This window comes from Brevundimonas diminuta (assembly GCF_050310045.1).
Taxonomy (GTDB): Bacteria; Pseudomonadota; Alphaproteobacteria; order Caulobacterales; family Caulobacteraceae; genus Brevundimonas; species Brevundimonas diminuta_F.
The window spans coordinates 692,501-750,171 of sequence record NZ_CP190005.1 but is presented as its reverse complement, the minus strand read 5'-3'; the positions used below and the strand labels follow the sequence as shown (position 1 = coordinate 750,171).

Sequence of the window (57,671 nt, the reverse complement as noted above, 5' to 3'; positions counted from 1 at the left end):
AGCGTCAGGAAGGCGTCGTCCATATCCGCTTCACCATGGACCGCGCCGGGCGGGTGCTGTCGTCATCCATCACGCGCGGATCGGGCCGTCCTATGCTGGACCGCGAGGCGCTGGCCATGCTGCAACGCGCCCAGCCCCTGCCCCTGCCTCCCGCCGACGAACCCGGCGAGGTGATAGAGATCGCCACCCACGTCGACTTCTTCACGCGTCGCTAATGCAATGAAAGCGGTTCTGGACGGCCTTCATTCCGGCGCTTGGGACAGACGATCGGCCTTTTCAAGCGCGCGGAACGGACGCGCCAGCAGGATCAGGCACAGGCAGGACAGGCAGGCCACCGCCGCCATCAGGGCGAAATAGGCGCTGGGCGCCATGGCGCTCCAGGCCGTGCCGATGGCGCCCGCCGACAGATTCCCGGCGAAAGCCGCCAGATACCAGGCCGCGATCATGGTGGCCGCCATATGGGCCGGGGCCAGACGACCGAACAGACCCAGCCCGACCGGCAGGATAAACAGTTCGCCGCTGGTCATCACGAAGAAGAAGGCCGCCAGCCACAGCCAGTGCACCGGCCCCTGCCCGGCCAGCGCCGCGACGATGGCCAGACCCAGGAAGGAGCTGGCCACCATGGCCGCGCCGATGGCCATGCGGCCCACCGATGACGCGCCCTTGCCCTTGCGCGCAGCGCGATCCCATGCCGTCACCAGGATCGGCGTCAGCACGAAGACCAACAGCGGGTTGATCGACTGGAACCAGGTCATCGGGATGGTCCAGCCGCCGATGGCGCGATCCACGTCGCTGCCGATCCACAGGGCCAGGGTGTTGCCGACCTGCTCATAGGCGGTGCGGAAGACCACCACCGCAAGGATCACCCCGCCGAACAGCCACATCGACGACCGCGACAGACCCTCGGCCTTGACGGCCTTGGCTTCCTGACGCGCCGCGCGCGACGGATCCGGCGGCAGATAGCGGCCCCCGGCCAGATAGATGGCCAGCCCCGCCGCCATGCCGACGCCCGCCACGGCGAAGCCCCAGTGCCAGCCGTAGATCTCGCCGATGGCGCCGCAGGCGATCGGCGCCATGAAGGCCCCCAGGTTCACGCCCATATAATAGATGTTGTAGGCGCTGCCCCGGCGCGGATCGTCCGGCCTGTACAGCCCCGCCACCTGCCCCGGCAGATTGGGCAGGAACAGTCCGTTGCCGATCGCGATCACCGCCAGCGCCGGATAGAACAGGCTCTCGGACGCCATCATGAAATGGCCCAGGATCATAATCGCCGCGCCATAGGTGACCGAGCGCCTGCGCCCCAGCCAGCGATCCGCCAGCATCCCGCCGAAGATGGGCGTCAGATAGATGACGGCGGTATAGAGTCCATAGATGATCGAGGCCCGTCCCTGCTCGATCAGCAGAGTGGTGGTCATGTAATAAACCAGCAGGGCGCGCATCCCGTAGAAGGAGAATTTCTCCCACATCTCGGTCAGGAACAGGACAGCCAGCCCGCGCGGCTGGCCCAGGAAACTCTTCTCGCTGACGGCGATGCTCATGCTGTTCTGCTCTCCCCCGCGCAGACCGCGTTCCTGACGGCGTTACGGCCCCCGTTCCGCAAGGAACAGGGGCCGCAGACGATCCGGGTCAGATTCTGTCTCAGAAATAGGCCTGTATCGTGAAGCCGATGGTGCGCGGCTGGACCGTGATCCAGCTTTCCGGCGCCGACAGCCCTGCCGGGCTGGCCTGAACCAGACCATCGTCGTCGAACAGGTTGCGGACAAAGACCGACGCCTCGATCGGCCGTCCCGGCAGGCGAACGCCCGCCGCCAGATTGACCATGTGATAGTCGCCATACGACCGGTTCAGCGCGTGCCCCGTATCGAAGCGCGTGTTCATCTTGCCGGTGTAGCTGTAGTCGATGCGGGCATAGGCGTCCTGAGACTCGAACACGGTGAAGGCCTGACGCGCGCCGGCGCTGACCTGTTCGCGCGCCACGCCGGGCACATGGTCGCCATCCTTCCACGGCGAGAACATCACGTCTTCGGTCAGGGCCGAATCCGTCAGCCCCAGCGTGCCATAGACATCCAGCGTCTCGTTCAGGGCGAAGCGGGCCTCGATCTCCGTGCCGATGCTGCGCGCCTTGCCCGCATTGGTGCGGAACGAGAAGGAGCAGGACGGCAGGCTCATCGTCGTCTGGATGTCGCTCCAGTCGATGTAATAGACGCTGGCGTTCAGCGTCAGGCGCCGGTCCATGAAGCGGTTCTTCGAGCCGACCTCATAGTTCCACACCGAGTCCGAACCAAAGCTGCCCGGCGTCTCGGTCAGGCCCAGCGTGTCCAGATCGGCGCGGCACAGATCGGCCGGAACTGTGGTGTTCACCCCGCCCAGACGAAAGCCCTTGGACGCCTGGACATAGATCATGTTCTCCGGCGTGGCGTCGAACGACAGGTTGAACTTGGGCGTGAAACCATCCTCGGAGAAGTCGCCCTTATAGCGGTCCGACCCGCCGTTCAGCAGGCCCGCCGAGAAGGTTTCATACTTCTCGCTAAAGTCGAAATAGCGCAGGCCGGCCGTCGCCGTCAGACGCGGCGTGATCTTGTAGGACAGCTCGCCGAACAGGGCCTTCTGCTTCTGGCGGATATTCTGGAAGCCGTAGAAGACCTGATCGGGGACCAGCGCCCCATAGTCCGATGACGGCGCCCCGGTATAGGCGTCGACGCCGGGCGCGATGGCGTCCTGCGTATAGTCGCGCTTGCGGTCCTGATAGAAGACGCCCGCGATATAGTTCAGCCGCCCCTCGCCGCTGGAGGCGATGCGGATCTCCTGCGAAAAGTCCTTGATCTCGGTCGTATCGATCAGGGGCGACAGGGAATCCATTCCCACCGCCGCCTTGATCAGCAGTTCGAGGCTGCTGCGGTTCGTGTTCTTCTTGTCCAGATAGGAGGTCGATGAGCTGACCGAGGCCCAGCCCAGGTCATAGTCCAGCGTGGCGTTGTAAATGTTGATCCGGTCGTTCAGCCCGTCAAAGACACGGAAGCTGCGCTGATACGGCCCCGACTGGCTGGAGCGCGAGCCCGTCTCGAGGTCGTGATACATATAGGTCAGGTTGGCGCGCAGATCCGGCATCAGCTGGGCGCCCAGCTGCAGGCGCGCACCCGTCGTCGTGGCGTCGTTCTGGTTCTTCTCGCCGGTGGCGATGTTGTCGATATAGCCGCCCTGATAGGTGTGATAGGCGACCGCGCGCAGGGCCACGGCGTCCGTCACCAGCGGCAGATTGACCATGCCCTTGGCGCTGTAGTTCGCCTCGCCGTGGCGGGTGTGCGAGGCCGAGCCCTCGACCGAGGCGGAGAAGTCGCTCAGGTCCGGCTTGTTGGTGATGATGCGGATGGCGCCGCCCATGGCGCCCGAACCGTACAGCGTCCCCTGCGGCCCGCGCAGCACCTCGACCCGCGACAGGTCATAAAGGCCCAGATCAGGGTTGAAGCCGTTCACCGAGATCGGCGTCTCGTCGATGTAGACGCCGACCGTCTCCTTGTTCTGCGGCTCGTCGTTGCGCACGCCGCCGGTCGAGACGCCGCGCAGGGCGATGGTCGACAGACCCGGCCCTTGCGACACCATCGACAGGCTGGGCACGGACGCCACCATGTCCGCCAGACCGTTCTTGCCCGTCTCCATGATCTCGGCGCTGGACAGGGCGGCGATGGAGTTCGCCACGTCCTGAAGGTTCTGCGACCGCTTCTGCGCCGTCACCACGATGTCGCCGACGGACGTCGCCTGCTCCGTCTGTGCCAGCGACGGCGTCGCTCCCAGCGTCGCCCCAAGGGCCAGCGCCAGAGCCATCAAACTGGCGCCTGCATAAGTCGTCTTGCCGTTCATCCGGTTTATCCCTCCCTGGACGATCATCTTCAGCCCCACACCTCGCGGCCGAAGCCGATCAGGCGCCGCCCGTCGTGCCGCACGGCGGCGTCGGCGGGGTTCTTCAGCAACAGCATCACGTCCAGATCGACGACCTCGCACAGGGCGCCGATGACATAGGCGGGCGCCATGGCCAGACCCGACCCCATCATGCAGCCGACCATCAGCTTCATGCCGCGCGCCTGAGCGGCCTCGGCCAGCGCCAGCGCCTCGGTCAGGCCTCCGGTCTTGTCCAGCTTCATGTTGGCCCAGGCGTATCGGCCCTGAATCCGGTCCAGATCGGCCCGGTCCTGACAGGATTCATCGGCGCACAGCGGCACGGCGCCGACATAGCCGTCCAACTGCTCGTCCTGCCCCTGCGGCAGCGGCTGCTCGATCATGAAGACGCCCAGCGCGGCCAGCTCGGGCGCAAAGGCGTTCAACTGTTCCAGCGTCCAGCCGCCGTTGACGTCGACGAACAGGCGAGTGTCCGGCAGGACATCGCGCACCGCACGCACGCAGGCCATGTCGTCCGGCCCGCCCAGCTTCAGCTTGATCATGCCCGCATCGCGCAGCGTCCCGGCCAGACGCGCGGTTTCCTGCGGCGTTTCGATGCCGATGGTGATGTCGGACGCCAGCGTGGCGACAGCCGCCACCCCGGTCAGATCCCAGATCGAACGCCCGGTTCGCTTGGCCTCATGATCCCACAGGGCGCAGTCCAGCGCATTGCGTGCCGGTCCGGCCGGCAGACGCGTCTGCAGCCCTGCTCGGTCCAGCCGCCCGGCTTCGATATCAGGCGCGACCTCGGCGATCGTCTCCAGAACGGCCTCGGCGGTGTGGCCGAAGACGGGCATCGGACAGGCCTCGCCCCGGCCGGTGACGCCATCGCCCTGAACGGCGACCTCCACCACGTCCATGCCGGAAATTTCACCGAAAGACACACGAAACGGCGTCGTCAGTTCCAGACGACGCTTCAAGGCTGTGAGCTTCACGACCCCTCCCCGGATACGTTTGCACTCTCAGCAATATTCGTAAAATTTGGCGCAGAGCAAGAGCAAATATTGCAATATTTGCATTATCGAAAAGCGCGCACGCAAGACTCGACCTCAAGGCCGGAATCGCGCCTGCGCCCTCCTCCCGGTCAGTCGACGTCCGACGATGCCTGCTCTTCAGCGTTCAGGGCGCCCCAGGCCTCACGGTCGAAGCCGCCGCTCTCAAAGGCGTCCTGGCCCCGGCGCGCGCCGTGATAATAGGTCACAAAAGCTTCAGCCGGTCCGTTCACCGCCACCACGCTGTGCCAGACCGAGGCGTCCATGTGCATGACGTCGCCCTCTTCCAGCAGCAGCGGCTCGCGCCCCTGCACATAGGCCATGGCCGTACCGCGCACGATGTAGACGGTCTTCTCGCCCGGGTGGCGGATGAACTCGGAGTCCCAGACGCTGACCGGCTCGAACTGGACATAGGCGCAGTCCAGCGCCCGCGCCTCGTCGGCGCCGAACATGTAATGGACGCGGGCGTCCTTGAACCGTTGCGGCCGCCGGTCCAGCGCCCGGTCGATCCGCAGACCGCCCGGCGCCGCCCAGCTTTCCAGAGGCGAGCCGACGCCCCGACCGGGGGCGCCCTCCCCCGCCGCTGCGTCCGGCAGGGCCTCGCCCAGCAGGCGCTCGACCGGCACGTCCAGCGCCTTGGCCAGCAGGTGCATCTTGTCCAGCGTCAGGCGCAGCCGCGTGTTCTCGATACGCGACAGGGACGAAGCCGGAATGCCTGTCAGCTGCGCCAGCTGTTCCAGCGTCAGCTTGCGGCTCTTGCGGATGCGGCGCACGGCAGCGCCGCCCATGGCGGCTTCATCGTCTTGAACAGGCGGGACGTAGGGGCGCGTCATCCCCCGTCCCTTAAGGCTGCTCCTTCTGCCTGACCAGACGAAGGTCTCTGAAATTATACGAGGGGTCCGTGCGCGGCGACACCGGCGCCATCTCGATGCTGCTGACCTCGCCCACCGGATTCACCCGGAAGTTCACATAGGCGTCAGCGTTCAGCCCCCGATCGCGCCATGCGGCGATGAAGCGGTCGCCGTCGATATGGCGCAGCCGCCCGGTCATGGCGTCAGAGCCCAGATCCATGATCAGCCCCTGATCGTCCGCCCGCACCTCGACCGCGCCGAACCAGGCGTCGTCATAGCGGCCGACGTACTGCGCCAGCGGCAGGGCCGGGCGCGCCGCCTGATCCGTCGCCGGGCCGTTTCCGGCGCCGGCCACCTCGGCCTGTGCGGCGCGAACCGCCGCCATCTCGGCCCGGCCCTGATCGGCGATCGCGCGCACAGGGTTGGCGCTGAACTTCAGCGCCGCCAGTTGCTGGGCGATGGCGCGGGCGGCGCCGCTGGTCTTGTTGGTCATGACCATGACGCCGAAGCCGTCATCCGGATAAAGGCTCAGATAGCTGACCATCCCCGGCAGGCCGCCGCCGTGCTGGACCTCGCGATGGCCGAAGTTGTCCTGAACCGTCCAGCCCAGGGCATAGGCGCTGAACGTCGTTCCCGGCTGATAGGGCGAGGCCTGACGGTTCACCGGCATCAGGGTGACCGGGCTGTAAAGCTCGGCCCGGCGCACGGCGTCCAGTTCCGGTCCCTTCGACGGGTCCAGATTGAAGGCCATCCACTGCGCCATGCCGCGCGCATTGCAGAAGATGCCCCCTGCCGGGAGGGTGATGGCCGGCATGGGGAAGTCGACGATCTCCAGCTTGCCGTCCGAATAGTCGTGAGCAATGGCGCGGTTGGCGTCCGGGCCCAGCTGGCGCTCGTCCGGCACGCAGGTCTTCATGTCCAGACGGGTCAGGAAACGGGCCTGCACCTCGTCCTGCCACGACCGTCCGGTCACCCGTTTGATCAGGTCTCCGGCGACGATGTAGAGCAGGTTGTCATAGGCGTATTCCGTGCGGAAACTCGACTTCGGCTCCAGATTGGCCAGGGCGTGATAGATGGACGGCAGATTGGCCTTGCTGTCGTTCAGCATGACCAGATCCCCCGCATAGGGCGGCAGGCCCGCACGGTGGGTGACCATGTCCCGGATGGTGAACTCGCGCGTCACCCACGGATCCGACAGACGGAATTCCGGCAGGTGGTTGATCAGCGGATCGTCCCAGTCCAGCCGCCCCTCCTGCTCCAGCAGGGCGATCGTCGTGGTGGTGAAAGCCTTGGAAATCGAGCCGATGCCGAACAGTGTGTCGGCCGTCACCGGCGTCGGGCTGCGGTGATCGACGACGCCATAGCCCTTCAGATAGGTCGCCTGCCCCGGCTGGATCACGGCGATGGCGAGTCCCGGCACCTCGAACGACGCACGCGCCGCCTCGACCACCTCATCGATCTGCCGCTCGGTCAGCCGACGGCCGTTGTCCGCCGCCTGCGCCGTGGCGGCGACGCTGACCATACAGGCGGCGACCGCCAGAACAGCGCCGTGGTTCAGTATGCGTGACATCATGATCGCCTCTCCCTTGCCGCGACCCTGATCAGTTTTTGCATTTTCTGCAATATCAATCTTGAGGGTAGGTCAGACGAAGCGTCTGCCCCATCTTCCAGACAACCGACATGACGCCTTCATCTTCCCCGCAGGCGGCCCGATGATCGGTTGAGAGGCGACATAACGATCAGGGTCGACGCCGCACAAATGGAGACCGCCGCCAATTCCTCCCTGACTTGGCTCGAAGCCGACTGCCGAAAGGCCATGGGCCATCAGCCCTCTCTTCTGGCCGGCATTCTCCACACCTATCGTATTCACAGCGAGGAAGACGCATCAGGTGAGAGAATTAGGGGGGTTGCGAACGATCGCCCCCGTACAAGCCGAGGCCGTCCTCGATATCTATCGCTGCTATAGCGCCGGCGCTTCGCACCGAGCCGTCGCCACCCTGGAGGCCGCCGATGGAACGCGTCGACCATCAACGGAAATGCTGAACGCGGCACGGACGAACTGAAGACGATCAGCGCGCCGCTGAAGACCCTCCGCAGCGAGATCCAGGTCCGACTGGCGGCCGACGCCGCGCCATCGGTGATCCAGCTTCACCCCGGCGCCGCCGACGCCTATCGGACAGCTGGCGGAAAACCTGCACCAGGCCATCGAGGGCGACGCCGGCGAAGATCTGCGCGCGGAACTGTGCAAGCTGATCCAGCGCGTGGACTTCATTCCGCTGGAGGGTCTGGGCAAGTTCGACCTGCGGGTGCACGGCAGCCTCGCCGTCCTGCTCGGCTTGGGGGGCGCCCAGAAATCAAAAAACCCCACGGCTGAGAGCCATGGGGTTTCTGTAGATCAGAGCCTCACGTCCGGGTGTGAGGTAATGCTGGGTGCGGGAGCAGGATTTGGACGATACCTCACACCCCTGATCCATTTCATGGCTTAACTGAGCTAGGAGTGTTGCGTCGCGCTGACGGTTAGGGCCTGCCCCTTGATCCAGATGGCGAAGCGTGAGGCCGCCCGACGGGTCAGATCGAACGCCACAGGCCAGACATCGGCGCGGTTCGTATAGACGCCCCTACCCCTTGGCCCGAGCAGCATCATGGCCATGCGCTAAAGGCCGGCTTCAGCCTGGTCTCCAGTCATATCTGGACGATCTATCGGGCGCATTTGACATAGAAGCCTTACGCGGGCGCCCTGCACCTGTGGCGAGCTTCTGACCTTCAGATAGGACAGGATCACGCCGATCAGCGCGTCACGCCCCGGCGGCAGATGATCCAGACAAGCGAAGAACTCGCGATGAAACGCCTCGTCCTGCGCCAGCGCGACCTCGTTAACGGCATCGATCAATCCGACCTTCAAGCCGAACAGATTGGCGATGACGGTCGTGCTCTTGCCGATGACCTGCACCACCGCCGCCTCAACGTCCCTGCATGAAAAACTCGATCGGAACAGACAGGCTGATGGCGGCGCCGCCAACCTCGGCTGGCGGCGTGGGAAGAGGTTGGGCGCGGCGCAGCAGGGCCACCGCCTCGCGGTCCAATGCCGGGTAGCCGGAACTGCGTTCCAGTTCCGCTGACAGCACCCGCCCCTGCCGATCCATCGTGAAACGGACATAGGCCACGCCCTCAAGGCGGCGGGCGCGGGCTTCGGCCGGATAACGTTTGCGCTGCTCCAGATGGGCCAGAATTCGTCCCTCCCACGTCTGCGCCGTCGTCGCGGCCGACGATGCCGAGGGCGCCGCGCGGCTGGGGGGCGCCGTGGTTTCAGGCGCGGGAACCGCCTGGCTGGAGACCACAGACTGCGGCTCGGGCGGCGGCGCGGTCAGCGACTCCACATCGGCGACGGCGTTGATCTGAACGCGCGGCGTGATGCGCGGCCGGGGCGTCGACTGCTGCGATGCCGCCTGCTTCTGCACCGGACCGGGCGGCTTTTCGGAAGGCGGTCGGGGCGGCGCCTGCAGTCGGACAAGCTCCACCTCGAACACGGTTTCAGGCGGGATGGGCCGCGCCTGCCGCGAGGCGAGAAAGCCGCCCATCATCACCAGAGGGGCGGCGTGCATCAGCACTGACGCCGCCACGCCCATCCCCCATTTCGTCGGCCTGCGCGCTCGCTCTGCGCCGTCCGCAGACGCTAACGCAGAGACAGGCGCGGCCAGAGCCTTATCGCAGGGCGGCATTGGCCAGGGCCTGCACCCGAGCAAAGGCGGCGTCGGCGCCCTCGATGACCCGCACGTCTTCCTCGGGCGTCAGGGCGATGGCGTCCAGAGCGCCCGTGAAGGCCCTCCAGAACGCAGCGGGACCTTCCGGCGGCGGCGCCAGATGGCGCGCGCCGTGATCGTCCGACAACCCCAGACCGGTGGCCTCCTTGCGTAACAAAGCCCCGCCCATGCGCGAGCCTTCCGCTACATAGAGCCAGCCCAGAGCCGTGGCGACGTCCGCCGCCCGACCTTGCGGGAAGACAGGCGGCGTCTCGATCAAGGGCGTCGGCTGGCCCAGATCCGACAGATCCGCCTCGATCAGCGACAGGCGCCGCCGCCCGGACAGCCCCGGCAACAGGGCCTCCAGCGCGGCATCCCCGTAAAGCGCGTCGATATCGCGGTGAAACACTCGCTGCATGGCGACGAAACGCGCATAGCCCTGAAGGCTGTCGAAGGACGACGCCTCCATGATCGACCGGTCCAGTTGATCATGGACGCCATGCGTCATGGTTTTCAGCCGCCGGGAACGCGGCAGATCGGGAACGTGGTCCATTCCTGTTTCTCCTGTGTCGTCTGACGGTTCAGAAACGATAGCTGAGGCCGATGCGGACCATGTGCAGGTCGGCGTCCGAGCGGACCTTGCGGCCCTCGACGATGTTCACCGTGCCCGGCCCCGACGAGGTGACGCGCACCCGTTCGCCGGTGATCGGGTCGCGCACGAAGCCTGAGAAATTATAGGCCAGACCCACGCCGGCGCGTGCGTCTTCATGCTCGAACGTCTCATGGCCGAAGCGGGCGTAGTTGTATTCGGCGCGCAGCGACCAGCGCTCGTCGATGGCGCGCTCTACGCCCGCGCCCAGAACGGCGCCGGTGCGGATATGGCGGTCCTGCTCGGTGAAATAGGGTTCAAGCGGGATGCTGCCCGGCGCATAGGGGCTGATGCCGAAATCGGCCCGGCTTGACGGCGGGACAGAACGGTACTAGCTGCGAGACTGCGTTTCACGCATCCACCCGACGCCCGCCGTACCGTACACCAGCGTGCGTCCCAGCGCATAGCCCAGCTTACCCTGCAGGGTGACGAGACGGTCCCATTTATAGCGCGTGTCCGACTCCAGGATATTGGCCGCGCGCAGGGATTTTATGCTGTTGCTTTCGCCCGAGGTCGACGACACCAGCACGCCCGACCAGGCCGCCAGATCGCCGGTCGTGACATCGCTTCCGACGCCGATGACGACATTGTTGGCGAACTGATAATTATAGCCCGCGCGTACGCCGCCGACGAGGTTGTGCAGGTTCTCGTCGATGCGGCTGCCGTTTTCGATGTCCGCCGCCTTTCCGGCGCTGTCGGTCACATCGCCCTGCGTGTTGCCTGAGCCATAGCCGAAGTCCATGCTGACATAAGGGCCGGTCCAGTCGACGGAGCCCGCGTCGTGATCGCCGCTGAACCAGTCACCCAGCCACATACCGCCGCCCGAGCCGAGCGTCTGGCTCAGACCGATGCGGAAGGTGCGCCCCGGCGCCGGGACGAAGCCCAGGCTCATAGGCTCGGTGTAATAGCGGTCCGTCAGGTTATCGACGCTCCAGTTGAACGACAGCGTGTCGTTCACCTTCACGCTGCCCATCACATCCACCAGCGTATAGGGGCGCCAGTCGATGGCGCTGATCAGCGGCAGGAAGCCGGTCGAGGGCTTTTCGGCGTCGATGGCGCGCTCGCCCATATAGGTCACGCGGGCGCCCAGGGTGGCCCGATCGTTCAGGAACTTCTGGCTGATCGACAGATTGGCCGACCACGTCGGCGGAATATAGTTGGTGGCGTAATCCGACGCGAGCGAGCTGGCGATGCAGTTCTCACTGGAACGGCAGAAGCGGATGCTGTCGTAATAGGTCGCCCCGGCGTCCACGCTCAGCCCGCCGTTGCGATAGCTGATGTTGCCTTCCAGACCGCTGAACTGCGCCCGGTCGATGTTGTACATCTGCATGGCGGCTTCCTTCAGCAGGTAGCGGCGCGAGATGTAGCCGTCGATGTCGTTGTCGAACCAGACCAGTTTCAGGCCCAGTTCGTCCTCGTCCGCCAGCAGGCCGTAGCGGATGTAGTTGGCGCCGACCTCCCAGTTACTGGCGGTTTCCTTGTGCAGGCCGGGATTGGCCACCATGAAGAAGTTGGTGGTCGCCTCCAGCAGCGACGGCAGGCGCGACGCCTTCTTGTAGGTCGCGAACAGCTGCAACCCGTCCAGCGGCATGACCGTCGCGCCCAGCGACCAGTTGAACGCATCCTCGCTGCGCTCAAGCCGTTGTTGGGCGGTCTGGTTCAGGCGCGTCTGCCGGTCCGTCAGGCTATAGTTCTGATAGCGCCCGCCCGCGGTCAGGCGCAGCCAGCCGGTCGGCTCCAGCGCCGTATCGGCGAACAGGCTGTATTCGCTGCGCGATCCCTCACGCCCCGGCGGGTTCGAGACGACGTTCGACCAATCTCCGACCGGCCCGGCCTTTTCGTGCAGGAAGGAGGCGCCATAGTCGGCGGAAAACAGGCCTGCGCCCGTCGACAGCCTTGAGCCGTTGCTGGCGTCGGCGCCCCAACTGTCGACATAACGGCGCGACGGGTCGGAGTTGTAGAAGGACGGCGCGGCTTCTTCGAGCCTGGAAAGCCAGCCGTTGATCTTCAGATCAAGAAGGTCGTTCTCGGGGTTCCAGCGATAGCGGCCCGTGATGCGATCCACAGTGGTCTCTGAAAAGGCGTTGTTCTGGAAGACCGCGCCTGTCGGGCTGACCAGTGTGCCGGGATAGTTCTCGCCGAAGGTGCTCCAATAGCCGCCATAGGCCAGCTCCAGAAGATGGTCGTCGGCCGGACGGATCACTGCCTTCAGCAGGACCGATTCACTCTCGTTGGAGGTGTTGTAGACCTGTTCGCCCGCAACGAAGGGCGTGGGTCCATGCGCGCCATAGAAGGCGACGGCGCGGTCGCACAGCTGCTGCAACACCGCCTCGTTCGAGCCGGCGGCGCAGAACGGCGACGGCGTCCCCGTCGGCTTGGGCGCCTGCTTTCCGCCCGTTCCCGCGAAATAGTTGCCGGTGTTGCGGTAGGAATAGCCCGCCAGCAGATCGATCCGCTCGCCCCGGCGCGCGAACACCACGCTGGCCGAGCCGCCGCCCGGCGTGAAGACGCCGGGCCGGTCGCGCTGGCGCGTCGCCGCCAGCGGATCGCCGTAGAAGCTGAGCGGCTCCAGAATATTGCGGGTCATGTTCGACCCCGGCGTCGTATTGTTGCCGGTCAGCGACGCCATCACCCGAACGGCCATGACATCATCCGCAGGCACGATGTCATCGACGCCGAGCGTCTTCATCGTCACCGAGCCGCCGATCCCGCCTGCAATGGCGTTGCCCATCGACGGGCCCTTCTCGATGGCGACATGGCTGATGAAATCAGGGTCGATGAAGCTGCGGTTGCTGGCACCCTGATAGCCGCGATAGACGGTCGTGCCGTTGATCGCGCCGTCGACCGTGACCGGCACCCGACCCTGGCCCTGCATCCCCCGGATGTTGACGTCCAGGCCGCCGCTGCTGCGCGCCTCGCCCGAGATGATGCCCGTCGTTCCCCGCAGCATGTCGGCGGGCGCCTGCGCCGGATAGGCTTCCAGTTTATCGCGGGTGATCACGCTGACCGAACCCGGTGTCACATAGACCGAGCCGCCCGAGCCGTCCCAGCCCGCGGCGCGTCCGTTGCCCGCGACCACGCCGCCGTTTCCGCCGTCGCCCTCGACCCGCACGGCGCCCAGCTGGATCACGCCGTCCTGAGCCGTGCGCTGGGGCGCAGGCTCCAGCCGCACGGTCTGCGCCCCGGTGAAGCGATAGGTCAGGCCGCTGCCCGCCAGTATGCGCGACAGGCCCTCTGACGACGACATCCGCCCGACTGCGCCCGGCGAACGGACGCCCGGCATGGTCCCGCCATAGACCACGTTCACCCCGGTCGTCCGACTATAGGCCGCCAGCGCCGCGCCCAGCGGCTGGGCCTCGATGTCGAAGGCTGCTTCCTGCGCCTGCGCCCGCGCCGGATCGACGGACGCGAATACGCCGCCCAATGCTGTGGAGCCCATCAAGGCGGCCATCATCAGGGCCCGGCCGCCGCCCAATCTCGTCTTCATACGCCCCTCACATGGGATAAATCGGCAGGCTGTCGGCGCCTGCCCTCGATGAGAAAGACGACGGGGTCATCCCACCGTCAGGTAAGAATGAGATTTATTTTCAATTTGTCGTCAGAAGGGTGAAGAGATCTCCGCCGCGCCGGATGCGCATCGGCGTCGCCTGCGCCAGCCGCTCCAGCCCCTGAGCGGCCTCGGTCGTGCGGGTGATCAGGGTCACGCGCCGCGCCGCCAGCGCCTCATCCAGAATAACGGTGCGCCCGCCGGTCCAGCGGTCCAGCATGGCCGCAACGCGCCGCAGCGGCGTATCGATGAAGACCAGACGCCCGTCACGCCACGCCAGACTCTCGTGAGGCAGGGCGCGGACCTGCGACAGACCGGCCCCGCCATAGAACAGGCCCTGACCCGCCTGCAGTTGCGCCGTCGCCTGCCCCAGCGCGACGCGTACCGCGCCGGCCGTCGCGCCGACGCGGACGCCGCCCGGCTCGACCACCGCCGCGAACGCGCCCTCAACCGCACTGATCCGGCCGCGCGCCGCCTCCACGACAAAGGGACGATGATCCGCCCCCGACGGCTGGAACCACGCCTCTCCGCCCAGCAAACGCAGGCGCCGCCGTCGGGTGCTGAAGTCCACGTCCACAGCCGTTCGCGTCGACAGTTCGACCCGCGACCCATCCGCCAGGGTCACGCGCAAGGTCTCGCCCGGCCGTGTCGCATAGGTCGCGAAAGGACGAGGCCCCAGCGCCAGACGCCCGCCGATCAGACCGACAGCCGCCGTTCCACCCAGCCCGACCACCCCGCGTAAAAGGGTTCGCCGATCCGCAAGCGGCCCCAGCCCCGGCGTCGATCCCGACCCGGCCAGAGCGGGCAGATGCGCCGCGGCGCCCCACAGGCGCTGCAGCCGGTCATAGGCGCGGCCGTGGCTCGGATCCGCCCCGCGCCACGCCTCGAAATCCGCGCGAAGACTGGTGTCGGCCGGGTCGTCGTGCAGGCGCACGAACCATGTGATCGCCGCCTCCGTCGCCGGATCGGCCCTAGCCTGACTTCGCCTTGGGTTCACATCCGTCTCATGCGGTTCGCGCGCCGGTGCAGGCGCTCCCTTGAAAGGGGGACGAAAGACCGCGTCCTTTGTCAGGTCTCTGCGTCGAAATCCGCATCCGCCGCCATCTGCATGGCGAGCAGCGCCCGGCCCATATGCTCATGCACCGTCTGACGCGACAGCCCCATCCGACGCCCGATCTCGGCGAAGGACAGCCCTTCAATCCGCGACAGGCGGAAGACTTCACGCGGCCGCGCGGGCATGGCGGCGATGATGTGGTCCATCCGCGCCAGTTCGCTGCGGGTGATCAGGGCGCGCTCGGGATCGGGCCGGGGGTCGGCCGCCAACGACAGGGCGTCGTCGCCATCGACCGGCGGCCGCGTCGCCTCGCGGCGCCTGTGGTCGACGATCAGGTTGCGGGCGATGCGGAACAGATAGGCCGGTCCGTTAACGATCGGCGCTCCCTCGCCCCGCACCGAAGACGCCAGCCGCAGCCAGCTGTCCTGAGCGATATCCTCGGAATCCTCACGGTGGCCCACCCGGCGACGCACAAGACCCTTCAGCCGTCGGTCCGTCTCTCCGATCTCGTCTTCGGACAGCGGCAGGGGCGAAGGCATGGCGAAGGTCCGGAAACAGCGAGCGCGCACCTTCTAGTTTAGATGATAATGATTATCAATAGATGCACCGATCAGATAGCGGCCTTCTTCCCTTCCACCGCCTGAACATCGCGCGCAAATCGCCAGCAGATCAGCGCCAGAAGAGCGCAGGCCGCCATCATAATGGCCAGCGGACGGATGGTTTGGTCGTGAAGCAGGCCCATCAAAACACCCGCCAGGCCGCCGAACGCATACTGGATCACGCCGAACAGGGCGGAGGAGACGCCGCTCTCGCCCGGCACGGCCGACATGATCAGTGAGGTCACATTCCCCAGGATCAGGCTGAGAGTGGCGACCGACAACAGGATCAGCCCCGTCACCAGCCAGAATGACGTCAGCCCCAGCATCAAGACGATCAGCAGGCTCGCGGTCGCCGCCATGTGCAGACTTAGCCCCAGGCTGAGCAGACGGCTCTCGCTGACCCTGCCCAGCAGAAAGACGTTCAGTTGGCCGCAGATGATCATGCTCGCGGCGATAGCGGCGAATATGTAACTGAAGACGGCGGGGCTGAGTGCAAAATAGTCTGTAAAAACAAAGGCCGCTCCGCTGATATAGCTGAACAGACCGGCGATGACGAAGCTTCCCGACAGCGTCAGCGCCATGAAGCGCCGATGGCCGAACAACGCGACATAGGCGCCCAGAGAGGCCCCCATCCCCAGCTTCTGTCGCTGCGACGGCGGAAGGCTTTCAGGCACCATGCGGATCACCGCCAGGCCGGACAACAGGCCGACCCCCGCCAGCGTCCAGAAGATCGCCGTCCAGTGTCCGTAGCTGACGAAAAAGCCGCCCAGCAGAGGCGCGATGATCGGACCGACGGCCATGACCTGCATCAGCATGGAGAAGACCTTTGCGGCCTGCCGTTCCTCGAACAGGTCAGCCACGATGGCGCGCGGGATCACCAGACCCGCCGCTCCGCCCAGCCCCTGCACGAAGCGGCCGATCAGGAAGGTTTCCGTATCCGGCGCCGCTGCGATCAGGACGGACGCAATCGTAAATATCCCGATCCCGACCAGCAGGGGAACGCGCCGCCCGAAGCGGTCGATGACCGGCCCATAGACAGCCTGCCCGACCGCCAGACCGATCAGAAAGAGCGACAGGGAAAACTGCAACGCCGCAGCATCGGCGCCGAACCGCCCCTGAATGGCGGAGAAGGCCGGCAGATACATGTCGATGGACAAGGCATCGGTCGCCGTCAGAATTCCCAACAGCACAATCAGCGGCAAACTGGCGCCCAGCGCCTTTTGAGGGGTCATGAAAGGCTCGCTTCGTGAGAGGCAGGGGCGCCGACAGGCCTGACGGCCAGATCGAACAGCCGCCAGAACGCGTGCAGGCGGCGCTCGAACTTGGCCACGCCGCCATAGAGCAGCTCGACCTGAAGCCCGTCGACAAGGCCCAGAAAGGCGCTGGCCAGTGTTTCGGCATCAAGGGGGCCGTAGACCGGATGGCGGCTGAAGGCCTCGACCAGCATGGCCTCCATCTGCGCCATGAAGGCGTGGATCGGCTCCATCACCTTATCATAGAGGTGCTCGGGCGGCAGAAACGCCGCACGCAGCCAGAAGCGCATGTCGTCCGTCTGCTCAAACCGCAGGCGCAGGCCCGCCAGATAATCGCGCAGGTGGTCGCGCAGATCGCCCTCGGCGGTGAAGCTGCGGCGCGCCGTCTGCAATTCCCGCTCGATCGCGATCGGGACGATGCTGAGATAGAGCGCGTCCTTGCTCTCAAAATGCGCATAGAGCGAAGGCTTGCGCACCCCGACCTCGGCGGCGATGTCGGCCATCGACGCCCGCTCAAAGCCGTGAAGGGCGAAGTGGGCGCGGGCCACGTCCTGAATCGTGCCGACCGGGTCCGCCAGACGACGCGGGCGGCCCGGCCCGCGTCCGGACGGCTTGTGTTCTGAGGTCATGAATTATGCCGCTGAATAAATTACCGAACGGTAGGTAACTTATTCAGCGGTGATTTCAAGAGCCGTAGTCGAGCATGCGCCCTCAGCCCTGAGAACGTCGCGCGCTGGCCACCGCCCCCAAGGCGACGGCGCTCAGGATCAGGCCGCCGATGAAGGCCAGCGGATAGCCGCCCGCCGCCGCCACGCCCGTCATCGCCGAGGATGCGCCGATCTCGCCCAGATCGCGGGAGCTCTGAACAGCGGTCATGTCGGTGCCCGCCTGATCGTCCCGGGCCGCGAACTGCATGGCCAGCGTCATGGCCCCGACCGAGGCGGAGCCGCTGCCCGCCGCGCCGATCATCATGGCCGCCAGCACCACCGGATGCGCCGCTGCGATCACGCCGGACGCCACGCCCAGCCACAGGGCGAGGCCCGCGGCACACAGCAGCACCCCGCCGCTCAGCACGCGGAACAGGCCGATGCGGCCGATCAGCCATGCCGCTCCGCCGCAGCCGACGACGATGGTCGTGGCCCCGGCGATCATGCCGTAAAGCCCGATCTGCTCGATCGGCCACCCGGCGTCCACCAGCCACAGCTTGGCCAGACCGAAGCCGGACGCCGCCGTCAGCGCCGTGAACAGCGCCGTCGCCAGTATCGAGCCCGCCCCCGGACGACGCAGCAGCCGCAACAGACTGGCCCGCTGTCCGCGCGCCGGTGCGTCGTGCGGCGCCTCGCGCATCACAAGGGCCAGAACGAAGCCGACCGCCACGACCGCCGCCAGCGCGGCCAGCGCCGCCGGACGCCCGACCAGACCGCTCAGGATCAATGTGCCCGAGCCGCCGACGAAGAAACCGATCATCGTGCAGGCCACCTGCAGCGCATTGGCCCGGGCCAGCATGACGCCGCCGAAACGCTCGGCCGCCAGACCGTCGGTCGCCGTGTCCTGGGTGGCGCTGGCCAGCGAGGCCAGCACGCACAGGCCCACCACGACCGGCGCCATCGCTCCGCTCAAGCCCACCGCCGCCGCGCCAAGCAGGCACAGGATGACGATCGCCTGCATGGGCAGGATCCAGCTGCGCCGCCGCCCCAGACGCGGCGACCACAGATTGTCGACCCACGGCGCCCACAGCACCTTCAGCACCCACGGCAGCCCCACCAGCGGCAACCAGGCCAGGGCCGCCAGCGATGCGCCATCCTTGCGCAACAGGGTCGGCAGGGCCTCCATCGCCACGCCGAACGGAATGCCCTGCGCCAGATACAGCGCCGCCACCGTCAACAGCAGGCGGCCGGATTCAGGCGTCAGACGATCGTATTTTTCCATGGACGGTCTCGGGTTCATGCGGAAGGAATGCGGCGCGGCGAACGCTCCGCCTTATTGCGGACGGACGTGTTTCGTTCGGACCGGCGCACCGGCCTGCGACGGCGCAGCCACAGCCAGGGGCCGGTCACGATCAGGGCGATGGGCGTCAGGCTGAACAGCACATAGACGGCGTGCAGCCACGGTCGCTCCCACAGGCCGGTATGCAGGGCCTTGGCGGCGATCATCACCTTCATGAAGCCGGGCGGTTCGCGCGCGGGCATGGGCGCGCCCGCCGCATCGAAGGCCACCGTCGTCGACTTGCGCCACGGCGCGGCGTCGCGCTTCAAGACGATCACCATGGCGCCGCGCGGGCTACGGCTCAGGGCCTGAACCTCGCCGCCGGGATGAAGGGCCAGCGCCGTCTCGACCATCTGCGACAGGGGAACCCGAGGCGCTGTCGGCGGCGCGGCTTCCGGCGCCGGGCCGGGGCGGGGTTTCGCCGCGCGCGTCGCCGCAGGCGGGCGGCCGACGCCGAACTCAGGCAGGCTTTTATAGACCAGCAGCATGAAGCCGGTTGAGGCCCACATGACGATGAACAGGCCCCCGACCAGCCCGGTCCAGTGATGCAGCGACCGCGCGCGCAACGGCGGCGCCAGCGGCGAGGACGTCAGGATCTTCCACCGCCGCCGCATCATGGCGGCCCCGGTGATCGTCAGGCAGACGACCCCCAGCGCCATCGCCAGCACCACCAGCTTGCCCGTCACGCCCAGAAACAGGCTGTTGTGCAGTTTCAGCAGGCCGTCGCGCAGCGACGCCTCGGCGGTGTCCACGCGCATGATGCGACCGCTGCCGGGGTCGAACTCGGCGCTCAGGGCCGGGCCTTCGCCCGATGCGGGACGCAGGCCGACCTGCCAGCTTCGCTGCGGTGACGCGCCGGGCAACATCAGGCCGGTCTGGTGATGCGGATAATCCGCCGCCAGCTGCGCCAGCGCCGTCTCGATCCCGGCCAGGGAGGTCGCCGGATCACTCAGGCGCGCCGATCCCCTCAGATTGGTCTGCGGCTCGATCAACAGCGCCGTCCCCGTCAGGGCGACGACCAGAAACACCGCCGCACAGGCCAGTCCGACCCAGCGATGGATCCGCCAGAACAAGGGCCGCCAGTTCACGTTCCGGCGTCCACGGGCCGCATCCGGGTTCCCCCGGCCGGGGTGACGAACATCAGGGCGGACGGCCGCTTGAGCAGCAGCCGGTGCCAGACGCCGCGCGGCACCACCACCGCCCCGCCCTGCGTCAGGGTCAGGCGCGCGGCCTCGCCCGGCTGATCCAGCACCACGTCCAGCTCGCCCTCGATCAGGTGCAGGAATTCATCCCCGGCGGGGTGCATCTCCCATTTGTCGGGATGAAGATCCTCAGCCGTCTGCGGGCGGCTGAAACCGATGACGCGGCCGCCGGCGCTGCGGTTGACGCTTCGCCAGGCGTCGACCGAGCGCAGCAGGGGCGAGGCGCCGCCGTCGGCGTCGAGCAGCACCAGATGCTCCAGCGCGGCGAACGGTTCGATCGGGCCTGCCATCTCAATACGACGCCCTGAGGGTGATCAGGACATTGCGTGGCTCGCCATACCAGTTGTTCCAGCTGGTCCCGCCCAGGGTGGTGAAATAGGTCTTGTCGAACAGGTTGTTGACGTTCAGCGACAGTTCTGCGCGCGGATTGAGGCGGTAGGCGGCGCGCGCGTTGACGACGGCGTAGGCGCCCTGCTCCATCACCACCGCGCCGGCCACGGCCTGAGCCTTGCTCTGGGCGATGACCCCGCCGCCCAGCGACAGACGGCCGTCCATCAGGCCGGTATAGTGGGTCCACAGCTTGAACTGATGGCGCGGCGTGAAGCGCGAGAAGGGCTGGCCCTCATTGCCGCTGGGCGTTCCGCCGGCGGTGCGGTCGCGTTTGTATTCCGTCTCGACGTAGGTGTAGCCCGCCTGCACCGTCCAGTCAGGGCGGATGCGGCCCGTCAGTTCGGCATCCAGCCCCAGGCTTTCAACCTCGCCCTCGGCCACATAGGCGCACGTCATGCCCGGCGCGCACGGATGGTCCGGATCCAGCTGGGCGCGGTTTTCCTGCAGGATGCGGAAGGCCGCCAGCGAGCCGTTCAGCCGCCCGCCCAACCACTCGCCCTTGACCCCGGCCTCGACGTTGGCGCCCGTCATCGGGTCGATGACCTTGCCGTCCCAGGTCAGGCTGTTCTGCGGCGTGAAGATCGAGGTGTAGCTGGCGTAAAGGGAAATGGCGTCGTCCAGCGCCCAGACCAGCCCGGCGTAGGGCGTGAATTCACCATTGATCTTGTAACCGCCGGTCGGCGTCAGCGGTCCGCCGATGGTGGCGCGCCGGTCGGTCGTCGTCTCCCACCAGCTGAGCCGTCCGCCCAGCACAAGCGTCAGCGGATCGGTCAGATGCAGCCGCGCAACGCCATAACCGCCATACTGTTCAGTGGTGGTCGTCTGCTCGCCCGCATAGGTCTTGCCGGTCGGGCGCGGCGCAGCGGCCGGATCCCAGGTGAAGACATCCACCGGCCCCATCAACCCCGCCAGATTATAGGCCGTCTGATGGGTCTTGCCGTCCCAGTAGTTGGCGCCCAGCACGATCTCGTGCCGCCGCCCGAAGGCCCCGACCGTGCCCGACAGATAGGCGTCCAGATCGGTCTCTTCATTGGTGAAGTCATAGGCGCCGCCATACAGGATCGGCCCCTTGCCGGTCGCCCGGTTCACCGCGCCGAAGGCGCTGGCGTAGGTCAGGTCGCTGTCGCCGTCGATCCGGCTGATCGAGATCTTGCCTTCCCAGTCTCCGGCGAAGCTGTGGCGCAGTTCAAGGAAGGACTGGGTGTTGTTCCAGGTGCGCCGATCCCAACCGGCGCCCGGATAAAAGCGGCGCGGCAGGTCGATGACCCCGCCGTCGCTGTAAAGCGGCACGCCCATATAGGCGCCGTCGTCCTGAACGTCCTGCCATTTGACGGTCGCGGCCAGGACGGTGCGCGGGGTCACATTCCACTCGGCCGTCCCATAGATCAGCCCCTTCTGCCGATGGGCCGTGTCATAATAGAAATCGCGGTCCTCATAGACCGCCACCAGTCGCCCGCGAAGGTCGCCGTCCGCCGCCAGCGGGCCGCCGACGTCCCCTTCGACGCGCCAGTTGTTCCAGCGCCCGCCGCTGACGGCGCCCTGGGCGGCGAAGTCGCGGCCCGGCCGCTTGCGCACCAGGTTGATCGTGCCCGACGGATTGCCCGACCCCTGCAACAGCCCGCTGGCCCCGCGCAGCAGTTCGACCCGCTGATAGATGGCCATGTCTTCGGTGTTGACCGCCTCGTTCCAGCCCGAGGTCGGAATGCCGTCGAAGTTCAGGGTGTCGATGGAAAAGCCGCGCGCATAATAGGCGGTGCGCAGCCGCGTGCCGGGCTGGACCGTGACGCCGGGCGCATTGCTCATCACATCATCCAGCGAGACCAGCGCCTGCTGTTCGATCCGTTCGCGATCGATAATGCTGACGGTCTGTGGAATCTCGCTCAGCTTCAGCGGCATCTTCAGGGCCGCCCCCGCAGCGGGCGCCAGCGCCGCCGTAACCACGACGTCCGCCACCGCCGCCGGTTCTTCCCGATCCTGAACCGACTGGGCGAACGACGCCGTGGCCATGCCTGCGCCCACGCCGAGCGCGATCATCGAGGCGGCGGCGCGCAGCCCCTGACGAGAGGAGAAAGTCTGAATGGAAAGCGACATGGCGACAGCTCGATATGCGAGTGATTATCAGTTGTCGCCTAATAGGCGCCCGTCGCCCCGGTGTCTTTCAGATCGCCGGACTATGTTTTCAGATTGCGGAACGGTTTCGCACGGCGCTGGGCAAAACGCCGAAACGCCGCAGGAAGGCTGCTGAGAAATGCGGCAGGGCATAGCCCGCGTCTTCCGCCGCCCGCGTCACGTCACAGGCGCCGCTGGACAGGCTGCGCCAAGCCTCGACCATCCGTCGCTCCCTGAGGTATTCCGCGACGCTCATGCCATAAAGGGCGCGGAAGCCCGCCGTCAGCTTGCGCACGTTCAGCCCGGCGCCGCGCGCCAGTTCAGGCAGAGACGGCGCCTGCCCCGGCGCCGCGTCCAGCATCTCGCGCGCCTGAACCACACGGCGCAACTCAGCCGCGCCCAGAGCCGTTGACCCCGCCCTCGCCTGCCCCCGAACAAAATGATCCAGCGCCATGGCGGTCAGTTCCAGCCCCTTGCCGCCTAGATAGAGATCGCGCGCTGCGCCGCGCATCGGGCAACTCAGGATCTGCTCGCCGATCGCGGCGATGGACGGCGGCGGCGCGCTGATAAAGGCCGAGACAGGCCCGTCTCCGACTGTTCCCGCCAAACTCGGCCCCGGCGCCAGCGCCTCCTGCTCCAGCAGGTCCGCTCCCAGGTTCAGGGTGACATACCGCAGCGTCCGCCCCGCGGCGTATTGATGATCCAACCGCCACGGCTCGCGCCCGACAAACAGGCACAGCGAGGCCCCGTTAAGGCGCTCAGGCGCGCCGTCATGCGCCCGCACCATCAGATCGCCATCCAGCACCAGGGCCAGCTTCAGCCCGGCGCCCAGCGTCTCTGCGTCATGGGCGTCGCGCGCAAAGTCCGCCTCTCCCCCGTTGATGTCGAACGAACCCAGCGGCCGCGCAGACCACCGCGCCGCCTCTCCTGCCCCACGCTCGCCAATACCGTCCATAAGTCAAAGCTAGCACGGCAAGATGCAAATGACACGCAACTGCGGCTAAATAGACTCCAGCCGGTAGAATCGCCCGCCCGCCATGGTCGCCCACCGTAGCTCTGCTTGTCGCAGAACAATCCTTGCGTCGGCGCCTCAGACGGCAGCCCTGGTCGCTAAAGTGGGATTTGGCGAATTCAGCGACGTTCTGTCCGAACGCACGATCACCCCATGGCGAAGCCTGGCTACCAGAACCACAATAGCACAGGCGCAAATGGCTGCGGCTATCGCTGCGCCCGCTTCGCTCATGAAGAGTATCTTCTCGCCCTGGCTGATCCTGGCATCGCCAAGAGAGGCCCCATAGCTGAGACCGAGCATCAGGTTACCGGTCAGTGACCATTTAGTGCCGAGCTCGCTGGACACCAAAGCTTCAGAAAGCAAAAGCCCCCGGAGCGTTAGCTACGGGGGTGATTATATCTTGGGTGCGGGAGCAGGATTTGGACGATACCTCACACATCAAATCCGCTTCATGACGTAAAAATACCAACAATCTAGGAGAAACAGTCTAAAGCAAAGCAAAAATAGATTTTTTAATAATAAACTACAAATCAAAAAGATTTAAATACACAATTGAATAAAACCTTACTCTAACACCAAGGCAAAAAAGATTGATTACCCTTGAAATCGGACATCCATAGAAACTAATTCACTAGCTCCACGGCAACCTTTCACCCTGGGCGGTAACACGAAACCAGACGCCCTCCAGACGCAGCGCGCCTTCAAGGATCGGTTCCCCGGTGGTGTCGTCCTGATGAGGATAGACCTGCACGGCGATGACTTTGCCGCCATACAGCGCCGAAACGCGATCAACCGCCGTATGGCCGACCAGGATGCGCGAGACACCGAAACGTTCAAGAGACGCCATGACATCCGCCGTCGTCGCGACCGGCGCGCGGCCCCCCACCGGAAAGTAGCCGCGATACCATAGGGGGCCATTTTCACCGAGAACCAGCGCTTCAGGTGATCCGGCCGGCGGCCTCACCGCATAAGGAACATCCAGATACCGGCGGGCGATTGCGTTCACGGCGTCCAGGTCAAGGGCGGATTCGGTGAGAGGATGTGAAACGCCGCCGTGAACAATCAGTAGATCGCCCAGCTTCAACATGGCGGGGCGAGAGCGCAACCATGCGCCAAGGACGGTCCGCGGCCCCAGCAACTGCGCATACTCGGCCACGCCGAGACGGCTCGCGACTTCAAGGTAGCGCGGATTTAGGTAGCGCTGATCGCCACGCAATACGAGCGCTTCGTGATTGCCGATCACAACATGAAGGCCGCCGCCTGCTGCCCGCGCCTCGGCCTCCAGCTTGTACAGCAGCCACAGGATTTCAATCTGATGCGCGCCGCGATCCAGCATATCCCCCGTGACTGCAAGGTGGCCGGTTCCAAACGTCCAGCGAAGCTGCCCGTCAATGACGCCCTGCGCTTTCAGGAAGGCGATCAGGATGGCGTATTCGCCGTGGGTGTCGGCCACAACAAGCAGCGGCGCCTCGGCCGCCAGCGGTTCAATCAAGGGCGCGGCCTGCGGCGGCGGCCGCAAGGCGACTTCAAAAGAGGGGGCAGAACCTACGGCAGACACCGTGACCATGCCCTCCACGACGTCGATCCGGCTGACATGGCTATCTACACCGACCAAATCCGCCCGCCAGCCGTCGGCCGCGACCGCAACATAGGGACCGTCGCCCACAGCGGGATATACGTCCTGCGCCGCTGCTGCACCGGCGAGGCCCATCACCAGCCCGATCGCGAGCTGGAAAGCCGTCGAACAGGTCGCGAAGATCTTCATGACGCCTGGCGCAGCCTGATTTCGCCCTTCGGCGTCGTCTCCGCTGTCACCGGAAAGACATCCGTCACGGCACTCACGAACCCATCAATATCCGAGGTTCTGAAATAACCGCCGAGCTTCAGGGAGGCGGTCTCTGCATCCATCAAGATGATCTTCTGATCATTGTAGCGGTTGAACTCGGCGCAGGCCTCGGCGAGGGACTGGCCATCGAGCGCGATCGCCCCCTGCCGCCAGGCCAGGCGCCGGTCGACCTCGCCGGGATCCACAGTATGCACGTGCGCTTGTCCATCGTTCAGGAGCGCAGTCTGGGCACGGGTCAGGCTCGCCACCTCGCGGCCCGCCGGGTTCATTGCTGCGACCTTGCCCTGCCGGACGACGACCGACGCCTCGTCTGCGGATATGAGCCTCACGGCAAGTTCGGCGCCGCCTGCAGCGAGGCGGCCGTCAGGCGTCGCAATGATGAAGGGGCGGCGATCGGCGGCGACCTCGAACACCGCCTCGCCGCGAACCAGTTCAACTTCACGCTGCCCGCGACGATAACGCACGACCACTTTCGAGTTGGTATTGAGCTCCATGCGCGTGCGGTCCGGCAGGACGACCACGCGACGCTCGCCTACCGCCGTGGCGTAGGCAGGCGATATCAGCGTCGACACGGTCAGCGTCGTGACCAGGCCAAACATCAGGATGAATCCGGCTGCAACCGCCCACGGTCTGCGCCACGACGCCGTGCGCTGGGCTGGACGCGAGGTTGAGCGCCGGGGAGCCAGAAGATCCGGATCCGGAAAGCCGTTGCCGGGGCGCAACGCCCGAAGCCGGTCCAACCCGGTCCAGGCCGCAGCCTCGCGCTCATAGGCGGCTTCGTGCGCAGGATCAGCGTCTCGCCAGGCCTCAAAGGCCGCGTGATCGCAGGGCGCGACGTCGCCGGCCGAGAGCCTGATCACCCATTCGGCGGCCGCCTGTCTTATGTCTTGCCGTTGAGGTGACGACGCGCGCGCCATAATGTTTCCGTTTCAACCGTTTCTGTTCGCGGATGGCGTGCGAGCTCGTCTGAGCAGATCCGCAGGCTTTTCGCGAGGTGTTTCTCTACTGTACTGACGGACAACCCTAGGCGATCCGCTATCTGCCTGTGCGACAGCCCGTAGACTTTCCTCAGGGTGAAAACCTGTCGCGGGCGTTCAGGCAATCGCGCGACGATATCGGCCAGCAATCGCAGTTCGTCGCGCCACAGGATGTCCAGTTCCGGGCCGGGCAGATCTGCGCCGATCGAGAGCGTCTCGACATCGGCCACGCTCTCGATCGTGACAATCCCTTCGCGCCTGCGCTGATCGACCGCGATGTTCTTGAGCACGCGACTGGCGAAAGCGGGCGCATTGGTCAGGGTCGCCCAGTTCTCATATGAAATGAGGCGCGCGAAGGTCTCGTGGACAAGGTCTTCGACATCGACCGCGCCGCCGCGCGAGAAGCGGCGGGCGTAAGCCCGCAGGCCAGGCTCCAGCGGGAGAATCTCCCGGCGGAACCACGCCCTTCGCGCCTCGTCAGGATTGTTCATCGCGTTTCAACGATAGCCGCAAATACGACGACATGAAGCCAGCCTATCTCGTCGGAGGCGATTCCATAGGTTGCAGGCCGCCGCTGCTATCAAGGTCTTTCATCCACGGCCCCGACGTGGTCCGGCATGAGATAGCGGTCGATCCAGTGGATCGCAGCATAAAGCTGGTCCCTCTGGTCGGCTTCTCCGATGAGGACATGGTTGGGATCATCATAGATGCGATACTGGGCGTCGATCCCCTGCTCGCGCCAGGCAGCGTACATCCATCCGTAGAGATCGCCCGGAAGCGCGCCTCCACGATGACTGACGAACATGGTCGGCGTCGTCACGCCGCGGGTGAAATTGATCGGCGACATGCGGCGATAGACATCCGGGTTGTCGATCGGGCTGCCGTAGAGCGTCGTCGCGAGCTGGTTGGTGCGCCCGCCGGCCGCCCAGCCCGCCATGTGATCGGCAAAACCGCCTTCCTTAGAGATGGCCGCCTTGAAGCGATGGGTATGGGTGATGATCCAGTTAACCTCATAGGCGCCGTAGCTGTGGCCGATGACCGCCATCCGGTCGGGGTCGGCCACGCCGTCGCGGATCACGGCGTCGACGTTGCACATGATGTCGCTGAAGTCCTGGGCGTAGGATTCGCCCGTCCGCGACACCGCATCAAAACCATAGAGGCCGCTTGCGCGATAGTCGGCGACCAGGACGGCATAGCCCCGGGCCGCCCACATATCGTGTTCGAGGCTGCTGGAAGACAGGATGGTGCCGGGCGTATAGGCGCCGTGGCTTCCGCCATCCAGCCCGCCGCGCGGCCCCCCATGAAGGTCGACGATGAGCGGATACCGACGCTGCGGATCATGGTTCAGCGGCAGCACAAGGATCGCTTCAGGACGGACGCCATCGGTGCTTTCGCAACGGGCGAACCTGCGCTCAGCCCGCGCATAGGACGCCAGCGGCGGATCCGCCCTCCAGATTTGGCGCCGGGGCGACGCCTTCCAGCCCCCGTCGGCCTTGCGCAAATCGGCGACCGAAAGGCTCGCGCCGCCGTAGAGATCAATGTCGAGCCAGGCCAGCCGACGCCCGTCCGGCGACGGCATGGCGTTAGCCGCTATGCCGGAAAGCTCAACTTCGCGGCCATCGATGCCCACGGTGGCGAGCCGCCGTGTCAGCGGATGCGCGCCGGAGATATCCGCCAGCACCGTCTGCCCGTCCAGCCAGCGGGGACGTTCCCTGGGGTCTGTGGACACGACCTGGATCCGGCCGTCCGCGATCGAGACGATCGCAAACTGCTTGCGCAGTTGATAGCCGAGCCCCTCCTGGTCGTAGGTGAAGGCGACATAGGGGCCGACCGGGGCCGCCTGCAGGAACGCCGCGCCCTGACCGCCGATGTTGGTCGCCAGGACGCTGACCTGCGCCTCTGCCGGATCGAAAAGCTGCAGATCGCTACGGGGAAAGCCTTTCCCCTCCACCGGCGTCGCCGTGGCGGCGACGATCCTGCGGTCCTGATCTGCCCAGGTCATCCGTCCGATCCGCGTTTCCTGAAGATCGGCGACACGGCGCGCGTCCCCACAGCGTCCGTCGAAAACCCAGACGGCGACGTTGTGCCCCCAGACTTCAGGCGCGGCGGCCTCTAGGACTCTCACGGCCGCCCCCTGGACAGGCGCAGCCGCCGACGCGGCGAACCTTGGCGCGCCATAGCCGACCGCCACAGCGATATGGGCGCCATCCCCGGCAAGGGCGACCGCTTCGACCCCGGTCGTGTCCGGCATCAGTTCCGCAACGGAGATCTCGCAGGTCGCGGTCCCGCCTGATCGGGCGACGACAAGGCGGCCGCCGTCCGAACCTTCAGGATGATAGGCGATCACGTCCGCCCGCGCCGCGACGACGGGATCATAGCCCACGCCGATATCCGAGATTGCTCCGGTGCGGACGTCAACGGTGCGCTGCAGATAGCTGAGCGGAACATATTCAGCGAACTGGCCGCGCCCGGCGCCCGCCTGCGCCTGGGCCGTCACCGTGCTGATAAGAATGCGGCGGCCGTTGTCCAGCCACTGCATGCGGGGATGGACCGGCGTCTCTTCAGCGTGGCGCGTGATATGCGACAACAGCATATCCGGCGTGACCGGCACGCCCCGGTCAGCCGCCGTCGCCGGCGTGAATGACGTCAGCAACAGGGCGCACGTCACCGTGCGGACGATGGGCCTTACCATTGCTTCGTCACCGTCAATGAGATGAAACGGCCAAGAGGATTAGCGTTGGTCGGATCGAAACCGCTTCCTGACGGCGTAAGGACGAACGGCGGATCTTCGTTGAAGAGGTTCTGCACACCCAGCGCGATGGAGGCGCCGCGCAGATAGGATACGGCCCTCGACGGCGCCTCATACCGGATGTCCAGATCCATGGTCGTCCAGGCGTCGACGGAGGGATCTTCGATATTGCCCAGGTCGCGATATCCGCCGACATGGTTGAGGAAGGCGGCCGCCGACCAATCGCCGCGCGCCAGGGTCGCACCCGCACGGACCTTGAAGTCCACAGGCAGAAACGCCTGGTTGAGCGCATCGGCCTTTGGAGACGTCTCAATCACCTTGCGGGTGCCCGAAAGGATGTACTGACCGGCCGCGCTCAGGCCGATGCGGTTGGCGCCGACATCAAACCTGTAGCCGATACTGAAATCGACACCGTCCTGAAAGGTCGCCGCATTGTTGCGCAGACGGTTGTCGAGGATAACCTCGACATTCCGTTCATCCTGATCCGCCGGCACCGCGAAGGGGCCTGCGCGCGTCAGGGCATATTGGGCGCCGGCCAGACCCATGTCCCTGAAATGGGTGATCAGGTCCAGGCTAGGATTGTAGGTCAGGATCGGCGCATAGGGCGCAGTATCGCTCGCGAACAGGGTGGTGAAATTTCCGGGAAAGCCCCGGTCGATCCGGTCAGTATAGGAAACCCGATAATAGTTCAGGCCCAGGGACAGGCCTTCGACAGAGGCCGACTTAAACTCCACGCCCCCCGTCCAGGTCGTCGCCTTCTCCGCATCCAGATCAGCATTGCCGCCCTGCAACAGCATCAGATTCGTGCGGCCAGTCGGGGCCGTCGCATTCGGCAGGTTGACGACCACGACGACTGCATTCTGCGACTGAAGGTCCTCAAAGATCGGAGCCCTGAAGGACGTCCCGTAGGTTCCACGGAACAGAAGCCCCGGCACGGCTTCCCACAGCAGGCCGAGCTTTGGATTCAGCGTCGAACCGAAGTCGCTGTAATGGTCGTATCGAGCCGCAATCGTCGCTTCGAGCCGTTCAGCGCCGGCAAAACGATTGCCCGGTCCGACAAGGGGCACAATGGCCTCGCCGAACACCGAGGCCACATCACGGGCGCCGTTGACGGTCGGCTGCGGCCTCGTCCCTGCGGTGAAGCGGTTCCGATACTCTTCGCTTCGATAGGTTGCGCCCAGCGCCATCCGTATTTCGCCGCCCGGAAGGGCGTAGAGCGGGCCGTCAGCCGCCAGATCCACATACCGGGAATCCGAAGCAATATTGAAGCTGGAAGCCGGGCTGACGACCCCGGCCGGTGCCGTCGAAAAACCGGTGCGCACGACATCGCTGTGACCGACAGCGCCGCTCAGCCGCACCTGCCAAGCCTCGGGCAGATCATAGGTAAGGGCACCTGAAAAATCATACTGTTCTGTCGAAGGCGCCCCGATCTGATAGTCGCTGGCTGTCGCCCTCACGGATCTGACGTCGCGCTTGGCGTAAAGACCATTCAGTTCAAGCGAGAGGTTCGGCGTAATCGTCTGCGAGATCGCGCCATAGAGGCTGTGCCGCTCCGTCTGCGGATAGAGGTCATAGGGCTGGAATGGCGCATTGCGGGAGAAACGTCTCTGGGAGACGTCGAGATTGTCCTGCGACAGGAATTCATAGCTCAGCAAGGCATGGCCGCTCGACCAGTTCCAGCCGCCGGTCTGGACCGCCTGAAACTCTTCCAGACCGCCTGAAGTGGCGCCGCCATAGCGCAACCGCGTCTCATACCCCTCGAAGTCGTTACGCAGCACGATGTTCACGACGCCGCCGATCGCATCAGAGCCGTACAGGGCCGAAGCGCCATCGGTCAGCACCTCGATCCTCTCAACCGCCGAAACGGGGATCAGCGAAATGTCGACATACTGGAATTGGTTCGAGGCGGTGAGGCGCCGACCGTTGAGAAGGGTCAGGGTCGTGCCAGTGCCCAATCCGCGTAGATTCAGGCCAGACCCCGCACCCCAGTTCGACCCCACATCACGATCGACGCCCGAGTTGGCGTTATTACCGGCATTGGCGCCGCCGCCGAAATTCTGCGGCAGCTTGTCGAAGAACTGCTGAAGCGTCGCAGCGCCCGACCGGGCGATCATCTGATCATCAAACCGGATGACAGGAGACGCGCCCGCGCCGCCGCCACGTATGTGAGACCCGACAACAACGATTTCATCCAGACGGGTGACGCTCTCTGCGTAGGCGGCATCCGATCTGACGGCGCGCCCGGCCGTCGCCCGTCGCAACGTCACGGTCCGGGCATCGTTCGTGACCACTTCCAGACCTGCCGCCCTGGCAAGACGATCGAGGACATCGGCGTCATCAAACCGGCCAGTGATCGCGGGCGCGCGCTGCCCCTGGACGGCATCGAAAGGAAACAGCACCTGCTTTCCCGACTGCCGTGCAAACGCCTGCAGGCTCGCGACCGCGTCCCCCGCGGGTATGTTGTAAGCGCGCGTCTGCGCGGCTGCGGACGTTCCGGTCGCCAAGACGGCGACTGCGCCAAGCAGCAGATACCTGAAATCCATGCACGTTAGCTCCCCGGACCCGCGCGCCACCCGAACGGGCCTTAGCCTTACTGACGAGCGGGATGGGGATACCCGCCATGCATGACTTTAAAAATCCTCGCCGTGCTCTGGTCACCCTGAACGCACAGAAATGCCACAGAGCGTTTTGAGGATCGTATTGGCCTTTCCCGCTCCATTTCACAGGAACCCGCCCCGTGGCGTTTCTTGTCGCTGTCTTGGCCGCGCCCCGCCTGCTGCCCCCATCCCGGTCGGACGCAAACTGCACAACACCATTGAGATCATGTGTGCGCGACTGAAAGACTAGCGGCGCGTCGCCCCCGCTATGATCGCTGCCCCACCGGCCTCCTCTGCGCCATACATCTCGCCGCAATCATCCTCTTCCGGCCATGCATCCTGAGCCTAGGCTGATGCCCGCAAGGCTGCATCGAGCAATTTCCGCCCATCGCCAGCAAGCCAGGCCCTGAAGGTGAGTAGTTCGGGATTAATTTCGCGCATCGCTCTCAGGTCCACGCACTCAGCAAGAGGTCCACGCTCAAGGCTCTTCGCCATATGGGCGAGATCAGCGTTTGCGGCGAGAACGTCCTCGGGAAACCGTTCATAGGTTATCGGGCGGCCGGCTGCTTCGCTGATGGCGCTCTCAATTTCATGCCCGTTGAGGCGATCGCTCGCGATCTTAAGCGTTGCGCCGCCAAAGCGGGGCTTATTGGCAAATACCGCTGCAACAAACCTGCCGACGTCATCGACCGCTGTGAGCTGAATAGAATGGTCAGGCCTGATCAGGGAAGCCAACCGGCCTTCATCCAGACCGAAACCCGGTCGCACTAGCATTTCCATAAAAATCATCGGTCGGATGATGGTCATCGTCATCCCCAGCGCCCGAACATGGGCCTCAATGCGAGGCTTTGCATCAAAACGCGGAACGCCTGTCAGCGCACTCCCCACGCTGGCGCCCGACGAATAGACAAAATGCGTGATGCCGGTTTCCGCTGCGATATCCGCGACTGAAGCGCCATAATGGACTTCATCCTCGGCAGTCAGATTGGCGGGCAGCACACTAAAGACACCATGGGCGTCCTTCATCGCTGAGCGGATAACATTTGTCGTTTCAAATGCACCCTGCACAAGTTCGGCGCCTGCACTCTGCAATGCCATCGACGCCGCGTCTGCCGGATCCCGAACGAGTGCGCGAACCGCCCATCCAGCCTTCAACAAGGCTTTGGCGACAGATCCTCCCTGTCTTCCGGTCGCGCCGAAAACCAGAATTGGAGGCTTGCTATTGGTCATCGGGAACCCTCGCCTTGAACGAGGGCCATCCATATATACGAACGAGCTTCCCCCGGAAGACGGCACATTTTTCAGCGTCAGATACAAGGATGATACCCTTGGACGAGCAGATCAGCGCCGGCACGCTGCGCGAACCGGAGACCGACAGACACTTCCGGCCCATCCCGTCAAACGGGGTCTGCAGGCTGCTGAGTGACAAATGGACCGTGCCCGTTCTCTGGCGCCTTTCTCTCGCGGAGGATCATCGACTCCGCTTTTCGGCATTGAGAAAAGAAGTCGAAGAAATCACGCAGCGCATGCTGACGCTCACGCTGCGCAATCTCGAGCGCGACGGGTTTGTTATCCGTCACTACTTTCCTGAAGTGCCGCCCCGTGTGGAGTATGAGCTGACGGAGATCGGCCATGGAGCTTTGCGCGCCCTTGAGGGATTTAACTTCTGGGTCCACTACAATCTGAACGACATCAAAGCCCACCGACGCGCTTACGATCAGACGGAATCATAAATCCAGACATCCGAACCGAGCTGAGAAGCCGATACAGGTTGGAGGCGGGTTAGATCGCATCAACAAGCTCAACGTCCTGCAAACCCACATGGACCTGAAGTTCAGAACCGCAGGCGAACATTTCGTCAGGACGAAATGACCCGCCAGTCCTGAGAAAGCTCATCCTGGGCGCCGGGTATCGGCGTGCCGGTCGTCGGCACCATGAATGCTGGACGTCTGTATGCCGCAAATCGGTCTGCCTCCTCGGACGTCTTTTCATCCCGCCGGAAGGACCAGCGGATCGGAAGGAGCGCAGGATCATAGGTCTCCTTCAGTACTGACAGACGGCCATCACAAAACACGGCGCACAGCGACATCAGAACAAGCCGCTCTGCCGAATGAAGCGTGGCGACAATCAGCGCCGTCGAGGACGCGGTTGTTCTGGGCTTGCCGTGCACGGAGTACGGCGCAAGGGTCCACGCGGTGCTCCAGATGAGGAAAGACGCCTCCATCGAGGAACTGACGTCCTTCGTTCGCTCGCAACTGGCAGCCTAGAAATGCCCCGAGACCTGGGAAATCGTAGCCTCAGGCCTGCGCGATGAGGCGGGAAAGGTCCGTCGTGCTGCCCTTCGCGACCAACGCATCAACAAGATCCATCGCTGATGGCAGGCTGGGCTCATCTCGCGGCGGCAAGCGCAACCTAAGCTTGCGTTCCGCGGCGTAACGCCAACTGCCCACAACGGATCGCCATCCGTCGCGGGCAGTCTCACCTCAAATACAAGCCACAGGCCGTCACATCATCCGACCTCAAGGATCAAGGCCGGGAATTGAGACGCCATAGACGCTCAGCCGCCCTGATGCGAATACACCGGCGCCGCCCTGGCGAAAGCCGTGGTGCGGTAGATGGTTGAACCGCGTCCGCCATCAGCGTCATTGGTCAGGATGTAGAGTTCGTTGGTGCCGGGCTTGATGGCCATGCTGGTGGAACGAAGGTTGTGTCCCTCATCGCGGCCCGGCAGCAGTACCTGACCAATCGGAATGCCCATCGGGTTGAAAACCAGCACACGCCCCTGCCCGTATACAGCGACATAGACATTGCCGTCAGCGTCGACGCGCATGGAGTCAGGGGCCGGGCCGGTGAACTGGTAGACGATCTCTGTGCCGAAAGCGGCGACGGTCGTCGGGTTTTCCAGATTCACCCGATGCAGCAGACCGCGGCTGAATTCCGTCACCCACAGCACCTTGCCGTCAGGGCTCAGCGCCACGCCGTTCGCAACCGCCATATTAGGCAGGATCGCCGTCGTCTTGCCGTCGGGCGCCACGTAGTAAACGCCGCCTGTCGGTTCCGTCGACGTGCCGCGGAAGTCAGTGAAATAGTAGCCGCCGTTCCTGTCGAAGACGAGGTCGTCAACCAGATAGCCCGCGCTGCTGGGAACAACGGTCGTAGGCACGCCGCCGGCAGCCGGGATGGTGTAGATCGAGCCGGGCGTTCCCTTGAAATCGCCCAGACCTGCAACGAAAATCCGCCCGTCCTTGTGGATCGCCAGACCGGCCGAGCCTAGGGTGTTTTCCTCCAGCAGGGTGCGCAGACGCCCTTCGGCTGAAACGCTCATGACGCGCCCGCCGAACACTTCGACGAAAACCAGATCGCCTGCCCGGTTGAACACTGCGCCCTCAAGCTGCAGCCCCTTGTCGGACACCTTGAACCATTCTTCGGCGGTGGCGGTCTGGAGCCCCTGCTCTGAAACCGGAACGGGGACCGGGCTTTGAACACCCGCTGTCGGGTAGCGCAGCCCGCTTTGGGCGTGACCGGGCGAGGCGCCGAGCAGGGCCGCGGCGCAGGCGACGAAGGCGAAGGTTTTGACTGACATGGGTTTCCTCATTTTTTTATTGAATCGGGAGGGCGTCAGGCCGCCAAGGCCACAAGCGCGGGCACGCTGAGCACCGCGACGTAGTAGCCCATGAACTGGACGCCGGAGTTGAAGCCGAAGATGCGATTGAGCAGTCCGCCGACCAGTCCCATGGTCAGGATAACCAGCAGTCCCAGCAGGCCCCCTTCCCAGAGGCCGATCACCAGAACCAGGCCCACGAACGTGGCGATGATCGCCTCATGGCTGATGCGGCGCGACACGAACACGGCCGCCGCCCGCGCAAAATTCATCGCCAGCGGATAGGCGATCAATCCAGCCAGGGCGACCGCCAGCATGCCGTAACCCAGAAACTGAAGCGGACTCATCAGGGTATGCAGGTTGACGATTTCACCCCCTACGCCATCGACAAAAAAACGTGGCGGCGCATTGAACAGAGGCGCAGCAGGTCCGGCCGCCACAGGGCTGAGCGGCAGGCCGAAAGCGATCAGGGGTATGATGGCCTCCGCGATATAGGTGGATTCCGACACCCCGTTGCGGACGCTGAGAACCGTCGTCAGACGCTGATAGGGATGTCGTATGCGCGTGGCGACCGCCTCGCCCAGCATGACCGACATGGCGACCGGGCTGAAAACGAACGTCGCACTGGAAATGGCGCTCATCATCGCGACCCAGCGAACTTGAAGCGGTTCAAGCACCTTGAACGGGTTCGGGAAACGACCTGACCATTCCTTGAGATCCGCGGCGATGGACAGGTGACGCGGACCGTCACGACGCATCAGATCACGCTGTTTGGGCGCCATGACGGAAAACAGATCGGCGATCAGGGGGCCGATGGCGATCCCCAGAAAGAATGTGACGCTGAGATGCAGGCCGGCGTCGTTCGTCAGGGCCCTCAGTGCGACAACCAGCATTACAAAAGGCGCCAGCAACAATACCGACGCGAACCGGCCAGCTGAAAAATAGGAAATCAGCACGGCGGCCGCCAGGAACAGCCAGGGCGCAGCCTGCTCCACGCTCTGTCCTATCGGCGCCAGCAACAGGGCGAATCCGACAGACAGCGGCACAGCGATCGCCGCCGAAACAAGGCCCGCCGCCACCATCTTGCGCAAGGCGATATGTGGCGCTCCCAACCGACGCAACGTGGTCGCCTGATCCATCATCGGCACCGCCATGGTGTCGCCCGGTATTCCCAACAGCGCGGTCGGTATGGCGTGGGTCATGTGTTTGGCCACCGCCGACGCCAGCCAGAAGGTGAAAACCCCCACCGGCGGCACGCCCAACAGAACCACCAGCAGGGTTATGGGCGCGATGGTCGTCGTCTCGTCCGTGCCGGAAATCAGGCCGATGGCGGAGAACAACACGGCACCGATCAGACCCATGCCGGCAGCGACCAGAATGTCGTGAAGCAGGGGCGTCACTGGCCGCTTTCCCTTTGGTCGATCGGATCCTTCAGGCCCAGAGCCGCCAGTTCAGCCATCACGCCGGCGCTGGCCGGGCGATCACCCGGCCGCACCTCAGCCAACAGCAACGCCATCGCTTCGGCCTGACCGGAGTTGTCCGCGCCATCATCCGAAAGAACGCGCTTGGGCGGCAGAAGACGCGCGCACAGAGCGCCGCCTGTCAGACATCCGACCAGTCCGGCCAACATCGCCCACGCCTTGGCGATCGCCGAATCCGCAACCCATAGCTTCAGGAGCTCAACTGCGGCGAAATAGGTCGCCAGACTGATGACCGCACCCAATCCCACGGCGACCAGAAGGTGTCGCAGGCTGACGACATCGCCCCACACCTCCGCAAGGTCGTCCCCTGGAGCGCGGCGGTCAGAAGGCATAGACAACCCGCCCCATGAAACCGAAGTCCTGTCTGAAGCCGCCTTCCGACCTGAACTGATGGTTGATCTCGCCCAGCAGGTGCAGTTGCGGCGTTACCGCCTTACCGACTGCGATGCGTAGTTCGTCAAAGTCCGTGCGGCCGCCTGTATCCAGACCGTCCAGTTCCTGCCTGCCGCCGCGAAACGCCTGATAGCCGACAGACGTCGTCAGACCGCCGTCCCAGGCGTAGTTGGCGAAGGCTTGAAACTGGTATGATGCATCCTGGCTCAGCGTCTGGCTCGCCGCGCCGCTGTCGTCATTATCACCGTACAGGAACACATCGGCCGCCAGATCAAACGACCATCGCTCATCGATCTTGTGATTCAGCGAGACGCCGGGATTATAGACCATGCGATTACCGCTCATATTGACCGGACGGTGTCTGTCATAGCGACCGGTCGGCACGGTGACGTAAAGCGCCGCGGCCAGATTTGTCCTGTCGTTGCTGATCGGCCAGTAGGCGGCGCCCAGGATGGTGTCTCCCAAACCGCTGCCCTTCACCGGCGTGCTGCCCGCGATCGACAGGTCTTCGCTGGAGCCGAACAGTTGAACGACGCTGAGAAGCGCGCGTTTCCCGCCCAGATCGAAATAAGTCGCCGCCTTGGCCACGCCCGTCCAGGTCTCTAGCGACGCATCCTGCTTTGGTCCGCCCGCCGCCTGATATTGGTCGTGCCTGCCGTAATATCCGTAAAAGGCGACCAGCTTCGTTCCGGCAGGCGCCGCAACGTATTCATAAGGCTCGATTTCAGTCGCCTGAACCTGTCCGGCGAACGCGCCCAGACAGACCGCAGCGCACAATCCGAAAAAATATCTGTTCTTGTTCATTCTTTTCCTCCCCGTTTTGTTGTGGTTCGGGGGCCGTTTCCCCATGCCCTCGCGCAATCCGGGTGTTGCGCGGGCCTATTTCAGATCAGGTCGGGGGCGTCAGGCCCGGCGACGGGCGAAAACCGCGCATGTCACCGGCTCCGTAGTTCGGCCAGAACGCTTCGGGCCTCGTTGACATTGACGCTGCGCGCCTCAACCAGCCGCGCTGCGACCATGGCGATTTCATCGCCGACAGCGCCCGCGTCGATCGCGACATTGCTGGCGTGCAGAGCCATGTGTCCCTTCTGGATGCCGTCCGTCGCCAAGGCTTTCATGGCGCCGAAATTCTGGGCGAGGCCGACCGCAGCAATCAGTCGCGCCAGCCCCTCGGCCGTATCGCATCCCGCCACCGCGATAAGAGCCCGCGCCGTCGGATGCAGCTTGGTGGCCCCGCCGACCAGCCCCACCGCCATCGGCATCTCGATCATGCCGGACAGATGCCCTTCGGCCGTGACTTCCCAGCGCGAGAGGCTGCGGTAACGGCCATCGCGCGCCGCATAGGCATGGGCGCCTGCTTCGACCGCGCGAGTGTCATTGCCCGTGGCCAGAACCACGGCGGAGACGCCGTTCATGATGCCCTTGTTATGGGTCGCGGCGCGATAGGGGTCGGCGTCGGCGAAATGGAAGGCGGCGATCATGGCGTCACGGACCCCGGCGCCGCCGATCGCATCGACCGGCCAGACCGCCCTGGCCCGCGCCAGTCGTCGATCCGCCAGATTGGACAGGATGCGAAGCAGCGGACGCCCGCCCGTCCACTCGGCCAGACGCGGCGCAAGACGTTCCGCCATGGTGTTGACCGCGTTGGCGCCCATCGCATCGCGCGTGTCCACGATCAGATGCGTCACCACCATCCGGCCGCCGTCGGTGTCGAGAACACGCGCCTCGACGCTGCGGAAACCTCCGCCCAGCCGCACCAGCATGGGGTCGCAGTCATTGCAGATTTCTGCGATCTCTTCGCGCCGCTCCAGAATGGTCAGACGCGTGCGTTCGGGATCGGGCAGGTCCAGAAGCTGGATCTGGGCGATCATCTCCATCCCGGACATCGAGGTGGTGAAACCGCCCGCCTCGTAACACTGCCGCGCCGAGTTGCTGACTGCGGCGATAACCGAGGATTCCTCGGTCGCCATCGGCGCCAGCACATCCACGCCGTCGATCTTCAGATTGGCGGCTACGCCCACCGGGATGGCGATCGTTGTGACCATGTTTTCGATCATGTGGTCAGCAAGATCCGCGTCCAGATTACCCGGCGCGGCCAGTTGTTGACGATGCGAATCCTCAAGTCCTGCGAAGGCGGCGACGGCCTCAAGCCGCTCTGCAGGGGTCAGTTTATGAAAGCCGGAGATGCGCGAAACACGGGTCGTCTTGGTCAAGGCTGCACTCTTTCGTCCTGACGCTGGAGAAGCTTTGCAGGCCATAAACCGCTTTCCTCCATCGCCTCTTGTCGGGTCTGGACTGATCGTTAACGCCGATCCGAATGACAGGTCAGGGACAATTCCGGACAATTTTGCGATGACCATACCAGTCAGTTTTCTGGTACAGTTTGCCGATGTCAGCGCCCTCAAAGCTCTCCATACTCACCCGTTCCATGCTGTCGCGCATCGCATCGGGCGACCTCCAGCCGGGAGAGCGGCTGCCTTCCGTGCGCGACGCGGCGGTGCTGTTCGGGGTATCCAAGAACACCGCTGTCGAGGCGTATCTGCGACTGGTGGCCCAGGGCGTGCTGACGGCGAAACCCGGGTCTGGCTATTACGTCACCCGGTCAGGACAGCGCGGATCACAACCGCAAAATCAAAGCGTCAGCGCCGCGACCGATCGCGCCAGCCTGCTGACCGAACAACTGGAGCGACGCCTGAAGGTCCGCCCCGGCGACGGTCGTCTTCCGCCGGACTGGCTGGAGGAATCCGAACTGCGGCGATACCTGTCGACCTCACGTTTTCAGGATGTCGACGCCTATAACAGCGCCTGGGGCTTTCTGCCCCTGCGTCGTCGGCTGTGCGGCGCCCTGGCCGAGAGAGGCATCTCCTGCCAGCCGGACCAGATGCTGATGACGCACGGCGCGAACCACGCCATGGACCTTATCATCCGCCGCCATGTGTCGCCCGGCGACGCCGTGCTGGTGGATGACCCCGGCTATTATCCCCTGTTTGCGAAACTGACGCTGGCGGGCGCCCGGATCATCGGCGTGCCGCGACGCGAGGACGGCCCGGATGTCGAGGCCCTGGACGCGGCCGCCGGCGCAAGCGGCGCGCGATTGTTCTTCACCCAGTCCCTGGCGCACAATCCGACCGGGGGGTCGATCACGCCCGGCGCCGCCTATGGCGTGCTGAAGGTCGCCAACGCCCGCGACCTTATCGTCGTTGAAGATGATCCATTCGCAGACATCCTCCCCTACACCACGCCCCGACTTGCGGCGCTCGATCAGCTGGATCGCGTGATCTATCTGGGCACGTTTTCCAAGACTCTCGCAGCCAGTTTCCGTGTGGGATATGTCGCAGCCTCCCGTCAGCGCGCCGCAGAGATCAACGAACTGAAAGTCATCACCGCCGTGTCGACTTCAGGATATGATGAACGCCTGATCTTTGGCCTGATCGATCAGGGTCACTACCTTAAGCATCTGCGGCGGCTGCGCTCCCGCGTCAGCAAGGCCACGACCGGAACACTGTCGGCCCTGGCGCAGGCCGGTCACGTGATAAAGCGCCCCATCGGCGGAGGCTTCTATGTCTGGCTGAAACTGCCGATCGGGACGGATATGGCCGCACTGAATGCGTCTGCTGCCGACTCTGGCGTCTTCATCGCCCCGGGCGCCGCCTTCTCAGCCTCTCCCGATCCGGCGACAGCCAACGGAATGCGCATCAACGTGGCCTATGGCGCCGACCCTCAGTTCATCGAGTGGCTGCAAAAAGCCATTTGAACATACGCACTCGTCCCAATCCTCTCGCGATCGGCATAGATCAAGAGCGCAATTTCCATTTTCAGAAACAATTCCAACCTTCAAAGGCCCGTTCATTGCCAATAGGGCGTATAAAAATCCATGCAAACAGACTCTAAAGATAAAAAGAAACCCATAAACCTTTTTGATTAGGCCTGTTCTTGATCACAACGTCTATCCCATGTGAATCCGCAATAGATTTGACGATAGACAAGCCTAATCCAGACCCTCCGGAGCTTGCTCTCACCCCTCTTTGAAATCGATTAAAGATATCACCTATAAAATCGGCATCTACGCCGGGACCATTATCCCAGATATGGACCACACCACCACTTCCAGACCGCCCGACACGAACCACCGTCCGACCGCCTCCGTGAGATACAGCATTCCCTATGACGTTCAGGAACATCTCCACGGCAAGATCCAGATCAACTTTCACCACAATGTCTGGGTCGCTATATTTTTCTAATATATCTGCATCTGGATTTATGCGGATAAATTCCTGAACAGATCGCGACACAATCGAATTAAGACTTACGAACTCGCGCTCGCTTACGATTTCGCTTCTCGACAAAGAGATTAACTGAGCAAGAACTCTCTGCAGTCGCGATGCCGCTTCACGAGAGTCATTAATCAGAGCCAGGCGGCTCTCAGTCTTCTCGCCCTCGCCCATGAGGGACAAATTGGCGACAATAACAGCAAGCGGCGTTCTAAGCTGATGCGATGCATCAGATGAAAATCTGTCTGAAGAGGTGATTGCATTATGGAGATTTTTTAACAATCCATTCACGGAAAGAACGAATGGATCAAGCTCGCGGGGTATGCCCTCCAAGGGTATAATCGTAAAATCACGTCCTTTTGCATCAGACCTTTTGGTTACCTGCTCAGCAACGTTTTTAGCAGGATAAAGACTCCACTTGATTGCAGGTCGTATCAGCAAAACTGATGCAGACAGCAAAAATGTCGGAATTATAATCAGATTGAACAGAAGATTTTTGTAACTGGATCGCCTGGAATCAAGCGTCTGGGCGACAATGATGGTAATTGGGGCTTCCACCCCCGGCATGCGAAGTGCTTTTTCAGCTTCGCGAACCCTTATTCCCTTGATCGTGCCATAGCGGAAAGCCGGTGTTTCCGAGATTCCTCTCAACGACGGCTTGAGTTCATCATATCCCGTCAGCAGAACGCCGCCGTCATAGACGGCGTAATAGACCGCATCCCTGTCAGGACTATCCAGAAGCCCCAGAGCCCAGGGCTCGATCAAGGCATGAGGGCGGGATTCCGCCACTGAAACGCCCGCCTGTATCGCCATGAGGGAGCCGGCCAGTAAACGGTCCGAGGTTCGCTCGACCACCTGCCAGGCCGTCACGACGCTCCAGGCCAGCAAGGCTATGGCCAAGAGGATCAAAGGCGCGCCCTGGGCCACCAGAAGTCGCCCAGCGACGGACGGCCGACGCGCGCTCATAACTCCAGTCTGTACCCAAGCCCCCGAAGGGTTTTCAGCCTGGGCCCGTCCGGTTGAAGCTTTCTGCGCAACCGCCCGACATGAATATCCAGCGCATTGGATGAGGCGACATCATCGGCAAAGATTTCGGCCGCCAGCAGTTCGCGCTCCACAACCCGGCCCGCCCGTTCGATCAGGATCCTGAGAGCGGATAATTCCCGGGGGCGCAGGTCCAGGATGCGATCTCCGATTTTCACCACCCTTCGGGACCAGTCGCACTGAAGCGTTCCATAACGGACGATCTCATCGGACGTCGGACGGCGACGAACAACAGCCTTGATCCGCGCCATGAGTTCACCACAGTCAAACGGCTTCAGAACATAATCGTCGGCGCCCATCTCAAGACCGGCGATCCGATCTGTAACCTTGTCGCGCGCCGTCAGCAGAATAACAGGCAGCATATGGCCGCGACGCCGCAACTCGCCGAGAACGTCAAAACCATCGCGATCCGGAAGACCGATATCCAGCACCAGGGCGTCAAATCCCTCCTCCAGCAATGCGAGGCCCTCTTCACCGGAAGATACGCATACCGGAATTTGTCCCGCCGCCCGTAACATGGCGTCCAGGGAACGCCGCAGCAGCGCGTCATCCTCGACAACAAGCAGCCTCATCATGGATGATCCGGGGCGGACGACATTATGGGGAATAGGCCGATGAGACCGGAGGCAGTCAAGCCATGCCGACGTGGGGCCCTGGTCTTTCTGGCCGGCGCCGCCACGGCTGCCTGCTCGGCCTCCCGCCAGCCCCTGCGCACTGCGGCGGGCGTCATCAAGGCCGCCAAGCGTGAGGGACGCCTCACAGTCTATTCCAATACGTCCATGGAATCTCAGATAGCGAAGGGCTTTAAGGCGCTATTCCCGGAGATAGAACTCCGTTTCATTGATAGTTATTCCAACAAAATCCATGAAGATATTCTAGCCGAGGCGTCATCTTCGGCGCCACGCGCCGATCTTGTCTGGAGTTCTTCGATGGACAACCAGATCAAGCTTATCAATGACGGTTATGCGCAGACTTACAAGAGCCCTGAACGGGGCCGACTGCCTGAATGGGCCGTGTGGCGCAATCAGGGCTTCGGCCTGACCGCAGAGCCCATCGGCTTCGCCTATAACCGTCGCCTGCTGGCATTCGACGAAGTCCCGAAAAGTCATGCGCAGCTGTTGTCCGCCCTGCATGATAAGCCTGATGCGTGGCGGGGCCGGATCGCCCTTTACGATCCCCGTGACAGCGGCGTCGCCCTTCTGCATCTGTCGGCGGACATACAGGCCTATGCGGATACATGGCCCCTGATGGACGCCATAGGCGACAGCGATCCCCTGCTGGTCGTAAGCGGCCAACACACGCTGGACGCGATAGCGTCAGGCAAACGGCTGTTCGCCTACAATATGAATCTGGCCTACGCCGCCCGCTATGCGGCTGAACGCAACACCGACATCGGGGTGATCATTCCATCGGACTATAATCTGCTGATATCCCGCGTGGCCTTCATCCCGCGCACGGCTCCCCATTCAAACGCAGCACGGCTGTTTCTGGACTACCTGCTGTCCGCAACGGGCGCAGCCGCAATGGAAATGGATTATCTGCCCAGCGCCGCCGCCCTCAGCGGGAAAACAACCGCCACCACCCTTCCCGTCCGTGTAGGACCGGCCCTGCTCGCCAACCTCGATCAGGCCCGTCGCGCCCATCTGCTCAAGCGTTGGACCCAGGCCGTTCAGGGACGCCCGCGCCCCATGGCGTGACCAGAAAGCGACGCTTTCGCCCAAATGTGTTTTTTTATCATCCGCTCACCGCTTTTCTCAAATAGGGCCTGGATGTCCGCAACCTGTCATAAACCCGGCATCTTTCAGCCTTAAACCGGCGCCGCCGATTGCCTAGAGACATTTTTGATAAAATTTCTCGCTCTAGACTTTTATATTAGAATAATATTGCCTGTTTCCTTATTTTGACAGACCGATCAGAGCAAGTTTTTATCTCATCGCTCTTGCGGGAGAGATCGGAGTTCCCCGACGCCAACGACGCGACCCACCCAGGAACCGTTGAGGCAAAAGGACCGCAGGGCGCCCCAACACTGAAAGACAAGCAGCCAGACAGCCGCTTCGACGACAGAGCAAGCTTCCCGTTGAGCAACGGACGCAAAACTCTCGGGTTTTCAAGACTGTTGGGCATGAACGCCGGTGCAGGCCGGTCCAATCAGCAGCGTTTCCATCCGGAAGCGTATGACGGAGCTTTTTTCGTGATCAGTCGAGCTTTCACCCCTGCGGCCATGTGCACCAGCATATTCGCCCTCATGGCGGCCGCATCACCGACCCTGGCGCAGACATCCCGGTCAGAGCCGACAACGGTGGACGAGATCATTGTCACAGCCAGCAAGCGCGACACACGCCTGCGCGACTTCGCCGGCGGCATTGCGGCCCAGACAGGCGAACAGCTCGAGGCCGTCGGAGCCCAAAGCAATTCAGACTATCTCGGCCGTTTGCCGGGCGTTGTGTTCAACTCGGGCGTATCAGGCCAGTCGACAGCCGTCATCCGTGGCGTCGGGACCACCGGCGGCCTCGATCAGGGACAGGGACCTACGGGCTGGTACCTGAACGACGTACCCCTGACGGAACCCGGCTACGCGGTCGGGATCCCCGATATAGACACCTTCGACCTGCAGCGTGTCGAAGTGCTTCGCGGTCCTCAGGGAACGCTTTTCGGATCCTCTTCACTGGGCGGAGCGATCAACTACATCACCAAGCCGGCGGACGCCTCCGGCTTTGACGCCGCCGTCGAGGTCGGCGCCCGCTCGGTTCGCCACGCTGATGGCGACACCGGCTATTCGGCCAAGGGCATGGTGAATATCCCCCTGATCGAAGACAGGCTGGCGCTTCGCCTGGTCGGCAGCACGCGAATGGATCCCGGCTATCTCGACAACAGGGGCACCGACGAAAAAGGCAGCACTGACATCACGGTCAGCGGCCTGCGCGGCTCGCTCGCCTATGTGCTGGACGACACCACCCGTATGACCCTGACGGCGATGTATCAGAAGAACCATACGGATGACTCCCCGACCGCCCATGCCAATCAGGGCAAATATGCGAAGTTTTCGTTCTTCCCTACCGAGTCCGATTATGATGTTCGAATCATTTCCGGCCGATATGAAAAAGAACTGAGCTTCGGATCCATTACAGCCATACTGTCCAACAGCAAAAAGACACACGACCTTCATAGCGACGTGTCCTTAAGCAACGCCCTGAGAACGCATCTTCCGCAGGGAACCCCCATCCGGTCCAACGAAGTGATGGACGTCACCATGAATTCCGGCGAAGTGCGCTTCGCTTCAAACGCCGGCGACCGGTTCGACTATCTGATCGGCGCGATGTTCACCGTTACGGATATGGACACGCGCACCTTTACCAGCGCCCCCGGCGGCACTGAAGCGGCCAGAAAGGCGCAGCCCGGCGCCGAATATGACGACACGGACAACTTCTCACGGATATTTTCTCATCGCGAAGGAAAAGAATACGCCCTGTTCGGCGAGATGAATTTCCATTTTGCGCAGGATTGGACCGCGACTCTGGGGGGGCGGCTGTTCAGTTCGGAATACTCGGTAAAATTCGACCGATACGGCTACAGCTACACGCCCAGCCAACACCCTGATCCTTTCGAAGTCAGCGGAGATGGTTTCGTCCCGAAGTTTTCGCTGAAATACCGGCCATCCAGCGACTTCACAGCCTATGGCGTGATCTCCAAGGGTTTCCGCCTGGGCAATCCGAATACGATTTACCCCTGTGATTGCGACTTCAATACGCCAGCGGGGTGGTCGTCGGATACCCTGTGGAATTATGAACTCGGCATTCGCGCAGGCATGCTCGACAACCGCCTCCAGCTGGATTCATCACTCTTCTACATAGACTGGTCCGACATACAGGTGCGCCTGATGCGGCCGGACAACGCCACATACGGAACCAATGCCGGCAGCGCGCGCATCTATGGACTGGAAACCTCGATCAGCCTGTATCTGACGGATGACCTTTCCTGGCAGACCAACCTCACCCTGATGGATGCGAAGTTGACGCAAGACGTTCTGAATGCGTCTCCGGTCCTGAGGGACGGTTACAAACTACCGGGCGCCTCGGATGTTCAACTGGCCAACACCGTCACCTGGCGCCTGCCGGTTTCAGACTTCGAACCGACCTTTATCCTGCAGCACCGCTATCTGTCCGAAGCTCCGATGACGATCAGCGAGCAGACCAGCATGGTCGGCGGCTATCATCAAATCGATCTGCGACTGAACCTGAAACTGCAGAACATCGGGCTTTCTCTGTACGGCACAAATCTCACCAACGAGTATGCGGCCGCCTTCGGTTACGGAGTCAGCACTGTGCCTGAATACGGCCGCCAGGAGTTTCTGATCCGCCCCCGCACGATCGGTTTCAACCTGAACTGGTCCTACTGACCCAACAGAAGCCGTTGCCCCGAAAAGGGCAACGGCTTCCGGCTCTGGAAAATATGATGAAATCAGTCCTTGTCCCCGCGCTTGGCGGGGCCCTGTTGATCCTGCCTGCTCCCTCGACAGCTCAGGAAACAGGCTATCACAGCCCTGGTGAAACGATGGCGGCCTTTGCAGAAGCGCTTCCGACGCCTCAGCTTATCCCCTCGCCTGAAGCCACAGGTCCGACGCGGGCCCTGATCGCCCAGCCCTACGGGATTCGCGACATCAGCGAGTTGGCCGAGCCAGAACTGCGCCTGGGCGGTTTCCGGTTCAATCCGACCACCTACGCCAAGCTGAGAGAGCCCTGGGGGCTGACCTATTACCGCAGCCTCGCCCTTCAGGATTTTCCGAGCGGAACGCCCCGCCCCGTCACCGGCCTGCCCGCGACAGGCCGCATCACCAGCGTCGCCTGGGCTCCGGACGGCAAGCGCCTTCTGGCGACTGTCGCAGGAATGGACAGGGGAGAAGGCCACGGCTTGTGGTTCATCGACGCCGCGACCGCATCCGCTCATCGAGTTGACGGCGTCTTCGTCAACGGCGTGCTGAAACCCGCATGCGAATGGATATCCGACAGCGTCCGCGTCCTGTGCCGCACAGCGCCCGCCGGACGCGGCCCGGCCCCCGAGGGCAAGATCGCCGCCGTCCCCTCCATACAGGAGAGCGAGGGACCAGCCGCGCCTGGCCGCACCTATCAGGACCTGCTGACCAACCCTGCGGATGAAGCCCTGTTCGCCTACCACATGAGCACCCAGCAGGCCGTCATCACGCTTGACGGCGTGTCGACGCCCGTGGGCGCTCCTGCCATCGTTGACCTGGCGGAGGTGTCTCCGGACGGTCAATGGCTGTTGACCAGCGAGCGCATCCAGCCGTTTTCCTATCAATTCCCTCTGGAAAAATTTCCGCAGGTCATCGCCGTCACCCGGATCTCCGACGGCTATCGTCGTGTGATTGCGGAAAAGCCGCTGGAAAATCGCGTCCCTATATCCTTTGACGCCGTAGGCGCAGGTCCCCGCGCTCCGGCCTGGCGTTCCGACACTCCCGCAACCCTCTACTGGCTAAACGCTCTGGACGACGGCGATCCCGGTCAAACGGCGGAACAGCGCGACTCTTTGGTGAGCCTGGCCGCGCCCTTTAATGCAAAGGCCCAGACCAACCTGCGCGTGCGCGCCCGCATCACGGACGTCTATTGGGGCGACCGCGAAACGGCGCTGGTGGAAGAGACCTGGAACAAGACCCGAAGCCGCCGGATTTCCCGGTTTCACCCGAGCCGCCCCGGGGACACCCCCATCACGCTCTATGATGGGGCGAGTGACGACCGCTACAATGATCCGGGTCGGCCCATGATGGTCAAAAACCCGCAAGGCGCGCCTGTGCTGGATATCCGCGACAGGGCGGTTGTCTTCTCAGCAGCAGGCGGCACCCCCCAGGGCGACCGACCTGTCGTGTCCCTGCTTTCCCTGTCCGACGGCGCACGGCGGGAGCTGTGGAGATCCGGCCTAGATTACTATGAAGAACCGCATGCCGTTCTGGCTGACGGCCGCGTGCTGACCCGGAAAGAAAGCGCTGACACCCCCCCGAATTACGTGCTCAGCGACGGCGTGCGCGTGACAGCGTTCAACAGCCCCTATGGAGAGCGCCCCTTGGCGCAGCGACAACTGCTGCACTACCAAAGGGCGGACGGCATGCCCCTGACGGCGACGCTTTATCTCCCCCCGGATTACAAACCGGCCGACGGCCCCCTGCCCACCATTCTTCACGCCTATCCTGCAGAATTCACCAGCCGGGCGTCGGCAAGCCAGGTGAAAGGATCACCCAACCGCTATCCCGAATACGGCTTCTACGACCTGCCTCCTCTTCTGGCGCAGGCAGGCTTCGCCGTTCTATTCGGAGCCAGCCTCCCGGTCGTCGGCGAAGACGAGGCCGAACCCAATGACACCTTCGTAGAGCAGATCGTGGCCGGCGCTCAGGCGGCGATTGATGAAGGCGTGCGCCTGGGCGTCGTCGATCGCCAACGGGTGGGCGTCACAGGCCATTCGTACGGCGCCTTCATGACCGCCAATCTGCTGGCGCACTCTGATCTGTTCCAGGCAGGCGTGGCTCTCAGCGGCGCCTATAACCGCAGCCTCACGCCCTTCGGCTTTCAACGCGAAGAACGAACCTACTGGCAGAACCCGTCACTCTATCATGAGATGTCGCCCTTCTCTTATGCTGACCGCATCAAGGCGCCGCTTCTTCTGATCCACGGCGCAGCGGATGACAATCAGGGCACCTTTCCGATCCAGAGCGAGCGGTTCTATGCCGCGCTCAAGGGCAACGGCGTCACTTCCAGGCTCGTCTTCCTGCCCTATGAAGCTCACCGCTATGATGCAAGGCAGAGCACAGAAGAACTTCTCTGGCAGTGGACGGATTGGTTTGGACGACACCTCAGGAACGAATAATAACAACTAAACCCAGGAAATATAATAACTCTCATACCCAAGACGATTATAAAGCAATATCCACGACTGACCGGATTCTTAGCGCGAACGTTACCCCTCCCGCTAAGGATCCGGACAGCGCGATGCCTACTCCGTGACGATTAAATCGCCAGTTCCGTGTTGCCTTCCGCCTCTCGCCAATAGCACCAGGCAAACGGCATAGAGCAGCGCACCGCTTATTTAGGGCCACCCGCTCCACGTTTTGGCGGTTGCGGCATAGAGGGCGGTGAAGCCCAATGGGCCGATGATCGAAGGCAAGTTGGTCAAACTGGTCAATCGCCCCTGCATCGCCCCCTGCCCGCCGGCTTCGACGCGATTGGAGAGCATGGACTGGAGGGCGGGCATGGCGGAGCAGCCTGCGGCCAGCAGGGTAATGATGGGAAGGCCCATCCAAGTCTGCGTCGCCAAGGCCATGAGCACGAAGCGGTCCTTACCTGGCTGTCTGGTGCGCGACGTTACGATCCTCGCACGCGGATCCGCTTTCGGTGCAGACATCCAATAGCTTCGCATGTCCACCAAGAGCCAGTGGTGCTCGCTGGTCACTCATGCCGCCGACAGCCGCTCATCCTAAACACTACGCGCAGCGACATCAAAACGAGACGCTCTGAATGAAGCGGCAACAATCAGCGCCGTGTCTCAGATCAACCACAGACTCCCATTATTGCTGGATAAGAAATGGGGATCACCGCAGAAAACCCCGCAGCGCTTGGCTTGCGGGGTTTTGATATCAGGCCAGATGGAGATATTAGCGTTGCAATGAGGGCTGTGATGCCCAACCAAGCGCGTCCATCATCACTTTGAACAGATGGGTATTGGGAAAATAACCTCGCACTTGTTCGGCGCCGGCACCCACCGCCAAGGCGGGAACTTCTTCGGCCGTGTGTGTGCGGTTGACGAGGATGTTTTTCAAGCGAATGACCTTTCCTCTGACGTGACCCCCTGAATCTCCTCCAGGAATAGCTAGAGTCCGCCCTAACGAAGGACGGACAGAATGAAGCGATCAAGGTTCACAGAAGAGCAGATCATCGGGATTCTGCGGGAGCAGGAGGCCGGTGTGACGACGGCGGAGGTGTGTCGGCGTCACGGGGTCAGCTCGGCGACCTTTTACAAATGGAAGGCCAAGTTCGGCGGGCTCGACGTGTCGGAGGCTCGGCGGCTGAAGACGCTTGAAGACGAGAACGCCCGGCTCAAGCGGATGCTGGCGGACGCGATGCTGGACAACGTGGCCCTGAAGGACCTGCTGGGAAAAAAGTGGTGACGCCCGCCGGTTGGCGCGAGGCGGCTGGTCATCTGCAGGCCGCCTACGAGTTGAGCGAAAGGCGGGCGTGCCGTGCTCTGGGCGTCGATCGGACGAGCGTGCGCTATCAGGCGACGCGGCCGGACGACGGCGCCCTGCGCGACCGGTTGAAAGCCCTCGCCCAGGAGCGTCGCCGGTTCGGCTATCGCCGCCTGCACGTCCTGCTGCGGCGCGAGGGCCATGCGGTCAACAAGAAGCGGGTCCAGCGGATCTATCGCGAGGAACGGCTGACGGTGCGCCGGCGCGGCGGGCGGAAGCGAGCGATGGGCACGCGGCGACCGCTGGACCTGCCGCTGGTCGCCAATCAGCGCTGGTCGCTGGACTTCGTCGCCGACCAGATGACGGACGGGCGGCGCTTGCGCATCCTGACGGTGATCGACAACTGCACCCGCGAATGCCTGGCGCTGGTGGCCGATACCTCGCTGTCGGGCGCGCGAGTGGTGCGGGAGTTGGACGCCGTCATCCGGCAGCGGGGCCGACCGGACACCATCGTCAGCGACAACGGCACGGAATACACTTCGAACGCCGTCCTGGCCTGGGCCGACGACACCGGCGTCGGCTGGCACTACATCGCACCAGGCAAGCCCCAGCAGAACGGCTTCAACGAGAGCTTTAACGGGCGCCTGCGTGACGAGTTGCTGAACGAGACGCTGTTCCGCTCCCTGCCGCACGCCCGCGCGGTGCTGGAGGTTTGGCGGCGCGATTACAACGAGAGGCGACCGCACTCGAAACTCGGCTGGCTGACGCCGCAGGCCTACGCGCACACCCTTGCTGGAAACGTCGGGCGGTCTGCTGCGCTGGTTGAGGGCTGCGCAGGCCGCCCTATTGCCAACCCAGCCAACCTCTACTCAGATCAACCTCGGACTCTCGTTATGGCTGGATGAGAAACGGGGGTCACGTCACTGGGCCTTCTTCGTACCGGCGCGTCGGTTCCGTTTGATCTCCGTACGGCCCCAAACCGTCTCCCCTTTGTAGAGCCGATTGCTCAGGATGCCTGTACCCTTGTGTTTGTTGCCATACAGGACGCCAGGACGCCACGGCCGTCCGCCGGGTCCTGGAACACCCTCCTCCGTCAAGGCGCGGCAGATGCCTCTAACGCTCAACTCCGCAGCATAGTCACGGTACATGCGAAGGATCACACCCGCTTCCGTCTCCACGATTTCACGATGGCCGTTCTCTATCGACCCATCCGGGCGGATGACCGGAACCTTCCGATAGCCATATGGAAGCCGCCCGGATTGACGCCCCTTAAGGACGGTTCCTTCCACTCCACGGCGGGACTTCAAACTCATGTTCCTGGCGTATTCGGCGTTCTGAAAGGCGCTGAAAGTCGCCGCCATCTGCGTCACTTCGCCAGAACGAACGGTGTGGATACCGATATCCAAGGCTTCGAGCTCTTCGAGAACGGAATGAAGTCCCGAGGCCTGCCGCGTTATCCGGTCCAGATCTTCAGCGACGAGAAATTCGTACGTGCGGCGTTCGGCATCAGCCATAAGCGCCGCAAATCCCGGACGCCCCATGAAGGACTGGCCACTGCATTCAGGGTCGGAGTAAGACGCCACCCAGATTCCACCCTGTGCGCGCACATACTCTTCGCAAATCCTGAGTTGATCCTCGATCGACTCCTGGCGCTGATGAGTGGTGGAATATCGCGCATAGCCGACGCATCGCTTGTTCTTCAGGGATTGAAACGTCATGCCGCCACCTCGCCGTCAATGGCGGCATGACGCTCCATAAAGGCGCGTTCTCGCGCGAGCCTTTGCGCGTCCAATCGCGCCAGCGCCAAGACGATGGGGATCAACTCATCACAGGGTTCGCCTGTCTGCAATTCCGCCTCGTGGCGCTCGAGACGCTGCTGTCGTAACAGCTCTTCGAACGAATGGGAGACCTGACGTTTCATCGATTTCCCTCGCTGCTGGCCGCACCGTCAGCCGGACCGGTCACGTAGGTGACGAAGGTGTCGATCTTCCCAGTCGCCATACGTTCGAAGCAGATGCCGACGCCGTCAAAGCCGGCCGCCTCAAGCTGCGACCGCAGTTCGTTAATCTGCGACAGGGACGTGACCGTCGCCTGGAACCGTTTAACTACAGCAGCCAACACTTCGTCGTTCGCCGGCGAAGGTCGCCCCTGCCTGGTGCGGTGCCCCAAGAAACGGCCCCTCATTGCTGCGCCCCCGGCTGGACCCGACGCATGTGGAAGCGATCCGGATCATTGGGATCGACTTCCAGGATCATGTCGTAGACCACGCCGTCGCAAATCATCTGTGTGCGGACGCCGGCTTCTTGAGTGGGTTCTGCAGGCTGTTCGGCAGAGGGAGCGGGATCTTCGTTCATTTGTATTTCCATTAGTGGGCGCCGCCGTTGAGCCTCCGCGAGGGGACGACAGACGAATTGGATTTCAGGGCGCACGTCATCGGCTTCGCGCGGAAGCGCGAATGACGACGGACCGGATTGTTGGGGGTGGTCGGCCACTGAACGTGGCCGCGGATCAGTCGCCGACCGCGGGCGCAGCGCGTTGACGCGCCAGCCGCGCCAGGGCGCGGATCGTCGGCAGGAGGAGAGAGACAGCCGCCTCACAGGACGTCGTCGACGCGTCTTCGGCCCAGGGAGGGATCAGCGGCCGCGCCGGCCTACGGCGGTCCGGCCGCGGCGACAGGCGGATGACGGTGGCCTCACCCGGCATCAGCAAGCACCATCTGAATGCGATGGCTGGGCACGAGCGCCTCGACGATCGACGGATAGCCGTCCTCTTCGATGATGAGGTGGCCGACGAGGGCCCGTTCGCGACGCAACTGTTCGCCGACGGCGGACAAATCCGCAGCCTCCAGACGCATCCGTAGCGCCTCCCCGCCCATCAGGCGGACGGAATATTCTCTATGTTCCGGGGCATCGGCGCCAGCCAAGCCCCAATGGGCGACGCGTATAAGCACTCCACAGGGTTGAAAGTTCCCGCAGGGTGCGCTACGCAGCCAGCAATGTCAAACAATAAAAGCAATTCGCATTATCTGCCCATATAAGATGGCAAGATAGGCAGCGTCAACCTCTTTTTTTCGAAAACCTCAAACCGGATTTCCCTTGGTTCTTCCACCTAAGAAACGCGCCCTCTACGGCCGCCACTCCACCGACCTTCAAAACGCGCGGTCGACCGCCGATCAGATCGCGCTTCTGCGCGAGGCCTGCCGAACTGAGGGCGTCACAGACGTTCTCGTGTTCACGGACGAGGCCGTTTCCGGCAGCGCGATGGCCAATCGGTCAGGACTGCGCGCCCTCCTCGCTGCGGTGGAGCGCGGCGAAGTCAGCGATGTCATGGCCGAGGCGCTCGACCGGCTGTCGCGCGACCAGGAGGACATCGCCGGCATTTTCAAACGCTTCTCCTACGCCGGAGTCACGCTGAAGACCCTAGCTGAAGGCCCGATCGACAGAATTCACATCGGGCTGAAGGGCACGATGAATGAACTCTTCCTGCACGACCTGGCGGTGAAGACGCGTCGAGGCCTTGTCGCACGGGTGAACGCCGGCTTCTCTGGCGGCGGCCGCTGCTACGGCTATGACATCGTCGGCAAGGGCGAACTTCAGCCCAACCTCCATCAGGCCGGCGTGATCCATTCGATCTTCGCGCGTTATGCTGACAAGGAATCGCCTCGCGCCATCGCCCACAGCCTGAACGCGGCAGGCGAGCCCGGGCCGCGGGGCGGGACATGGACGCCGTCGACCATCCACGGCGACCGCCGCACCGGCGACGGCATCCTGCACCAGGAACTCTATATAGGCGTGCGGGTGTTCAATCGGCGTCGCTACCGCAAACACCCCGACACCGGACGCCGCTCATCGGTGCTGAATCCGCCGGAGGACTGGATCCGCCAGCCCGCTCCGGAATTGCGCATCATTGACGATGAACTCTGGGCGCGGGTGCAGAGCCGCAAAGCGGAGCTGTCCGCCCTGCCCGCCGCCCAAGGCCGCAAGCCGAAACGCCTTCTGTCCGGCCTGATGAAATGCAAGCAGTGCGGCTTCAGCATGCCCCTGAACGCCAGCAAGTATAACTGCAGCGGCCACCGCGAACGCGGGACCTGCTCCAACGGCAAGATCATCGCCGCCACGACGGTGGAGAAGCGCGTCCTCACCGGCATCAAGACCCACCTGCTGTCGCCGGAAGCCATCGCGGAGGCCGTCAGAGCCTTTCACGCCGCCGCGGACGCCGAGCGCCGGGCCCTTCAGGTTGAACGGGCGCCGCTGGAGCGCGAACTGGCGGAGATCGAGCGCAAACTGAAGCGCGCGCAAACCATGTGCCTGGAGGGTGCAATCGAAACCGAAGAACTGAAGACGATCAGCGCGCCGCTGAAGACCCTCCGCAGCGAGATCCAGGTCCGACTGGCAGCCGACGCCGCGCCATCGGTGATCCAGTTGCACCCCGGCGCCGCTGACGCTTATCGGCGGCTTGCCGAGAATCTGCGCCAGGCCATCGAGGACGAAGACGGCGAGGAGGTGCGCGCGGAACTGCGCAAGCTGATCCAGCGCGTGGACTTCATTCCGCTGGAGGGTCTGGGCAAGTTCGACCTGCGGGTGCACGGCAGCCTCGCCGTCCTGCTCGGCTTGGGGGCGCCCAGAAAGCAAAAAACCCCACGGCTGGAGGCCATGGGGTTTCTGTAGATCAGAGCCTCACGTCCGGGTGTGAGGTAATGCTGGGTGCGGGAGCAGGATTTGAACCTGCGACCTTCAGGTTATGAGCCTGACGAGCTACCGGGCTGCTCCATCCCGCGGCAAGGCGGTGCGTAAAGGAAGAAGGTTCGAGACTATCACTCATGTGTGTCGGGTAGACCCGGCGGCGACCTACTCTCCCGCGCCTTAAGACGAAGTACCATCGGCTCTGGAGGGCTTAACGACCGAGTTCGGAATGGGATCGGGTGGGGAACCTCCGACAGAGCCACCAGGTCAACCCGACACACACGAATGAGAAGATATTGTCTTTGATTTCGACAAGTAAAGTCGAATGAGTTTTGCTGAGAAACGATCAAGCCGATCGGATTATTAGTACCAGTAAGCTTCACACGTCACCGCGCTTCCACACCTGGCCTATCAACGTGGTAGTCTTCCACGATCCTCAGCGAAGCCTTGTTTTGAGGTTAGTTTCCCGCTTAGATGCTTTCAGCGGTTATCTATTCCATACTTAGCTACCCTGCTGCGCGGCTGGCGCCACGACAGGTCCACCAGAGGTATGTCCATCCCGGTCCTCTCGTACTAGGGACAGATCCTCTCAAGCTTCGAACACCCACGGCAGATAGGGACCAAACTGTCTCACGACGTTCTGAACCCAGCTCACGTACCACTTTAAACGGCGAACAGCCGTACCCTTGGGACCTGCTCCAGCCCCAGGATGTGATGAGCCGACATCGAGGTGCCAAACTTTGCCGTCGATATGGACTCTTGGGCAAAATCAGCCTGTTATCCCTAGAGTACCTTTTATCCGTTGAGCGATGGCCCTTCCACGCGGGACCACCGGATCACTATGGCCGACTTTCGTCTCTGCTCGACTTGTCAGTCTCGCAGTCAGGCTAGCTTATGCCATTGCACTCGACGACCGATTTCCGACCGGTCTGAGCTAACCATCGCGCGCCTCCGTTACACTTTGGGAGGCGACCGCCCCAGTCAAACTACCCACCACGCCATGTCCCGGGACCGGATAACGGCCCTCGGTTAGACGTCAACGACAGTAAGGGTGGTATTTCAAGGATGGCTCCACCAGAGCTGGCGCCCCGGTTTCATAGCCTCCCACCTATCCTACACATACGGTCGCTAACGCCAAGGCGAAGCTATAGTAAAGGTTCATAGGGTCTTTCCGTCTGACCGCGGGAACCCCGCATCTTCACGGGGAATTCAATTTCACTGAGCCTGTGCTGGAGACAGTGGGGAAGTCGTTACGCCATTCGTGCAGGTCGGAACTTACCCGACAAGGAATTTCGCTACCTTAGGACCGTTATAGTTACGGCCGCCGTTTACCTGGGCTTCAGTTCGGAGCTTTCACTCCTCCCTTTAACCTTCAGGCACCGGGCAGGCGTCAGACCCTATACGTCGCATTGATGCTTCGCAGAGCCCTATGTTTTTGCTAAACAGTCGCTACCCCCTGGCTTGTGCCACTCAGTCCTGGTTGCCCAGGGTGAGTCACGCTTATTCCGAAGTTACGCGTGCAATTTGCCGAGTTCCTTCAGCACAGTTCTCTCAAGCGCCTTGGTATACTCTACCTGACCACCTGTGTCGGTTTCGGGTACGGTCTCTGCTGGAGTTATTTCCAGGGACGACGCCACCGCCGGGAACAATCCAATAAGCCCCGACGACTTATGCCATCCGTCACATCCAGCTGGTGCAGGAATATTTACCTGCTTCCCATCGACTACGCTTTTCAGCCTCGCCTTAGGGGCCGACTAACCCTGCGCAGATTAGCTTTACGCAGGAACCCTTGGTCTTTCGGCGACAGTGTTTCTCACACTGTTTATCGTTACTCATGTCAGCATTCTCACTTCCGATACCTCCAGCCAACCTCACGGTTGACCTTCACAGGCTTACGGAACGCTCCGCTACCGCTTGCAGTAAACTGCAAACCCATATCTTCGGCGCATGGCTTTAGCCCCGTTACATTTTCCGCGCAGGATCGCTTGATCAGTGAGCTGTTACGCTTTCTTTAAAGGATGGCTGCTTCTAAGCCAACCTCCTGATTGTCAAAGCAATCCCACATCGTTTCCCACTTAGCCATGACTTGGGGGCCTTAGATGATGGTTAGGGTTGTTTCCCTTTTCACGACGGACGTTAGCACCCGCCGTGTGTCTGCCCGATAGTACTCCTGGGTATTCGGAGTTTGGTTAGTATTGGTACCGCTCGCGCAGCCCGCAACCATCCAGTGCTCTACCCCCCAGGGTATTCGTCGGACGCTCTACCTAAATAGATTTCGCGGAGAACCAGCTATGTCCAGGTTTGATTGGCCTTTCACCCCTATCCACAAGTCATCCCAGAATTTTTCAACATTCACGGGTTCGGACCTCCAGTAAGTGTTACCTTACCTTCATCCTGCTCATGGATAGATCACCTGGTTTCGGGTCGTCATACGTCGAACTTAGCGCCCTATTCAGACTCGCTTTCGCTGCGCCTACACCTAACGGCTTAAGCTTGCTCGACATATGAAGTCGCTGACCCATTATACA

Annotated in this window: 48 protein-coding genes, 1 tRNA gene, 2 rRNA genes, 1 pseudogene and 1 riboswitch (2 of these 53 running past the window's edge); of the genes and pseudogenes, 9 read left to right on the top strand and 43 right to left on the bottom strand. The window is 63.3% G+C overall.

The features are described from left to right. A protein-coding gene (locus ACORJG_RS03575; RefSeq protein WP_427791673.1) for an energy transducer TonB crosses the window boundary here: on the top strand, positions 1 to 215 show its final stretch. The gene continues 529 nt to the left of window position 1, outside the view; 215 of the gene's 744 nt are visible here — the last part of the coding sequence; its start codon lies off the left edge, out of view; its stop codon occupies positions 213 to 215. 27 nt (positions 216 to 242) lie between these two features. Here the strand turns inward: ACORJG_RS03575 and ACORJG_RS03570 are convergent, their stop codons facing one another. The 9 genes from ACORJG_RS03570 to ACORJG_RS03530 form a co-directional block, all read right to left on the bottom strand. Next, positions 243 to 1,538 carry a peptide MFS transporter gene (locus tag ACORJG_RS03570; protein WP_427791671.1) on the bottom strand — a complete coding sequence of 432 codons (1,296 nt, stop codon included), beginning with the start codon at positions 1,536 to 1,538 and terminating at the stop codon, positions 243 to 245. Between the two features lie 100 nt (positions 1,539 to 1,638). After that, complete coding sequence (locus ACORJG_RS03565; protein ID WP_427791669.1) at positions 1,639 to 3,858, bottom strand: TonB-dependent receptor; 2,220 nt, start codon at positions 3,856 to 3,858, stop codon at positions 1,639 to 1,641. Between the two features lie 29 nt (positions 3,859 to 3,887). Next, positions 3,888 to 4,868, bottom strand: coding sequence for a dipeptide epimerase (locus ACORJG_RS03560; RefSeq protein WP_427791667.1), 981 nt, complete (start codon positions 4,866 to 4,868; stop codon positions 3,888 to 3,890). A 149-nt stretch (positions 4,869 to 5,017) separates the two neighbouring features. Beyond that, positions 5,018 to 5,758: a helix-turn-helix domain-containing protein gene (locus ACORJG_RS03555; RefSeq protein ID WP_427791665.1), complete on the bottom strand. Its 741-nt coding sequence runs from the start codon at positions 5,756 to 5,758 to the stop codon at positions 5,018 to 5,020. Between the two features lie 10 nt (positions 5,759 to 5,768). After that, a complete protein-coding gene (locus ACORJG_RS03550) occupies positions 5,769 to 7,349 on the bottom strand; it encodes a serine hydrolase (RefSeq protein ID WP_427791664.1) in 1,581 nt (526 codons plus the stop codon). A 1,080-nt stretch (positions 7,350 to 8,429) separates the two neighbouring features. Next, entirely contained in the window at positions 8,430 to 8,729 is a 300-nt protein-coding gene (locus ACORJG_RS03545) for a hypothetical protein (RefSeq protein ID WP_427791662.1), read from the bottom strand. A 7-nt stretch (positions 8,730 to 8,736) separates the two neighbouring features. Then, the gene (locus ACORJG_RS03540) at positions 8,737 to 9,396 is read right to left on the bottom strand and encodes an energy transducer TonB family protein (RefSeq protein WP_427791660.1); all 660 of its coding nucleotides are present in this window, start codon (positions 9,394 to 9,396) and stop codon (positions 8,737 to 8,739) included. A gap of 82 nt (positions 9,397 to 9,478) precedes the next feature. Further along, complete coding sequence (locus ACORJG_RS03535; RefSeq protein WP_427789429.1) at positions 9,479 to 10,069, bottom strand: biliverdin-producing heme oxygenase; 591 nt, start codon at positions 10,067 to 10,069, stop codon at positions 9,479 to 9,481. A gap of 28 nt (positions 10,070 to 10,097) precedes the next feature. Continuing rightward, positions 10,098 to 10,352, bottom strand: coding sequence for a hypothetical protein (locus ACORJG_RS03530; protein WP_427792953.1), 255 nt, complete (start codon positions 10,350 to 10,352; stop codon positions 10,098 to 10,100). Here ACORJG_RS03530 and ACORJG_RS03525 point away from each other — a divergent pair. Beyond that, the gene (locus tag ACORJG_RS03525) at positions 10,284 to 10,478 is read left to right on the top strand and encodes a hypothetical protein (RefSeq protein ID WP_427789427.1); all 195 of its coding nucleotides are present in this window, start codon (positions 10,284 to 10,286) and stop codon (positions 10,476 to 10,478) included. The two genes, ACORJG_RS03530 and ACORJG_RS03525, sit on opposite strands and share 69 nt — an antisense overlap. 18 nt (positions 10,479 to 10,496) lie before the next feature. Here the strand turns inward: ACORJG_RS03525 and ACORJG_RS03520 are convergent, their stop codons facing one another. From ACORJG_RS03520 to ACORJG_RS03445, 16 genes are all read right to left on the bottom strand, one after another. Then, positions 10,497 to 13,652 (bottom strand): TonB-dependent receptor domain-containing protein, encoded by a 3,156-nt coding sequence (locus ACORJG_RS03520; protein WP_427791658.1) that lies wholly within the window; start codon positions 13,650 to 13,652, stop codon positions 10,497 to 10,499. A gap of 100 nt (positions 13,653 to 13,752) precedes the next feature. Next, positions 13,753 to 14,709, bottom strand: a complete 957-nt coding sequence (locus ACORJG_RS03515) for a FecR family protein (RefSeq protein WP_427789881.1) — start codon at positions 14,707 to 14,709, stop codon at positions 13,753 to 13,755. Between the two features lie 71 nt (positions 14,710 to 14,780). Then, on the bottom strand, positions 14,781 to 15,305 hold the full coding sequence (locus ACORJG_RS03510; protein WP_427789883.1) for an RNA polymerase sigma factor: 525 nt from the start codon (positions 15,303 to 15,305) through the stop codon (positions 14,781 to 14,783). A gap of 71 nt (positions 15,306 to 15,376) precedes the next feature. After that, positions 15,377 to 16,597: a multidrug effflux MFS transporter gene (locus tag ACORJG_RS03505; RefSeq protein ID WP_427791656.1), complete on the bottom strand. Its 1,221-nt coding sequence runs from the start codon at positions 16,595 to 16,597 to the stop codon at positions 15,377 to 15,379. After that, entirely contained in the window at positions 16,594 to 17,247 is a 654-nt protein-coding gene (locus ACORJG_RS03500) for a TetR/AcrR family transcriptional regulator (RefSeq protein ID WP_427791655.1), read from the bottom strand. Before ACORJG_RS03500 ends, ACORJG_RS03505 begins: the two co-directional genes overlap by 4 nt. Positions 17,248 to 17,329: 82 nt before the next feature. Then, positions 17,330 to 18,547, bottom strand: coding sequence for a RhtX/FptX family siderophore transporter (locus tag ACORJG_RS03495; RefSeq protein WP_427791654.1), 1,218 nt, complete (start codon positions 18,545 to 18,547; stop codon positions 17,330 to 17,332). A gap of 14 nt (positions 18,548 to 18,561) precedes the next feature. After that, entirely contained in the window at positions 18,562 to 19,692 is a 1,131-nt protein-coding gene (locus tag ACORJG_RS03490) for a PepSY-associated TM helix domain-containing protein (protein WP_427791652.1), read from the bottom strand. Continuing rightward, positions 19,689 to 20,096: a cupin domain-containing protein gene (locus ACORJG_RS03485; RefSeq protein ID WP_427791650.1), complete on the bottom strand. Its 408-nt coding sequence runs from the start codon at positions 20,094 to 20,096 to the stop codon at positions 19,689 to 19,691. The genes ACORJG_RS03490 and ACORJG_RS03485 overlap by 4 nt, the downstream gene beginning before the upstream one ends. Position 20,097: 1 nt before the next feature. Then, complete coding sequence (locus ACORJG_RS03480; protein ID WP_427791648.1) at positions 20,098 to 22,287, bottom strand: TonB-dependent siderophore receptor; 2,190 nt, start codon at positions 22,285 to 22,287, stop codon at positions 20,098 to 20,100. A gap of 88 nt (positions 22,288 to 22,375) precedes the next feature. Continuing rightward, entirely contained in the window at positions 22,376 to 23,260 is an 885-nt protein-coding gene (locus ACORJG_RS03475) for a helix-turn-helix transcriptional regulator (RefSeq protein ID WP_427791646.1), read from the bottom strand. A 688-nt stretch (positions 23,261 to 23,948) separates the two neighbouring features. Then, a complete protein-coding gene (locus ACORJG_RS03470; protein WP_427791644.1) occupies positions 23,949 to 25,082 on the bottom strand; it encodes a metallophosphoesterase in 1,134 nt (377 codons plus the stop codon). After that, complete coding sequence (locus ACORJG_RS03465; RefSeq protein ID WP_427791642.1) at positions 25,079 to 26,080, bottom strand: FecR family protein; 1,002 nt, start codon at positions 26,078 to 26,080, stop codon at positions 25,079 to 25,081. Before ACORJG_RS03465 ends, ACORJG_RS03470 begins: the two co-directional genes overlap by 4 nt. Next, positions 26,044 to 26,631, bottom strand: a complete 588-nt coding sequence (locus tag ACORJG_RS03460) for an RNA polymerase sigma factor (protein WP_427791640.1) — start codon at positions 26,629 to 26,631, stop codon at positions 26,044 to 26,046. Before ACORJG_RS03460 ends, ACORJG_RS03465 begins: the two co-directional genes overlap by 37 nt. 89 nt (positions 26,632 to 26,720) lie before the next feature. Next, entirely contained in the window at positions 26,721 to 28,832 is a 2,112-nt protein-coding gene (locus tag ACORJG_RS03455) for a prolyl oligopeptidase family serine peptidase (RefSeq protein WP_427791638.1), read from the bottom strand. Then, positions 28,826 to 31,432: a TonB-dependent receptor domain-containing protein gene (locus ACORJG_RS03450; protein ID WP_427791636.1), complete on the bottom strand. Its 2,607-nt coding sequence runs from the start codon at positions 31,430 to 31,432 to the stop codon at positions 28,826 to 28,828. Before ACORJG_RS03450 ends, ACORJG_RS03455 begins: the two co-directional genes overlap by 7 nt. 399 nt (positions 31,433 to 31,831) lie before the next feature. After that, the gene (locus ACORJG_RS03445) at positions 31,832 to 32,803 is read right to left on the bottom strand and encodes an NmrA/HSCARG family protein (protein WP_427791634.1); all 972 of its coding nucleotides are present in this window, start codon (positions 32,801 to 32,803) and stop codon (positions 31,832 to 31,834) included. An 11-nt stretch (positions 32,804 to 32,814) separates the two neighbouring features. Between ACORJG_RS03445 and ACORJG_RS03440 the strand changes: the two genes are divergently transcribed. Beyond that, positions 32,815 to 33,219, top strand: a complete 405-nt coding sequence (locus ACORJG_RS03440) for a winged helix-turn-helix transcriptional regulator (protein WP_427791632.1) — start codon at positions 32,815 to 32,817, stop codon at positions 33,217 to 33,219. 125 nt (positions 33,220 to 33,344) lie between these two features. Here the strand turns inward: ACORJG_RS03440 and ACORJG_RS03435 are convergent, their stop codons facing one another. The 6 genes from ACORJG_RS03435 to ACORJG_RS03410 form a co-directional block, all read right to left on the bottom strand. After that, positions 33,345 to 33,656: a hypothetical protein gene (locus ACORJG_RS03435; RefSeq protein WP_427791630.1), complete on the bottom strand. Its 312-nt coding sequence runs from the start codon at positions 33,654 to 33,656 to the stop codon at positions 33,345 to 33,347. A 387-nt stretch (positions 33,657 to 34,043) separates the two neighbouring features. Next, a complete protein-coding gene (locus ACORJG_RS03430) occupies positions 34,044 to 35,069 on the bottom strand; it encodes an SMP-30/gluconolactonase/LRE family protein (protein WP_427791628.1) in 1,026 nt (341 codons plus the stop codon). Positions 35,070 to 35,104: 35 nt separating this feature from the next. Beyond that, positions 35,105 to 36,487: a tripartite tricarboxylate transporter permease gene (locus tag ACORJG_RS03425; RefSeq protein WP_427791626.1), complete on the bottom strand. Its 1,383-nt coding sequence runs from the start codon at positions 36,485 to 36,487 to the stop codon at positions 35,105 to 35,107. Continuing rightward, the gene (locus ACORJG_RS03420; protein WP_427791624.1) at positions 36,484 to 36,900 is read right to left on the bottom strand and encodes a hypothetical protein; all 417 of its coding nucleotides are present in this window, start codon (positions 36,898 to 36,900) and stop codon (positions 36,484 to 36,486) included. Before ACORJG_RS03420 ends, ACORJG_RS03425 begins: the two co-directional genes overlap by 4 nt. Beyond that, positions 36,890 to 37,765, bottom strand: a complete 876-nt coding sequence (locus tag ACORJG_RS03415; protein WP_427791622.1) for a transporter — start codon at positions 37,763 to 37,765, stop codon at positions 36,890 to 36,892. The genes ACORJG_RS03420 and ACORJG_RS03415 overlap by 11 nt, the downstream gene beginning before the upstream one ends. A 131-nt stretch (positions 37,766 to 37,896) precedes the next feature. Beyond that, complete coding sequence (locus ACORJG_RS03410) at positions 37,897 to 39,174, bottom strand: hydroxymethylglutaryl-CoA reductase, degradative (protein WP_427791620.1); 1,278 nt, start codon at positions 39,172 to 39,174, stop codon at positions 37,897 to 37,899. 215 nt (positions 39,175 to 39,389) lie between these two features. On the opposite strand from ACORJG_RS03410, the gene ACORJG_RS03405 reads away from it, so the two are divergent. Then, positions 39,390 to 40,715 (top strand): PLP-dependent aminotransferase family protein, encoded by a 1,326-nt coding sequence (locus ACORJG_RS03405; protein ID WP_427791619.1) that lies wholly within the window; start codon positions 39,390 to 39,392, stop codon positions 40,713 to 40,715. Between the two features lie 133 nt (positions 40,716 to 40,848). Here the strand turns inward: ACORJG_RS03405 and ACORJG_RS03400 are convergent, their stop codons facing one another. Both ACORJG_RS03400 and ACORJG_RS03395 read right to left on the bottom strand, forming a co-directional pair. Next, the gene (locus ACORJG_RS03400) at positions 40,849 to 42,159 is read right to left on the bottom strand and encodes a sensor histidine kinase N-terminal domain-containing protein (protein ID WP_427791617.1); all 1,311 of its coding nucleotides are present in this window, start codon (positions 42,157 to 42,159) and stop codon (positions 40,849 to 40,851) included. 35 nt (positions 42,160 to 42,194) lie between these two features. After that, entirely contained in the window at positions 42,195 to 42,851 is a 657-nt protein-coding gene (locus ACORJG_RS03395) for a response regulator (protein WP_427791615.1), read from the bottom strand. A 24-nt stretch (positions 42,852 to 42,875) separates the two neighbouring features. Between ACORJG_RS03395 and ACORJG_RS03390 the strand changes: the two genes are divergently transcribed. The 3 genes from ACORJG_RS03390 to ACORJG_RS03380 all read left to right on the top strand — a co-directional run bounded on the left by ACORJG_RS03390 (position 42,876) and on the right by ACORJG_RS03380 (position 49,146). Continuing rightward, the gene (locus ACORJG_RS03390) at positions 42,876 to 43,973 is read left to right on the top strand and encodes an ABC transporter substrate-binding protein (protein WP_427791613.1); all 1,098 of its coding nucleotides are present in this window, start codon (positions 42,876 to 42,878) and stop codon (positions 43,971 to 43,973) included. 235 nt (positions 43,974 to 44,208) lie between these two features. Then, a riboswitch (glycine riboswitch) is annotated at positions 44,209 to 44,297 on the top strand. Positions 44,298 to 44,353: 56 nt separating this feature from the next. Then, positions 44,354 to 46,672, top strand: a complete 2,319-nt coding sequence (locus tag ACORJG_RS03385; RefSeq protein WP_427791611.1) for a TonB-dependent receptor — start codon at positions 44,354 to 44,356, stop codon at positions 46,670 to 46,672. 53 nt (positions 46,673 to 46,725) lie between these two features. Beyond that, the gene (locus ACORJG_RS03380; RefSeq protein WP_427791609.1) at positions 46,726 to 49,146 is read left to right on the top strand and encodes a prolyl oligopeptidase family serine peptidase; all 2,421 of its coding nucleotides are present in this window, start codon (positions 46,726 to 46,728) and stop codon (positions 49,144 to 49,146) included. A 222-nt stretch (positions 49,147 to 49,368) separates the two neighbouring features. On the opposite strand, the pseudogene ACORJG_RS03375 reads toward ACORJG_RS03380, so the two are convergent. Together ACORJG_RS03375 and ACORJG_RS03370 are read right to left on the bottom strand one after the other, a co-directional pair. After that, positions 49,369 to 49,608, bottom strand: a pseudogene (locus tag ACORJG_RS03375) (hypothetical protein); the annotation flags it as partial. A 322-nt stretch (positions 49,609 to 49,930) separates the two neighbouring features. Then, a complete protein-coding gene (locus tag ACORJG_RS03370) occupies positions 49,931 to 50,095 on the bottom strand; it encodes a hypothetical protein (protein ID WP_427791607.1) in 165 nt (54 codons plus the stop codon). A gap of 81 nt (positions 50,096 to 50,176) precedes the next feature. Here ACORJG_RS03370 and ACORJG_RS03365 point away from each other — a divergent pair. Continuing rightward, a protein-coding gene (locus tag ACORJG_RS03365; RefSeq protein WP_427788494.1) for an IS3 family transposase occupies positions 50,177 to 51,366 on the top strand; the annotation gives its coding sequence in 2 pieces (ribosomal slippage) (positions 50,177 to 50,429 and positions 50,429 to 51,366; 1,191 coding nt in all). Positions 51,367 to 51,381: 15 nt separating this feature from the next. Here the strand turns inward: ACORJG_RS03365 and ACORJG_RS03360 are convergent. The 5 genes from ACORJG_RS03360 to ACORJG_RS03340 all read right to left on the bottom strand — a co-directional run bounded on the left by ACORJG_RS03360 (position 51,382) and on the right by ACORJG_RS03340 (position 53,315). Next, a complete protein-coding gene (locus ACORJG_RS03360; protein ID WP_427791605.1) occupies positions 51,382 to 52,179 on the bottom strand; it encodes a recombinase family protein in 798 nt (265 codons plus the stop codon). Continuing rightward, a complete protein-coding gene (locus ACORJG_RS03355; protein ID WP_427791604.1) occupies positions 52,176 to 52,382 on the bottom strand; it encodes a hypothetical protein in 207 nt (68 codons plus the stop codon). The genes ACORJG_RS03360 and ACORJG_RS03355 overlap by 4 nt, the downstream gene beginning before the upstream one ends. Beyond that, the gene (locus tag ACORJG_RS03350; RefSeq protein WP_427791603.1) at positions 52,379 to 52,630 is read right to left on the bottom strand and encodes a hypothetical protein; all 252 of its coding nucleotides are present in this window, start codon (positions 52,628 to 52,630) and stop codon (positions 52,379 to 52,381) included. The genes ACORJG_RS03355 and ACORJG_RS03350 overlap by 4 nt, the downstream gene beginning before the upstream one ends. A gap of 11 nt (positions 52,631 to 52,641) precedes the next feature. Then, the gene (locus ACORJG_RS03345; protein ID WP_427791601.1) at positions 52,642 to 52,815 is read right to left on the bottom strand and encodes a hypothetical protein; all 174 of its coding nucleotides are present in this window, start codon (positions 52,813 to 52,815) and stop codon (positions 52,642 to 52,644) included. Positions 52,816 to 53,153: 338 nt separating this feature from the next. Further along, entirely contained in the window at positions 53,154 to 53,315 is a 162-nt protein-coding gene (locus ACORJG_RS03340) for a hypothetical protein (RefSeq protein WP_427791599.1), read from the bottom strand. Between the two features lie 241 nt (positions 53,316 to 53,556). Between ACORJG_RS03340 and ACORJG_RS03335 the strand changes: the two genes are divergently transcribed. Continuing rightward, positions 53,557 to 55,128 (top strand): recombinase family protein, encoded by a 1,572-nt coding sequence (locus ACORJG_RS03335; RefSeq protein WP_427791597.1) that lies wholly within the window; start codon positions 53,557 to 53,559, stop codon positions 55,126 to 55,128. A 33-nt stretch (positions 55,129 to 55,161) separates the two neighbouring features. Here the strand turns inward: ACORJG_RS03335 and ACORJG_RS03330 are convergent. From ACORJG_RS03330 to ACORJG_RS03320, 3 genes are all read right to left on the bottom strand, one after another. Continuing rightward, positions 55,162 to 55,238: transfer RNA gene (locus ACORJG_RS03330), tRNA-Met, on the bottom strand. Positions 55,239 to 55,295: 57 nt separating this feature from the next. Next, a 5S ribosomal RNA gene (gene rrf / locus ACORJG_RS03325) occupies positions 55,296 to 55,410 on the bottom strand. A 75-nt stretch (positions 55,411 to 55,485) separates the two neighbouring features. Continuing rightward, positions 55,486 to 57,671 (bottom strand): 23S ribosomal RNA (locus tag ACORJG_RS03320); it runs 595 nt beyond the window's last position.

Bases quoted from the DNA above. Each gene is read 5' to 3' on its own strand.
- ACORJG_RS03460 (WP_427791640.1), bottom strand. From the start codon at position 26,631: ATGAACAATCCTGACGAGGCGCGAAGGGCGTGGTTCCGCCGGGAGATT.
- ACORJG_RS03535 (WP_427789429.1), bottom strand. From the start codon at position 10,069: ATGGACCACGTTCCCGATCTGCCGCGTTCCCGGCGGCTGAAAACCATG.
- ACORJG_RS03455 (WP_427791638.1), bottom strand. From the start codon at position 28,832: ATGGTAAGGCCCATCGTCCGCACGGTGACGTGCGCCCTGTTGCTGACG.
- ACORJG_RS03485 (WP_427791650.1), bottom strand. From the start codon at position 20,096: ATGGCAGGCCCGATCGAACCGTTCGCCGCGCTGGAGCATCTGGTGCTG.
- ACORJG_RS03570 (WP_427791671.1), bottom strand. From the start codon at position 1,538: ATGAGCATCGCCGTCAGCGAGAAGAGTTTCCTGGGCCAGCCGCGCGGG.
- ACORJG_RS03345 (WP_427791601.1), bottom strand. From the start codon at position 52,815: ATGAACGAAGATCCCGCTCCCTCTGCCGAACAGCCTGCAGAACCCACT.
- ACORJG_RS03470 (WP_427791644.1), bottom strand. From the start codon at position 25,082: ATGAAGATCTTCGCGACCTGTTCGACGGCTTTCCAGCTCGCGATCGGG.
- ACORJG_RS03340 (WP_427791599.1), bottom strand. From the start codon at position 53,315: ATGCGTCTGGAGGCTGCGGATTTGTCCGCCGTCGGCGAACAGTTGCGT.
- ACORJG_RS03565 (WP_427791669.1), bottom strand. From the start codon at position 3,858: ATGAACGGCAAGACGACTTATGCAGGCGCCAGTTTGATGGCTCTGGCG.
- ACORJG_RS03525 (WP_427789427.1), top strand. From the start codon at position 10,284: ATGCTCGAACGTCTCATGGCCGAAGCGGGCGTAGTTGTATTCGGCGCG.
- ACORJG_RS03430 (WP_427791628.1), bottom strand. From the start codon at position 35,069: ATGTCAGTCAAAACCTTCGCCTTCGTCGCCTGCGCCGCGGCCCTGCTC.
- ACORJG_RS03465 (WP_427791642.1), bottom strand. From the start codon at position 26,080: ATGGCGCGCGCGTCGTCACCTCAACGGCAAGACATAAGACAGGCGGCC.
- ACORJG_RS03505 (WP_427791656.1), bottom strand. From the start codon at position 16,597: ATGACCCCTCAAAAGGCGCTGGGCGCCAGTTTGCCGCTGATTGTGCTG.
- ACORJG_RS03390 (WP_427791613.1), top strand. From the start codon at position 42,876: ATGGGGAATAGGCCGATGAGACCGGAGGCAGTCAAGCCATGCCGACGT.
- ACORJG_RS03420 (WP_427791624.1), bottom strand. From the start codon at position 36,900: ATGCCTTCTGACCGCCGCGCTCCAGGGGACGACCTTGCGGAGGTGTGG.
- ACORJG_RS03510 (WP_427789883.1), bottom strand. From the start codon at position 15,305: ATGCCTTCGCCCCTGCCGCTGTCCGAAGACGAGATCGGAGAGACGGAC.
- ACORJG_RS03480 (WP_427791648.1), bottom strand. From the start codon at position 22,287: ATGTCGCTTTCCATTCAGACTTTCTCCTCTCGTCAGGGGCTGCGCGCC.
- ACORJG_RS03550 (WP_427791664.1), bottom strand. From the start codon at position 7,349: ATGATGTCACGCATACTGAACCACGGCGCTGTTCTGGCGGTCGCCGCC.
- ACORJG_RS03355 (WP_427791604.1), bottom strand. From the start codon at position 52,382: ATGAAACGTCAGGTCTCCCATTCGTTCGAAGAGCTGTTACGACAGCAG.
- ACORJG_RS03520 (WP_427791658.1), bottom strand. From the start codon at position 13,652: ATGAAGACGAGATTGGGCGGCGGCCGGGCCCTGATGATGGCCGCCTTG.
- ACORJG_RS03360 (WP_427791605.1), bottom strand. From the start codon at position 52,179: ATGACGTTTCAATCCCTGAAGAACAAGCGATGCGTCGGCTATGCGCGA.
- ACORJG_RS03500 (WP_427791655.1), bottom strand. From the start codon at position 17,247: ATGACCTCAGAACACAAGCCGTCCGGACGCGGGCCGGGCCGCCCGCGT.
- ACORJG_RS03415 (WP_427791622.1), bottom strand. From the start codon at position 37,765: ATGAACAAGAACAGATATTTTTTCGGATTGTGCGCTGCGGTCTGTCTG.
- ACORJG_RS03475 (WP_427791646.1), bottom strand. From the start codon at position 23,260: ATGGACGGTATTGGCGAGCGTGGGGCAGGAGAGGCGGCGCGGTGGTCT.
- ACORJG_RS03405 (WP_427791619.1), top strand. From the start codon at position 39,390: ATGCTGTCGCGCATCGCATCGGGCGACCTCCAGCCGGGAGAGCGGCTG.
- ACORJG_RS03555 (WP_427791665.1), bottom strand. From the start codon at position 5,758: ATGACGCGCCCCTACGTCCCGCCTGTTCAAGACGATGAAGCCGCCATG.
- ACORJG_RS03495 (WP_427791654.1), bottom strand. From the start codon at position 18,547: ATGGAAAAATACGATCGTCTGACGCCTGAATCCGGCCGCCTGCTGTTG.
- ACORJG_RS03395 (WP_427791615.1), bottom strand. From the start codon at position 42,851: ATGATGAGGCTGCTTGTTGTCGAGGATGACGCGCTGCTGCGGCGTTCC.
- ACORJG_RS03380 (WP_427791609.1), top strand. From the start codon at position 46,726: ATGATGAAATCAGTCCTTGTCCCCGCGCTTGGCGGGGCCCTGTTGATC.
- ACORJG_RS03450 (WP_427791636.1), bottom strand. From the start codon at position 31,432: ATGGATTTCAGGTATCTGCTGCTTGGCGCAGTCGCCGTCTTGGCGACC.